We start from the raw sequence: 57,671 nt of genomic DNA on the forward strand, positions 1-57,671 counted from the left end.
TTCGAGGCATTGGTTCTTTGATTATTTATATTCCTACTGCGGATTCCAGTGAGGGTCAGAATTTATATTTGAAAGCCTCCAATATCTATTATATTAGGTTACTTGACGTATTAAGAGATTCGCCAGAGCCGAATGTTTTGATTTTTGCTGTAAATAAATCGTCGCTTCAGAGTATTATTCAACATCTCCAAACGACCGAACGGATGAACATTTCTTTATTTTATAATAACAGGCTGATTCTGGAGACCAACCCTGCTGCGAAGCAAGCCTATGCTTCCGACATGTTCGCAATGAAAGAAACAAGCGGCGCATGGTCTATTCAATTAGAGCAGCCTAAGGATGAAATTTTCAAGCAATCGCATCGGTTGCAGCTCTTTACCTATCTTATAATTCTTCTTAGCATACTTCTTGCCGTGTGGACAGCCTGGCTGATTTACATACAAATTTTAAAGCCTTTGCGTCAACTATCAAGCGCTTTCAAATTCGTTGGCAAGGGAGATCTGAACTATCAAATCAGGCATGATCGAAGAGATGAATTCGGACTCGTGATGAATGGTTTTAATCAGATGGCGGAGTCCCAACGAGTTATGATCGAGGAGGATTATGAGAAAGAGCTGCGCTTAGCGAAGTCGGAGTTCAGTTTGCTGCAATCGCAGATTAATCCGCATTTTCTTTATAATACACTGGATTCCATCTATTCGGTTGCAGTCAAATTCAATATGAAAGAAATCAGTGAAATGGTCTTGAATTTGGCCAAATTTTTCAGAGTTAGCTTAGGAAAAGGACGGAGTCATTTTACATTAGAGGAAACGATGCAGCATCTGCTGTATTACATTCGTGTTCAACAGATGCGAACAGCACACTTTTCAGTTGAGATTGATTTGGAAAAAGGCTCTGAGGCCATCCCTGTACTTAAATTGCTGCTGCAGCCTATTGTAGAAAACGCGATTATTCATGGGCTTGAGAAATGCCCTTTTGAAGGTGAACTGCGAATTCGCTCTAGGGTTCATCAACATCTTTTATTTATCGAAGTAGAAGATACAGGCATGGGAATGCCAGACGCTTTGTTGAAGCAAATCCAACTGGAGCTCAGTATACTGACAAGTAAGCTTTACCGAGTACCGCAAGAAAGCCCATCGAGTCAATTTTTTGGGATGAAAAATGTGAAATCGAGAATGAAGTTATATTACGGAGAAGAAGCTGACGTCCTGATTGAAAGTGAAGAGGGACTCGGAACAAAGGTTATCTTAATCATTCCTATACGAGTGGGGGAAGAAGAAGATGAAGCTGCTCGTCGCTGAAGATGAATATCAAGTCAGAGAGCGGATTGCCTATGGGATTTCATGGAAAGACTATGACATTGAAATTGCCGGTGCTGTGGGAAACGGCAGGGAAGCCATCGTGGCTGTAGAAAAGGACTGCATTGATATCGTCATTACAGATATTCATATGCCCGATATGAGTGGTCTTGAGCTTGCAAAGGTTCTGAAGAATGAATATCCGCATGTGAAGGTTATCATATTAACGGGTTTTGACCATTTTGAATATGCGCGTGACAGCATCGATTATGGCGTTGTTAAATATCTGGTAAAGCCAGCGGAGAATGAGGTTGTACTGGAAACGGTGTTAAGAGCCAAACAGCTTCGTGAACAGGAATTGAATGACATTCATAACATAGCGCTTCTGAAGCAGAGATGGAAAGAGCATCTGCCTCATCTTAAACAATCATTCTATAAAAATTGGTTGAACGGGCGTTTGTCTACGTGGGAATTAGAAAAACGCAGTCAGGAAATCTGCTTCTCCCTAGCAGGCCATATCTATTTGCCTGTCACGCTCGATATGGATCCGATTGCCGAAACCGATGTCCGTTTCCATTCAGGGGAGCGGCCCTTAATTCAGTATTCGTTGTTTAACATTACTCGGGATGTCGTGGAGGATATGGATGGCATCGTTCTGCAAGATGATGACGGGTTGACGGCCATTATCTTCTTTTCCCCTTCAAGTGTAGAAGTGTCAGGATTTCAACTCAAAGTTAATCAGCAGCTCGGCAGACTGCTTAGCACGGTTAAATCCTGTTTGAAGCTAACAGCCAGTGCTGGCATTGGAACTTGTGTGGGAGATCAAGCCTTGCTGCCGATTGCCTATAAGCAGAGTAGAATGGCACTGCAGGAACGCATCGTACTTGGCAATGAAACCGTCATTCCTTATCGGAACGATGCGCCTTCCAAGTCAGTCTGGTTGAATATGAATGATCTGGAGAAAGACATTGAAATTGCTGTGGAAACGGGCAATGAGAGCAAGAGGTCAGAGCTCATCAGTACGTTAATGGACATCGGTTTCTCGCCGAACCATCCCATTGCCGAGGCGAAAGAGATGCTTCTTCGCATCACGGCATTACTGACGCGAATTGTCAATTCCCACGGGTGGAGTTTACGCGAAACGCTTGCCGAAGACTACACAGATTTTATGAACTTTAATCAGTTGTTGACGAAGGAACAGCTCATGGAATGGCTGCATCGCATGATGGCGCGAATTAGCCGATCGATTAGCGATCGCCGTAAATCGGGTACGCATATTATGGTGAGTGAAATTTTGGCTTTCGTTGATCGTCATTTATATGAGGAAGAACTAAGTTTATATTTTGTCGCTGAAAAGATGTATATGAATTATGCCTATGCAAGCCGGATCTTTAAGGAGGTGACCGGCAGCAATTTCTCGGATAGCGTGCTGAGACTACGGATGGAAAAGGCCAAGGAGCTGCTGGCAACGGGGAGCAAAGTGTATGAAGTAGCCGAACGAGTCGGATATAAGAACGGAAATTACTTCTCGCGGAGCTTTCAGAAGTACTGGGGAATCAAGCCGAGTGAAATGAACAAGTCATAAGTTTTTTGAAGAAAAAAAGACATTCAACATGAACTGTTGGTGTCTTTTTTTGCATGCAAAAACGTAGAAATTGTGGTCATTAAAGTAGAAGGATTAGTCTACATTTTCATTACCTGTCGGGATATAGTTAGTACAAGAGAAGAGCACGATAGCTAAGGAGATCACACATGATGAAGACAAATTCTTTGACAGGAAGCAGAGAAGTGAAATTAACAAAAGGGAGGTCATTCAAGCTTCTGAGGTATTGGGATTTGTATCTCATGGTATTGCCTGCGGTCATTCTTATCCTCCTCTTCAAATATATGCCGATGTATGGCGTCATCATTGCCTTCAAAGATTACAATTTGATGGAAGGTGTATGGGGTAGCGATTGGGTGGGGCTTCAATATTTTCGCGAATTATTTACGTTCGACGAATTCCCAAGGGTAGTCAGAAATACCGTTATGATCTCTTTGATGAAACTGCTCGTAGGGTTCCCTGTTCCCATTATTCTAGCCTTGCTGCTGAATGAGCTCAAATTCGTCAAATTCAAACGAATGGTGCAGACGATCACTTATCTGCCTCACTTTATTTCATGGGTGATTATTGGCGGCCTCGCCATTGATATGCTGTCTCCAAGCAGCGGGATTATTAATAGAATCATTGAAATGCTAGGGTTCCAACCGATCTTTTTCATGTCGGATGAAAGAATTTTTCGCTGGATACTCGTGGGCTCGGATGTTTGGAAGGAAGCGGGTTGGGGGGCTATCATTTATCTCGCTGCACTGCTGGGGATTAATGAGGAACTATACCAAGCAGCCACTGTGGATGGGGCGAATCGCTTTCGGCAAATTTGGCATATCTCTCTTCCAGGTCTGAAGTCGACCATTATCATCATTCTCTTGCTGCGAATCGGGTATATCTTAGATGCAGGTTTCGAACAAGTACTGGTTATGTATAACCCGACTGTCTATGATGTGGCGGATATCATTGATACGTATGTGTTTCGAGTGGGCCTAGGCTCTATGCAATTTGGTTTAACGACAGCAGCGGGATTATTCAAGTCAGTCATTGGATGCGTACTTCTAATTCTATCCAATGTATTTGCCAGGAAAATGGGGGAAGAAGGAATTTTCTAAGGAAGAGAAAGATGAGGGCTTGTCATGAAAAGAATTCGGAGAGAATCCATATTTAATTATGTAAATGTCATCGTATTGTCGCTGCTCTCATTATCAACCGTTGTACCTTTGATTCATATTGTAGCGAAGTCACTCAGTGGTGAAACGTATATTTTAGCTAAAGAGATTTGGCTATGGCCGAAAGACTTCAACTTTGCTTCGTATGAATATGTACTCTCTTATAAACAGTTTTACATGTCATTTTGGAATTCCTTGATTATTACCGTAGTTGGCACGGCAATCAGCATGGCTGTCACCATATTGGCTTCGTTTCCACTATCCAGGAAAAACTTTCCTTTTAAAAGAGGATTTATGCTGTTCTTTGTCATCACGATGTTCTTCAGCGGTGGTCTAATTCCTACCTACCTGGTTGTAAAGCAATTAGGATTACTGAACACACTCTGGTCGATTATGCTGCCTCTGGCCTTGGCACCGTTTAATTTAATTTTGATCCGCAACTATTTTTTGAGCCTGCCTGAGGCTTTGGAAGAGTCGGCGATTATGGATGGGGCTTCCAACATACGGATTCTTACTTGGATCTATCTGCCTTTATCCCTACCGACCATTGCAACGATCGCGATGTTTTATGCCGTCGGTTATTGGAATAGCTTTTTTCAAGCGATGATGTATATCACCGATAGAGGTCTGATGCCACTGCAAGTATTCCTGATGCAGATCGTGACCAACTCCAAGACGGGAGACATGACGACAGGCGGGGTGTTAAGTGAACTCACACCAGAATCGACGACGGCTGCGGCCATCATCTGCGTTGTATTTCCGATCCTTTGTGTGTATCCCTTCATTCAAAAATATTTTGTTAAAGGTGTTATGTTAGGTGCGGTCAAGGGATAATCCATGCCTTTATCCGAACTTTCATATATGTATAATTAAATAGGGAGGCGCGATCATGGTTTATAGAAAAACAGCGGCAATCAGTATGAGTGTAGTCATGTGTATGCTTGTCATGGCGGGGTGCAGCACAAGCAAGGAAGCGGGCCAGGCAGGAACAGAAAAGCCTGCGACGGCAACAAGTGGGAGTGGGGGAGAAGTCAAAGCGCTTAAGGATTTAAAAATTACCCGACTTTACCACGGCGTTATGGAGCAATTCAAAGGTTCGGACACCATGAATAATAATAAGATTATTAATAAGTTAAGGGAGAACTCGGGCTTTAATATTCAATATGAGTCACTTCCAAATGAAAATCCATCGCAAAAAACATCCATAATCTTTGCTTCTGGTGATGTGCCTGATCTTATTATGGTGAATGGCAAATCCGACTACTTTAAACTGGCCAAACAAGGTGCGCTCGAGCCTCTCGATGATTTAATTGCCAAGCAAATTCCGAATTTATCCACGATGGCGAGTAAAGAGTCGCTAGATGCTTTGAGATATGAAGGGAAAGTTTATGCGATCCCTTATCGAAATGCCTTAAAGGTAGGAAACGGTCTTATTGAGCGTGCGGATATTTTGAAGGAATTAAACTTGAATGCGCCAACAACGATCGATGAGTTTTACTCAACAATGAAGACAATTAAAGAGAAGAAAAATATTACGCCACTGACGATGGCGACTTCAAGTGCGGGATCTTTCTTTGATGGATTTTTCCCTTTCTCCGCTGCCTTCGGCGTTTCTACACCTACAGTCATAAAAGACGGGAAATTGAAATTTTCCTGGGTGCAGCCGGAATACAAAGAATTCATAACAACACTTAAAAAATGGTATGATGAGGGATTATTGGATCCTGAATTTGCAGTTAATAAAGATAGCAAAGATAAGTTAATTAACGGAACAGCCGTGTTCAATACGCTGTATTTCTCATCAGGTATTGACGTGGATAAAGCCCTACAGGAAAAGAAAAATGGCGGCTCTGTACAGTTTATTGCACCTCCAGTTGGCAAAAATGGTCAATCGGGGATTCAAGATGCTTCGATTTCAACGCAATATGTTGTGGTTCCTAAACAAGCTAAAAATAAGTTGGGTGCAGCCCAATACCTGAACTTTTTGTACAAGCCGGAAACCGATATCTTAATAAATTATGGCATTAAAGGTGAGGATTACACAGAAGCAAATGGGGTATATACGCAGACGAAAGAACAAAGTGACAAAATTAGCTGGCGTTCGATGTACGGCTTAGGGGATACGGATTTTGGTATTGATGCAAGACTGAAAGCCAAAAGCTTATTGCCTTATTATGAGCCTCAGCTTAAATTTAAAAAATCCCGTGAGGAAACGAACTTTGCGCCATCGATTGAAGCGTACGATACTAAATTCACAGAACTTCGTAATTATGTTGAAGAAAACTCAATGAAATTTATTATGGGTAAACGTGATTTGTCGGAGTTCGACAAATTTACACAGGAGTTTGATGCGAAGGGCGGGAAGACTGCCATTGATGCATTAAATGAGTGGTTTACGAAAAAGTAAAAAAAGGAATGAAAGAGCCATCCTCAAGTAGATTAGCTACTTTGGGGGTGGCTCTTATTTGTTGGACGAATATGAGGTAAGGTACTAGGTGATGAAGAGTGAATTAGTGAATCAACGCATCCTGCGAATTCTCCGTTTTCACAATGCTATGTGAAGATGAACCTGTAAGACGCTGTGGCGGGAAGACTTGACGAACGGGCGCAATGATGAGCGCAGCTACCACCGCTTTAATCGCATCTCCAGCGAGGAATGGATAGCATCCTGCGGCCATGGCATCTGCAAAGGAATAAGCAGGAACTTTATACATTAACCATGGTACGCCAGCTAAATAAGCAAAAAGGGAACCGAAAACTTCAAGAACAAGAAATGCAGCGATATAGCCCTTGATGCCATTCAGACGAATACGCGGTAAAATAAGACCAATAAGTAGGGCACATATCGGCCAGATCATGATAAAGCCACCGCTAGGTCCTAGAACTTTGGCAATGCCGCCAGTCCCAGCTAGAAGGGGAAAGCCAAGCGCAGTAAGAACGACGACAAGGGCCATACTTAGAAATCCGTATCGTGCGCCTAGTAAGCCTCCAGCGAGCATAACGGCTAATGTTTGAAGTGTAATGGGTACAGGTGACGTAGGAAGAGGAATTTTGATGAAGCTGAATAACACGAGAATAGCTGCAAATAAAGCGCTGAAAATTACACCACGTAACGTAAGTTTCATATTGTTGATCACTCCTGTTTCTGGTATTGTTAATCTATTGTCAACCGGATGAATGGTTAACAAGTTGACAATACAGATGATAGCACAACTGCTAGAAAAGTGAAAGGAACTTTTTTACATATGCCTACAAGAGAAAAATTGATGTCATTAAAGAACGCTTCGATCGTCTATCGTATGGAATCGGGAGAAGGGCGACGCGTATGGTCAGGTGTCTCGCTAGACATTCATAGAGGTGAGTGGATCGCTGTTGTGGGACCCAATGGGAGCGGGAAAAGTACACTTGCTAGCGTGCTGCTAGGCTTGAACCCATTGTCGGAAGGGCAAGTGCAGCGTAGAACGAACGCTGTGACGCAGGCGACAAGAGGCGTGCTCCAATTGCCAGAAGCTCAATTCATAGGAGAAACAATAGCGGAGGAACTAGATTTCTTACCGCAAGCGGGGCAATTAACGGCCGGGGAACGCAGGAGTTGGTATGCGGAAGTATTAGCTGCTGTAGGCTTGTCACTTTCGCCGGAGCGTACAATGGCTACCTTATCTGGGGGGCAGAAACAGCTGGTAAATCTCGCTGCCGCACTCGCAGCAGGTCCAGAGATTCTGCTTCTAGACGAACCGACGGCGATGCTGGATCCAGCATCTCGCAAAGAAGTACGGGAAGCCGTGCGCCAGGCACATCAACGTGGAACGACGATTGTATGGATTTCACATCGGTTGGAAGAGGTGGCGGATGCGAGTCGTGTCGTCGGATTTGGCGCTGGAAGGATTACCTTTGATGGAGAGCCGCGTGAGTTTTTTTATGGGGAAGCTGGGGAGAAATCGGAGGGATTTGAGGAATATGAGGAAACCGAGAAAATCGAGAAATTAAAGAAATTCGATAAATCTGAGAAAGTAAAAAAATTCGAGAAATCTTCGCCTTGTGTGGAACTTGGCTTTGATCCGCCCTTTGTGATTCAAACGGCGATGCATCTGCTAGAACAGGGACTCACGTTAGACCCTCTTCCGCTGAACATGGAAGAATTGGCGGAGGTGATCTCATGCCGATAGCTTTGAAGGGAATAGAGGTTACAGCTCCAGATTCACCTGATGTAAGACTGCTCCAGAATATAAGCTTTACGCTGGAAGAAGGTTCCGTAACATTGCTTATCGGCCATGCAGGATCAGGAAAATCTACACTGCTGCAAGTGATGTCGGGTCTCCTTAAGCCGCAAGCTGGATCAATTACGGTGGATGAACAGCCGATTTGGCTGAAACCGATGAAAGCCGATCCCAAGCAATTGCTTCGCTTCGGCTTAACATTTCAATTCCCCGAGCAGCAATTGTTCGCACGCAGCATAGGTCAAGAATTCGCTTATTCGCTTCGGCCGTATAAACTTGAAAAGGGAGAGCGGGATCGCCGCATTCGCGAGGCGACCCATGCGCTCGATCCGCATGGCGTCTTCGCCATGGATCGCTCGCCCTTCGCGCTCAGCGGCGGCGAGCAGCGCCGGCTCGCGCTGGCGACAACCTTCGCCACGGCGCCGGATTGGCTCCTCATGGATGAGCCAACTGCCGGCCTCGAGGCGGCCGCCGTGCGCGAGCTGCTGCGCATGCTGCGCGAGCGTGGCGGTCGTGGCGGACTCGTTGTCGCCACGCACGATCTGGACACGTTCTTTCCGCTAGCGGACCGTGTCCTCGTTCTAGACCATGGCGAGCTCGTCTTCGACGGCGCGCCGCAACTGCTCTGCCGCGCGCCCGAGGTGCTGGCGCGCGCCGGGGTTGGCCTCCCGAGCTGCGCGGAGGCCGCTGTGGAGATGGCGCGCATTGGCATCGCCATCGCGCCGGATCTGCTCACGCCGGCGCTTGCCGCGTCGGCGATCTTGGCTGCGCTGCGCGAAGCGGGCAGCGCTTCTGCGCCAGCGGCGCCGCAGGCCGCAGCGAGCGTGGCGCAGCCACCGCGGCCTGCGCAGCGGCAGGAGCCGAAGTCGGAACCACCCGCGCCGCAGGCGGGGTGGTTGGGGCTGGACCCGCGCGCGAAGTGGCTGCTCTACCTGCTGCTCGCCATCGGCACGATGGGGCAGCAGGGGTGGGGCAGCCTCGCGGTGGCCGCGGCGCTTGTCGGCTGCGCGTTTCTCGGCCTTCCGCGCAGTGTGTTGCGCGGGATCCGCAAAATCGCGATGTCTTACGCGATTTTCCTGATCTTTTCCGTCGCGCTGGCGGGGATCGAATTCTCACCGCTCGGTTACTCGGTTGACAATGGCTGGAGCACCACGTTTATTCTGACACGATTATTTGTCGTCTTGATGGCAGGCTGCTGGCTCGCCATGTCGACCCCCTATAGTCAGCTCGTGCAAGGACTGAACTGGGTATTGAAATATTTGTACAAGGTAAAGCTGCCCGTGGCATCCTTTTCCTTGGCGGTTTCGTTTGTTTTCCGCTTCATCCCGCTCATCATGCGGGAGTGGCAGCAATTCTCGATGATCGTGCGAGCACGAGGGAAAGCCTCTGTCCGCCCAGGTAGTGTTCGCGTGCGCGACATTCCTGCACTGGTAGTTCCGCTACTATTAGGGATGTTCCACAAAGCGGAACAAATGACCGTCGCGATGGAGATGAAGCAAATCGACGGCACAACGTTGCTGCTACGGAAGAACACTTTGGAGTGGGAGAGAGTGGACACGGTCTTAGTGGTGGTTGCTTTACTTGCTTGGGGACTTTTGCTATTTACGTAGTAGTAACAACAACCTAGTAGCTTCGGTAGTCTAATAGTAGCCAACAAGCAGGTTGCTAACGGACACAGCGGATGCTATTAGGTTGTATTTGATTGTTTGTGTAGGATAACGGACACAGCAGATCTTATTTGCCTGAAATCAGAGAATTACTGGCTTGCTAGGGCCATTTAACGGCTATGGTGTCCGTTAGCTCCCCAAAAGCCCCATTCTGGTATAAATAACGTCATTCATGTCCGTTAGAGTTTGTTCTCTATAGCCCTCCGCTCCTTTGTGCTGTCCCCGCGTATTTCCGTACCTCCGAGTCCTCCGTACCTCCGAACCTCTTGCTGCTCCTCCCTTAATCTTCTCCTAGCTCCCCACCCATTATCGAAATCTAGGAATATTTCTCTCAATTACTGCTTACAAATAGAGTGATAGACGATTCCTCGAGAAATGGGTGGTTTGCTATGAACGTCCGAAAGAAGAGGTTTCTATTTTACACGTTACTAGCGGGAGTGTTTATGCTTCTTTTTCTCTTTGTCATCAGTGCGCTTAATTCTTCAACAGCCCCCATCCACATAGAAGTCCAAGCCGAGGAATTAATCCAAACTCCCGTGTCAACGTCTGTGCCCGAGTCTGTACCTGCGTATGTGACTGTGTCTGAATCTGATCCTGATCCTGATCCAGCGCCCGTTGAGGTTTCATCCCTTCCACCGGACAAGCCTGAGCAGCCACTCCCAGCTCAAGTGGGCACAATTCCAGCACCAACAGCATCCGTGCAAGTGATCACAGCCCCACCTCAGACAACTTCCGTTACAGTGGACACCTATATGCCCAATGGGGTTGTCGCTCCGTCTGCTTCATCCAAAGTCAGCATACCTGTGCTCAACTATCACAGCGTCACCATGGATCCGGGAAATGTGGTCGTTATTTCTCCAGCCAAACTGGATGTGCAGATGAAATATCTGCACGACCATGGGTATACGCCTATTTCTCTCGCAACATTCATTAACCTGATTGAAAAGAAAAGCGGGATAGTGGCACCAGATAAGCCGGTACTGCTTACTTTTGATGACGGCTATGTGGATAATGTGGAGGAGGCGATGCCGATTCTAGCCAAATACAATTTCCCTGCTACACTCTTCATGTCACCAGGCATGGTCGAGGATGCCAGTTATTTGAATTGGGAACAGGTCAAACAGTTGCAAGAAGCCGGCTGGGACATCCAACCGCATGGCATGACACATCCTCATCTACCTAAGCTTTCAGCGGAACAACAAGCGTATGAGATTACCGAAGCTAGAAAGTTAATTGAGGAGAAACTAGGCACACAAGCAGAAGTTTTTTGCTATCCTTATGGGGAATATAACCAAACAACGTTGAAGCTTTTGAAAGAGCACGGCTTTCGCTATGCGTTTACGATTGACCAAGGCTACACGACCAATCAACTGTCCCCTTATTTGCTGAAAAGGCTGTTTATCAATGGGGAAGAAAGCCTGAAAGCCTTCATAAACAAGCTCTCGAAGGCTAATTAGGGAGACGTTTTCCTTAGGCCGCATTAGTTTCAGACAACACAAAAAAGAGCTAACCACATTGTAGGCGCTAGCTCCTTTTTGTCTCTTTAGGCATCTCGTACGATCACCTCAACCACTCACAATAAGCCTCAAGCTCATGAAACGGCACTGTATAGAGGGCTAAGTTGTTCACGATGGATTTGGTGGAGCCCGGAAGAGCGAGGAATTTGTTAAAAAGCCGATCCTGCTCCTCGTCGGCAGCTGAAGTCCAGAACTGAACCTGCCGGACGTCGGGATTGCCTGCTTTGATGGCATGTACCAGTGCACGTAGTCCTTGTACGAATAATGTTGATCCTCGCAGCTCTTTCTCAATAAAAGCCACCTCGATCTGACAAATATGCTGGTCCTCATAATCGCCTGGACCGGTGCCGTAGCCGAAACCGGCCGCGCCGACCATATCGTAGGACTCTTCGTTGATGATGAGCATGGCTTTACCTAGGAAAAGCGGACTACTGATGAAGCTGAGTTTCATACCGAACGTATAAGGCAAATTGAGTTCGTCCTGATGGCGCAGCAGGAAGTTCATATAAACTTCGTGATCCATTTCTAATTCGCATACTCGGAATTGAAAAGACATTATTGGGGCTGAACGCGCAGAGAATCATTAACTTTAACGATTTTACCGAAGCCGCTACCTTTAACAATTTCTTTGGTGTTAGGTTTTCCTGGGTACATACGGATTGCCTCCTTTATGTCGTAATTTGTCTTACCTTTTTCCATTATATCCTAGTAAATTTCTTTAGGATATCCCTGATTTTGTTAATTTTCTCACAAAAAACGACTTCTTTCCCGTGTGTACCTTCGCGTTCGAAGCGAGTGCTTGTAAACTTAGCATAGAGTCGACGTAGATAGTCATTTTCGGCTAAGGCGGCAAGTCTTAGTTCCTGGATCTCCGGATGCACCTCAATAATCTCGTTTACTAAGTATTGCAGCCCTTGGACAAATAAACGTGATCCTCGATAACCTCTATCGGCAATGGCAATATCTATTAAGGCAACTTCCTTATCCTGAAATTCCTGTTCAGGTGTTCCGTAGTAATAGGCCACGATTCCGACCACACGGTTATCGGCATCCCTCGCACAAATTAGATTGCCCTGAGTCACGTAGGAATAGATGAGAGTAACCATTTCTAACGTAGAATAAGAAGCATGCAGGTCGCGCTTATGGGCTAACATGAATAAACTTGCCTTGGCGAAATCGTCATCGCTGACACACCTTTGGTAGCTTAACGTCATCGTGTGTCTCCTTTCTGACTTGCAGTCTTTATCCAATTCGTTTCTGAAGTGTTTGTTCCAAAGATTGTAGAATCTGCGGGTGTTCGGCCATTAAACGGTGAAAAGCTTCTTGTCTGACGGACAACAGTACCGAGGGCCCCATCGCCCTTACTGTTGCATTTCGAGGTACATTGTGAAGTAAGGCAATTTCGCCGAAATGATCCCCATCTTGCAGTACGGCGACCCGTCGTTCCCCACCATCAGGCATACGTTTTATAATTTCAAATTTACCACGGACAATAATGTAAAATTTGTTGCCCTCATCGCCTTCGCTCACAACATTCTCGCCTTCTTTGCAGGTTTCGGTTGTACATAACATAGCGATGTTCTTAAGCAGTGGAGGTGCAATACCTTCGAAGAAGGGAAGCTTGGCAAGCCTGTCCATATCCACCGTGGCGTAGAGCCCGTCCTCAGATAGGTTAAATCCGAACTGTTTATCCCAGAGGCTGCGATATAAATTGTTTTTATGTAATAGCTCGTGGTGGGTACCGGAATCCACAATTCGGCTGTCCTGGAAGACATGAATGCAGTCAGCGTTCATGACGGAGGACAAACGATGGGTCACGGATACAATCGTCTTCTCGGATTTAAGTCGAACAATGAGCTGATTAATGTCCGACTCGGTTGCTGGATCCAATGCTGATGTCACCTCATCAAGCAGCAGAAGGTTCGGCTTCCTTAGGAGCGCCCTCGCAATCGATAAGCGTTGGCGTTCGCCGCCCGATAGCGATCCCCCCTCATGATGCACCTGTGTATCGTAGCCGTCAGGCCAACCTGCAATGACATCATGGATGTTTGCCTGCTTAGCCGCGTCAATCATTTCAGCTTCTGAAGCACCGCTATCCAGCAGTAAGTTATCCCGAATTGTCGTATTAAATAGGAAGGTATCCTGCGTAATAAGTGTGGAATGTTTGCGTAAAGAAGCTTCACTTAAGGTGCGAACGTCGTAGTCATTCATAGAGACAGAACCTTGCTTTGGATCATAAAAACGGGACAGCAGCTGCAGTGCAGTACTTTTGCCGGAGCCACTGGGGCCAATGAAAGCCACATAGCTGCCAGCAGCAATTTGCAAGCTTACATGTCGTAATTGATCGGACTCCTCGTTATAACCGAAGGTCACATCATCCATCTGAATCGAAAGAAGAGAAGAAGGCAGTTCTAGTGGATGAGGGTCCTCTGGAACGTTGGGCTGTTGATCCAAAATTTCTTGAATGCGCCGAAAGCTAATATTGGAATCGATAAGGTTCGGAATGATGTAGGCTAAATTAGAGCCTGACTGTCCTACACTTAAGAATAAGGTGAAAAAGGCCATAAAATCGCCTATGGTCATCATGTCATGGAAGATCAAATAACCACCGAAACCAATCATAATTCCGTTCAAAATCAAAAGTGATATAAGAGGGAGCCGCTCCATCATGGAATTGGTAAGTTGCAATTTCAGGCCAAAGGAAAAGAGCTCATGTACCTGTTTACGGGCTCGCTCTTGGAACCTGGCTTGCAGATGCAAACTTTTAATCGTTTTATGTCCCTTAACCATTTCATCAATCGTATTCGTGAAACGTTCCTGTGCTTCTTTGTAGTGAACATTGGCCGTTTCCGCACGTACTTGAAGGAGTCTAGGGCCGATAAACATCAGCGCGGAGCCAGCAAGCATGGCCAATGTGAGCTTCCATTCAATTGAGAATAATAAAATGAGCCCGAGCAGAACGCTTAAGCCTTCTTTTAGGAAAAATGGGAATGCGATGCGAACCACTCTTTCCACGGAGCCCATATCTGCTGAGAACCGGGTGACAAGATCACCAACTCGGTATTTTTGATGGAAGGGAAGGGATTGCCGCTGCAAGTGTGTAAACAGCTCGATTCGTAGTTTTTTGATGATCTGCCCGCCGAGATTTCCGAGTGTGTATTCTCCGCATAGACTTGCACAAATGTTAAGAAGGCCGCTGCCAAGCAGTAAGGTCAAGATGATTGCGAAATTATGAAGATTTTTGGGTATGAAAGCCTCGTCCACCATATATTTCAGGCTCACAGGAGCAGCTACCGAATATCCAACTTCTAGGAGGAGGCAGAATAAAAAAAGGCTGGTCAGTCGCTTGTAGGGAATCCAAAGGTTCAAAAGGGTTCTTAGGAAATTCAGGAATCATCGCCACCTTTCAATAGAATAAGATTACAGCACTTTTTTAGGGTTGTAAACGACACGATTTGTCATAATTCGGTAAAAAAATGAGCAGTTGAATAGAACTCGAATTCTTCCCCACCTAACGTGTATAATACAACTAACCGTCCCCATAAAGGAGATTCCGTGCATGAAAGAAACCAAAACAGGAGGGGAACTTAATAGGTTTATGAATTCTTCCCAGAGAGATATAAGAATCTAACCGACGGTGGTGAAGCCATGGAACAGCCGTACACAATCTACGAACAGCAAATGAAGGCAAAGCTGAAGCGTTGGGAAATTCGTTTGCAAAAGCAACCTAACCTGATCGAGCGCGCCTCCAAATCCGTTCAAAATCGCATCAATCAAGTGATTCCCGAGAAAATACACAATACGATCACCGCGATGGTAAAAGGGATTGTGCAAACGACTTTGTTTGGAATTAATTATATGCCTGCAACGGAGCCGCTGAAGGGCATATCCATGGCGGACCGCGATGCGAAAGCCGAGGAGCTGCTGTCACTTTACAAAAAAATCGCCGCCGCCGAGGGTGCAGGTGCAGGGGCCGGTGGGATTTTACTTGGCCTAGCCGATTTCCCAGTTCTCATCGGGATTAAGTTGAAGTTCCTTTTTGAACTAGCTCATATTTACGGATATTCCACCAAGGATTACAGAGAAAGATTATTCGTTTTGTATGTGTTTCAGTTGGCGTTCTCCAGTTCGAAGAAGAAGCCGGCGCTGCTTCATACGATTAAGAATTGGCCTGCAATTTCACAGACCTTTCCTCCTGCTGCAGACTATGCTAATCAAGTGGATTGGCTGCAGCTGCAGCAGGAGTATCGAGACACGATTGATTTTCGTAAAATGCTTCAACTCATCCCCGGCATCGGAGCAGTAGTAGGCGCTTGGGCTAACTTTGGCTTGCTGGAGGAGCTCGGAGTGGCAGGCATGAACTGCTATCGGCTGCGCAATTTGCAAGACAAAGCTAGAAACGCCAGCGAGTAATAATTGCATGACATTTATCTTGGTGCCCTGATTGAAATGGAACACAAAAAAACCTGAACGACAGTCGGATTAATGTCCAACTATTGTTCAGGTTTTTCTTGTTGTGTTTATTCATGATTCATCTGAGGGTAAGTCCTTGGGAACCAGCTTGAAAATATCCCCCGACTCGAACGAATCAATAAGCCTATCAAGCCATTTGTAATAATGAATAGCTGAATCTATTTTATCCAAATCCTGTTTAACAACAGCTTGTAAAGGGAGACTGTCAGGAAATTGTTCGTTCAGCTTTCGGAACTCATTTTTGGATTTGTTAAGCGCAAGCAGGTTAACTTCTAAGGCCTTGCGCCATTTGAGGCTAAAGAAATCAGCGAAAGTTTGGAACCAGTCGGATTCAACCTCATAGAGATCCTTACGGGAACCTTTTTCCCACACTTTATTAACCATTTTCAGATCAACCAGTGCCCGCACGCCTGTGCTCATGCTGGTTTTACTCATTTCCATAGCTTTTCCCATTTCGTCTAATGTCATCGGCTTGTCTTGAAATAAAAGTAAACCGTATAAATGACCGGTAGATTCACTAACACTATATAAATCCATGTTATTTCCAATAGATTCTATGATTCGTTTTCGAGCCTTCTGTATGACGAGATCTTGTTCTACGCTGATGCCCTCTATATGATTCATTATCTCCTCACCCTACCTTTAGGTTTACATCGTTATTGTAAGAAACAATTTTGAAAAAGTAAAGAAAAACACCTACTAGGAATAGTATACTAAACTTCGTGAAAGTTTGTACAGTTTTTTCTGTTTGAACTGTTTGTACAGAATTTAAGGTTGACACAAATGATGATTATTCGTTAGACTTGGTGAAGTGGACGACATGCAAACAGAAGAAAGGAGTGAGCATATGTCGGTTATCCAAGTTAATCAGGTGACAAAAATATTTGGTCCCGATCCCGCATCTGTTCTTCCGTTGCTTTCTCAGAAACAAACGAAAGAAAAGATTTATAAGGATACGAAGCATACTGTAGGAGTCAATGAAGCTAGCTTTTCTGTTGAAGCAGGTGAAATATTTGTCATAATGGGGCTCTCAGGCAGTGGTAAATCAACATTGGTTCGACTTCTGAATCGGTTGATTGAGCCAACGAGCGGAAGTATCACAATTCACGGTAAGGACATTGTTCGCATGAATGATGAGGAGCTTAGAAATGTCAGACGAGAACAAATCTCAATGGTATTTCAGAAGTTTGCCTTATTTCCTCATCGAACAGTCGTTGAGAATGTGGAATACGGGCTAGAGGTTCAAGGGTGGGATAAGCAAAAAAGGCGTGTGAAAGCGCTAGAGTCTTTGAATTTGGTAGGATTACAGGCTTGGGCAGACAGTAAGCCTTCGCAATTAAGCGGCGGCATGCAGCAGCGGGTGGGGCTTGCGCGGGCTTTAGCCAATGATCCGGATATCCTTTTGATGGATGAGGCTTTCAGCGCATTAGATCCTCTTATTCGGAAGGATATGCAAGATGAACTCGTAGAGTTGCAAGATAAAATGAAGAAGACCATCATTTTCATTACACATGATCTGGATGAGGCTCTTCGTATTGGAGATCGAATTGCGCTAATGAAAGACGGCGTTATTGTCCAAATCGGCAAACCAGAAGAAATTATGATGAACCCAGCAAATAAGTACGTCGAAAGGTTTGTGGAGGATGTTGATCTATCCAAGGTACTGACCGCATCGACAGTCATGCGCCGGCCTGAGACCATAGGCCTTGATAGAGGGCCGCGTGTGGCGCTGCAGCTCATGAGGCAAAGCGGGATATCTAATTTATTTATTGTAGACAAAGGCAAGAAGCTAATTGGTGTTATAACGGCGGAGGATGCTTCGGGTGCTGTTCGCTATGAGAAGAGTCTCGAGGATATTGTGATTCGAGATATACCAACTGTCGGCCCGGATCAACTGCTGCATGAATTATTTGAAGTTTGCAGCAATGCCAAGTATCCTGTGGCAGTCGTGGATAGCGATGGGAAAATTAAGGGTGTTATTGTTCGCGGCGATGTTCTTGGGGCTCTTGCAGGTAACGTTGTGGCAAGAGAGGATGTGAATAACGAATGACTAAAGTTCCATTGGATGATTGGGTTGAGAAGGTTGTTGATGGGTTAGGAGCTAACTTATCATGGCTCTTCGATTTCATGTCACTCCTCATAGAGGGAGTTGTGGATGCATTTTCTGCCGTTTTTCATTTCCCTCCAGCGCTGGTACTTATCGCTTTGATTACGATTCTTGCTTATTATCTTGGCAAATGGCCATTCGCGCTATTTGCCGCCGTAGGATTGTTATTAGTCGATAATCTTGGCTTGTGGGAACATACGATGGACACACTGGCACTGGTTATGACCTCAGCAGTCATTTCCATTCTCATTGGTATTCCTTTAGGCGTATGGTGTGCACAAAGCGACCGAGCACGAGGGATCATCACACCAGCGCTTGATTTCATGCAAACCATGCCTGCTTTCGTTTATTTAATCCCTGCCGTTACCTTTTTTGGACTGGGTGTGGTACCTGGGGTCATTGCATCCGTTATTTTTGCTGTACCGCCGACGATTCGGCTGACGAATTTGGGTATAAGGCAGGTTGCTGAAGATTTAGTTGAAGCGGCAGATGCTTTCGGTTCAACCCCTATGCAAAAATTAGTAAAGCTGCAATTTCCGTTAGCGATGCCGTCTATTATGGCGGGAATTAATCAAACGATTATGCTTGCGCTCTCGATGGTTGTTATTGCTTCCATGATTGGGGCACAGGGCGTAGGGGCTGATGTGTATAGGGCTGTTACTCAAATCAAAATTGGTCAAGGCTTTGAAGCAGGATTGGCTATTGTTGTATTAGCTATTTTACTTGATCGCATCACACAATTATGGATGAAGAAAAAAAGGAGTGTTTAAAGATGTTGAAGAAAGCCGCCAAGACATTAATATTCGCTAGCTTGACCAGTTTACTTGTCGTGACAGGCTGCTCGAAAGATAATGCTTCAGAATCTAGTGTAGGCAGCAGTGTGAATCACCAAATTATCGGAATTGACCCTGGTGCAGGATTAATGAAGCAGACGGATCAAGCGATGAAAGACTATGCGCTTACCGATTGGAAATTAGTTGAAGGCTCTAGCGCAGCCATGGCGGCAGCGTTAGATAAAGCGTATAAAGCGAAGGAACCGATCATCGTGACGGGGTGGACACCTCATTGGATGTTCGCTAAGTATGATTTGAAATATCTGAATGATCCTAAGGGGGCATTTGGTAAGGATGAAGAGATTCATACGATTGCTCGCAAAGGTTTGAAGGAAGCAGCGGCGTCAGCATATGCAATGCTAGATCGATTTGAGTGGACGCCGGAGGATATGGCTGTGGTCATGTCAGCTGTGGTTGACGGTAAGAAGCCCGAAGATGCAGCTGCAGATTGGGTTGTGGGCAATGCAAGTAAAGTGGATACTTGGGTGAAAGATCTTTCGCCAGAACAAGGTAAGAAGCTGAAATTAGCTTATGTGGCTTGGGATTCGGAGATTGCCAGCACGAATGTCGTGAAAACCGTATTGGAAATGAAGCTCGGGTATAAAGTAGAGATGCTGCAAGTTGAAGCCGGACCGATGTGGGCTGGACTTGCTGATGGAAGCGCTGATGCGATTGTGGCTGCATGGCTCCCGACTACGCATAAGGATTATTTCGAGAAGTATGCCGCTAAACTAGAAGATCTTGGTGCAAACTTAAAAGGGACCAAATTGGGTCTAGTTGTACCTGCCTATATGACAATCAGTTCTATTGAAGATTTGAAAACGAAATAGCCTAAATAGTAGAGAGAAGTCTATCGATAATCTTATCGATAGTCTTTTCAAATTATAGGGGGGACAATCCCAGATAATTAGGTCATTTGGAAGTGATATTTGCAGAACACGCGCATACACTATAAGAGAGTCGGTTACCGGCTCACCTTGTGAGAAGTTGTGATTATTTTCACAAGCGTATATGTGATTAATTTCACAAACGGAGGAGTGTTGAGCAATGAATAAAACCAAAATCGTCATCCTAGGCGCAGGCTATGGCGGACTTGTCACAGCAATAAGGCTGCAGAAGAAGATGCGAAGAAATGAGATGGACGTGACACTGGTCAACAAACATGACTATCACTTTATTACAACGCATCTGCATATGCCGGCTGCCGGTACGGATCATCATGATAACGCACGCGTGACCATTTCGGACTTGATCGATGAGAGGAAGATTCGATTCGTGAAGTCGACGGTAAGAGAAATTTTGCCTAGTGATAAGAAAGTTGTGTTGGAAGATGCTACGCTTGAGTACGACTATCTCGTGGTAGGACTCGGGAGTGAGACGGAAACCTTCGGGATCCCGGGTATGCATGAATATGCCATGTCGATCAAAAGCATTAACAGTGTCCGCTTCATTCGGCAGCACATTGAATATATGTTCGCCAAGTCCAAGGTGGCTCCGAAGCGCAAGGATTATTTGACCTTCGTCGTTGGCGGCGCGGGTTTCACGGGAACGGAGTTCGTCGGAGAGCTGGCGGATCGCATTCCTGTTTTGTGCAAAACGTATGATGTCGATCCGACAGATGTCCGAATTTATAATGTGGAAGCTTCCTCGTCGGCGCTGCCTCCCGGGCTGCCAGTGGATTTAGTCGAATATGGGATGGAAGTGATGCGCCGCAAAGGGGTGCAATATAAGCTATCGACCGCTATCAAGGAATGCACATCGGAAGGAGTTATTCTGAGCAATGGCGAGTTCATTCGTGCAGGCACGGTAGTCTGGTCGGGAGGGATACGCGGTAATTCGCTGCTGCAGGAAGCGGGTTTCGAGGTTCAGCGGGGACGGGTGAAAGTGGATAGCTGCTTGCGCTCCTATCAGTTCCCGGAGATTTTCATTACGGGCGATTGCTCCATCGTCACGAGTCCAGAGGGTACACCCTATCCGGCCAATGCGCAGATTGCTGTCCAACAAGGCTATAATGCAGCTAGGAATCTCATCCAGATGGTTCGAGGCAAAGAGATGAAGCCATTTGTCTATGATTTCAAAGGCACGGTAGCAACCTTGGGGCGCGGTGAAGCCGTTGGTTTACTCAAAGTTAAGAAAGTGAAAGGCCGCTTGGCCTTATTTATCAAAAAAATGATCGATGCCCGTTACCTATATCTTATCGGAGGCATTCCACTCGTTTGGAAGAAAATGATTTGGAAGCAGAAGTCCACGACTCGTAATTATCATGTGCCGAATTAACGCGCGTATAACGTAAAATCCCCTTCAAGTAGACACTTGGAGGGGATTTTTTATCTAGTACCCACTAACTATAGCTATTGGATCGATACTGGCTCGGAGACACGCCTTCACGTTTGCGAAAAGCTCGCGAAAAATTATTCTCATCCACAAATCCAACCTGCTCAACAATTTCCTTAATGGAAAGATGAGTGGTTTCGAGTAACTCTTTGGCTTTCTCAATACGAATTTTCGAGACATATTGCATTAAGGGAAGACCATTTTTATTTTTGAAATAGCGTGTGACATAGGATGGTGTAAGGGATAGCTCTTCAGCAACGGTAGATAGGCTTAGATTATAGTCCATATAATTCTGGGAAACGTACTCTAACATAGCCGCATATAAGCGATTATTATTGGCATCTTCACCTAAGCTGTCTTGAATGCTGCGTGCCGCATCAAGTAGACTAGTGCAAGCTTCTGAAACAGTTTTGGACTGGAATTCTGCAAGCGATTCTAGTTTGTATTTGATCGCTTCGCGGTGGGACAGCGGAATATTATTGACGAGTTGGTTTAATGTGAAAATGATTTGTTGAAACGTTAGGCGGAATGTTGGAGCATCCTCCAGCCGAGTAAATCGTTCTTCCATCTCTTGGATTAGCAGTTGCAGATCCTCTGAGTTCTTGGAGCAGACCACAGCATGGAGTGCATCTGCTGAGTCAGAAATTTGCTGCTTATCGATCGTCGTATGCTCGATTTTCTGCTGAGACCACTCAGAAGGAGTGATGATGGATTGTTTACCAGCAAAAATCCGATATTCAGCAAGCGATGTTGCCGAGTTGAAAGATTGATGCAAGTCATTCGTAGGTTGAGGTTCTCCTACCATACAGGATAGGGAGAGGGCAAAATGCCTATTCATGAACGCGATGATTTGCTCGGAAAAAGCACGACTGCGAGCTTCCCATTGATCTGCAAATTCGTTATTCCACGAAACAATACCCACAATGCCATTATCGATAGCCAAATCTAGCGCATAATTGACGCCATGTACACCTGATAAATTTTCAAAAACGTTGCAAATCGTATATTTCATCAACCACTGTTCACTAAGCGGCTCTTTACTTATCTTTGCATTGTAATCGTCAAAAATAATGACAAGTACACTGCTTGTATGCCGTGTATCAAATAGTTGATGAAGGGCGCTTCGGTTATCCTGCGTCGTATTGTCTACGTTCAACTTCCCCATTAATACGGCAAGCAGCAGCTGGTTCCTCGTTAAAACCTCCTGATTATGCATCATATTGGACAAATGGATGCTCTCATCTCTCATCTGCTCGATGTAGCGAGTAAGTTGGTCTAATTCATCGGTATTGCCTTTCGTCAACTTGTCCGATGGCAAGGTAGGGAAACGGCTGGATAACTCTTGGATCGGTTGATAACTCTTGCGTGCAGACCTGAAACAAAGCACAATCCCTAAAGCAAGCGATATGAGAAATATAGTTAGTGAAACCGTGAGTGCCACATCATATTCGTGAAAATAGTCACTACGGCGAATGGCGTTCACCACATGAATGTTCTGTTTTGACGACGTTTCCTGCATGAAGAGATAGCCTGGGATTCGTGCTTTCGAGTTTTTCGCTGCTATGGCAAGTTCACCCCACGCTAGATCAGAAGATCCTTTTACATACAGGAAAGGCATGTTGGATTGGTCAAAGGCAATCAGGCTGCTGCCACTGTCAATGGTTTGTTGGAAATTACTTACCAGGGCCGGATAGTTCAGTTTGTAGATCATAATCCCACTCGAAAAGGGTGTGCTGTCAAGCGGAACTAGGAGAAGCAGAACTTGTTCCTTGCCGTCAGGATTATTTTCATTGGCTAGTGAGGACAGAAGTATGGGTGATCTTAGCTGCTCCAACTTGCTCTGTAAAATGTCTGGCGAAATTCGGCCATCGCTGACGAGCCGGCCATAGCTCTCAGGTGAGTAAATTCCCGTATCGGTAAAAATCGTATTTTTAAGCGAGCTGTAGGCTGTGTTTCGATAGAACAAACCAATGGAATCAAGATCAGCAGACAGCGCCTTTAACTTTTCAAGTTCATCGGCAATGACATACGGATATTGTAAGGACTCTTGTAATTGATAGGGAAGCAGTTTGGTATCCCGTGACAAGGTTAACGTCAATTTCTGTAAGTCTAATATGCGTGTATCCAGCAAACTGGTCGTATTGGCCATAGAACGTTGGGTATTATCCATCAGCCGATTATAGGTATTTGATAGTGAAATGATATTGGTAACTAAGAATAACAGACCGGTTACGGCCAGAATCAGAAGGTGCCCTAGAAGAAATTTTCGATAGAGCTTGGACTGAATCGCTTTCCGCAATATAAACACATCCTCTGGTCGAATAGGTCTTGATTTCTTACGAGTATATAAATTTTGCGCTATGTTATCAATTCATGGCAGGCAAAAAGCTGAAAATTGACTAGGTATTGAGAAAAATGCAGGGTGCCATTGATGCGTTAAAACCGTTTTTTGCTGCGAAAAGCCGATTATCAATTGTTGTAGGAGGTTCCGAATTTATTTATACTCGGAGCCATAGGAAATCGATTCAGGCGCCGAATCGATTCTGAGTGTCAACTTTTCTATCGTTCGACGAAGGAGGCAGCTATATGACTGCGAAGACCAAGGCTGCACATGCACCCCTACCTAGGTCTAAACCGAGAAGGTTTGGGTTGCAAAACAATTGGGATTATCTCATCTTTGTTATCCCCGTTGTCCTTTATTTTCTTATTTTCTGCTACGGACCTATGTATGGTGTACAACTGGCATTCAAACGCTTCAATCCGATCCATGGAATCATGGGCAGTCCTTGGATTGGTTTGGATAACTTTGAAAGGCTTTTCAATTCATTTCAGTTTTATCGCATTGTTAAGAACACGCTGGTTATCAATCTATTTAAAACGCTGATCAGTTTTCCTATTCCAATTATGCTTGCCCTCATGTTCAATGAGATGAGAAAAGAGAGATTGAAGAAGACGCTGCAGACGATCACTTATGCACCGTACTTCATCTCGACGGTCGTCTTTGTCGGCATTATCAATTTATTTCTCGGCGGGGAAAATGGGTACTTGAATCATTTGCTGGGGATGATCGGAATTGAATCGATTCCTTTTTTAACTAGTCCGGACTACTTTCCTGGTGTCTATATCGGTTCTGACATCTGGCGGAATAGTGGTTGGAATTCAATTATTTTTATCGCGGCGTTAGCGGCTGTAGATCCACAACTGCATGAAGCAGCGCAAATCGATGGGGCTAGTCGGTGGAAGCGGATGATTCATGTGAATCTACCGTGTATTATGCCGGTCATTGTCATTCAATTTATTTTGCTCATGGGGAAAATGATGACTCTCAGCTACGAGCGTATTCTTCTTATGCAAAATAGCTTGAACATGGAAACCTCAGAGGTTATTTCCACTTACGCTTATAAGACGGGTTTGATCAATATGGATTATGGATTCTCAACCGCTGTGGGTCTCTTTAACAATGTCATCAACATCATTTTGCTGCTTGCGGCCAACAAGATTGCCAAACGATATAGCAGCAGCAGTCTGTTCTAAAAGGAGAGGTGAACATGGAGGTCGTTTCCCACAAAATTCGAGAGTCTAACGGAGATCGGATATTTCTGGCGATTACTTATGTACTTATCGGGATTCTTGTGTTAATTGTGCTTTACCCGCTGATCTATGTCGTTAGTGCCTCATTCAGTGATCCCAAACTGGTGATTGCAGGCAAAATCGGGCTGATCCCGAGTGGATTTAACGTTGAAGCCTACCGACGGGTTTTTACGAATACGGAAATATGGATTGGTTATCGGAATACGCTGCTTTACACGACCGTAGGAACGCTAGTCAATATTTCATTGACCATGATGGGGGCCTATCCGTTGTCACGCAAAAATTTCCGATGGCGCCGCGGGCTTATGATATTCTTCACCATTACGATGTTTTTCAGCAGCGGTATGATCCCCATGTACCTGCTCGTTAAGAATTTGGGACTTTATAATTCGATGTGGGCATTAATATTGCCAACGGCGATCAGTGTATACAATATGATTGTTGCCAGGACGTTCTTGGAAACCAACATTGATGAGCAACTCTATGAATCGGCCTATATGGATGGCAGTGGCAACATCAGATCGTTTTTCTCCATCGTGCTGCCCCTGAGTGCGCCGATCATGGCTGTTCTTGTGTTATTTTATGCCGTGTATCATTGGAATTCCTATTTCGAGGCGATGATCTATTTGAAGGAACGTTCGCTGTATCCGCTGCAACTCTTCCTGCGGGAAATTCTAGTGATGAATCAGTCGGATAACGTGATGATGGATTCGATTGAGATGGATACAAGCAAATTTCTCGTTGCGGAAGGTGTCAAATATGCCGTTATTATCGTATCCAGCGGACCGATTCTTATGTTGTATCCATTCCTTCAGAAGTATTTCGTTAAAGGGATGATGATTGGTGCTCTTAAAGGTTAATGTGGTTAATAATGAAGGAGATGACTAACGAATATGAAAAGAAAATTAGTCTTACTGACAGCTGCCATGCTAATTACATCGATTCCAGTACTAAGTGCTTGCAGCGATAAAGATAAAGGGACAGAGCCCGTTGCAACCGGTGCGAATAAAACAAGTGCTAACATTACTAAGACAGGTATGCCGATTGCTAGTGAGCCAGTTCAATTAAAAGGTCTGGTCTCCAAATATGAGCTGGTCAAGGATTGGAACGAGCATAAAGGCTTGAAAAATTATGAAGCGAAATCGAATGTTGTCATAAAATGGGATACGGTACCGCAAAATGCCTTTGATGAGCGCAGAAATCTGATGTTTGCCTCCAATGATCTGCCAGACTTTGTCATGCGGGCGAATTTGTCGCCGCAATTGATTACTTCTTACGCAGCAGCGGGTCAGATTATCCCGTTGGACCCTTTGATTGATGCCGGCTATGCGCCGAATCTGGCAGCACTTATGAAAGAAAATGACGGGATTCGCAAATCGATTACTTCGGCTGACGGCCATATTTACTCGCTTCCGAATATTAGTGAAGCGGATGGACGTATTTCTTCCTCGTGGATTAATAAGAAGTGGTTGGACAAGCTTGGGCTTCAAATGCCGACAACAACGGACGAGTTTTATAAAGTGTTGAAAGCATTTAAGGAGCAGGACCCTAACGGGAATGGCAAAGCAGATGAAGTTCCGATCTCAGGGTACAAAGAGGGCAATAAGAACTACGGTGATCAATTTATTAGATCGTTCTATGGCAGCTGGGGATTCGGAGCGAATTCCGGGATCATCGCACCTTTCATGGATGTCGATAACCAGGGCAAAGTTCGTTATATCGCAACGGACAATACCTTCAAAGACATGATCACCTTCTTTAATAAGCTCTGGCAGGAAGGATTAATCGATAAAGAAATTTTATCGCAGGATATGAAGCAGGAGATTGCTAAGGTTGATGATGAGCGAGTCGGCTATGTAGCGAAAGGTAACAACAATTTGTGGATGGGCAAAAATCGGAATAATTACGTCCAGAACCCTGTCTTGAAAGGTATCGACGGTAAAGTGTATTGGACGGGCATCTCCCCGAAAGTCCGTGACTTAGGTTCATTCGTTATTACGAGCAAAAACCCGAACCCGGCAGCAACACTGCGCTGGGGAGATTATTTCCTGAGTGAAGAAGGGACGGCTCTGGCTCGACTTGGTATCGAAGGAGTTACTTATACGATCGGCAGCGATGGTTTTTATAAGTTAAAGGACGAATTTGCGAAAAATCCGAATGGACTCACAGTGGATGAGGCGCTCTCGGAATATACGATTTTCCAAGGTGGCGGCATTCCACAGCGCGTGACGCAAAAGGTTGACCAAAGTGCTGCTGTTCTACCAGAAATGATTGCGAATAAAGATGTCATTCGTCCTAACTTGGTGCCTGACGCGAAGTTGATGATTCCTACTTTTACCGAAAAAGAGAATATCGAATTAAGCTCATATGCAACGGATATCGAAGCTTATGCAGATGAGAATATTGTTAAATTTATTACTGGAGCTAAACCGCTTAGCGAATGGGATAAATATGTAAGCACGTTAAATAAAATGCAGCTTGATAAATATCTGGCGATCTATCAAGCAGCGTATGACCGCTGGAATCAGAAGTAATCAGCGTATAGTAGGAGGGATTAACGATGAGATTTTACGGCACAAGCGCAGCCGAGGGCATACCGAATCCATTCTGCTCCTGTTCTGTGTGTAACAACGCACGGGAGGTAGGAGGGACAGAGATACGCCGACGTTCGATGTTCCGAATCAATGAGCAGATGTGTATTGATTTAGGCGCGGATTCTTTTCAACAAGCGATTGAATATGGCGACTTTACCAAGCTTCGGCATGTCTTAGTGAGTCATACCCATGAAGACCATTTCAACTATATGATGATGAATGTTCGAAATATGTCGATAGAACGATTGAAGGAGCCGCTGCATTTCTACTTTACAGATCAGGCCTACGAAATCGTTGAATTCTATCGTCAAAGCCGACCGATCATGAAAGGTATGACTTCCGATTTGGAAGCGCGCGGCGTAGTGGCCTTTCATAAGCTGGCGTTTAACGAATCGGTGACCATCGCTGGCATGAAAGTAACGCCGCTACGTGGGAATCATTTGGGCAATATGGGGGAAAGCTGTGCGAACTACCTGATTCAGAACGAGGATGGTCAGAAGCTTTACTACGGCGTGGATACAGGCTGGTACTTGCCGGAAACATTCAAGGAGCTGGAGAATGCTTCCCTTGATGTGCTGATTAGTGAATGCACCTTTGGGTTGACTAGCGGCCGGGGCCTCCATCCAAACGGACATTTGGACGCCTTTAGCTGTATGGAGCTATTCCGCAAACTGTTAGCACAAGGGACGTTACATGCTAACTCTCGCATTTATCTTACGCATATTAACCACTTTACCTCTACACATGCAGATCTAGTAGGCTGGATTCAGGAACAGCAATTCCCATGCCCGATTACGGTCGCATGGGATGGCATGATCATTTAAACGGAAAGAGCGACCTCCATCATACGGAGGTCGCTCTTTTTCTATCGTGGAACGAGCATTTATTCAGCTGCGGTTGTAGGAATAGCCGATCTTCCTACCGTCTCTGTTGCTGAATGCTTCGCTATCCTCTTTTTCGCATAATTCCTGTATAAGATCGAGCTTCCTATCGTTAAAAGCGCAACCACAGCCATCCCCCAGATGAGGTTGTCAAAAGCACGTTCGAGCGGCAGTGATTTCTGCCAAACGAGTGCGCTCCCCGAGAGCGCAACGGCGAACGCGCCGCTGAAAAATTGCAGCAATTGGAACAAGCCCATGCCTGAGCCGATGCGATCTGTGGTCAATTGCCGGGAGAGCTCATTGGATACAGCGCTGGAAAGTGTCGTAAAGCTGATGCTGATCAGGATGTAGAGTGCAGCAATCCAGTAAGAGGAATAGCTTGCAGTCAGGGCAAGCCCTACGGTTGAAACTAGCATCAACCATGGTACGTAGCGGAGTAACGCCGTATTCCCATAGCGGTCAATGATGCGACCCACACGGTTGGAGACGAGCATAGCCAACAGTGCACCAGGGAAGAGTAACAGACCCGAAGTGAGTGGAGCTAAGCCGAAAACCCGCGCAAGCATCTGTGGTGCAAGGAACAAGAAGCCGAAGCTGATCATGTAGGATGACACGCCGATTGCGCTGAGCGCCATATAAGGTCTGTCGCCGAAGAGTGCAGGCAGAACGAACGGTTGGGAGGCTCGGCGAATCCGCAGAGCGAATAAGGCAATCGCAACGACGCCTGCTAGAAGTGCGATCAGACTCTTAGACGTAAGGAAGAGCAGCAACCCCGTCGTTCCAATCCCGAGCAGCAGAGCACCTATGAAATCGAACGAGCCGCTTTCTGGTTTTTCTTTTGGAAGCAGGATAAGGAAAATAGGAATAAGCAGCAGCGTTACCCCTGTAATGACGAATAGGAAATGCCATCCCAAGTACTGAACGATGGATCCGCCAGCGACGGGACCTAGTCCCAAGCCAAGTGAAGCTGCGGAAAGGATGAGCGACATGGCTCTGCCTCTACGAGACAACGGAATGTAGCGAGTGACGAAAACGATACCCAGCGAGGGAATCGCGCCTGCGCCAGATGCTTGAATCAGCCTTGTAAGCAGCAATAGTCCGAAACTGTCCGTGAACAGCCCTAGAATGGAGGCTCCGCCTAGTGAAAGCAGCGCAATGACGTAGAGCCTGCGAATAGGCACGAAGTCGGATAAGCGGCTATAGGTGATCGAGGCGATGGCGAAAATGATCGAATACCCCGTAACAATCCACGATGCCGTTGAGGGACTGAGTTCAAATTGTACGGAAATCTTGGGCAGTGCCAGATTGAACATCATCGTGTTCATGATGACAAGTACAATCGTAAAACAGAGCAACCAGGAAACAGGCGTTTCTCGTAAGCGGTTAGGCATCTCAGGTTGAGCGTGTGTTGTTCCTTGAGCTGAAGAGGTTGCGTTGTCTGACATGGTACACCTTCCGATCTAAACTATAATATATTTTGTGACAGTTTATCATGGCGGGTAGGGTGTGTCAATGAATTGAACGTGGATTAACTTCTAAGGAAAATGGCTATGCCTACTACGGTGGCTGAGCCTCAGGTTTCCCTCATATCAGATATGTTAGGAGAAAGTGTTATTTTGTTTTGCGAAGTGTTCGAGAGTTTGGTATTGTGAAGATAGTAATCATATAAAGCGTGAAGCACACGCCGCTAGCTCCTGTTTGTAGGAGTTCGCGGCGTTTTATTTTTTTAGGAGGCGGTAGACGTGTTCGAGAAGGAGTATGAGATCTATTGGAATGAGCAAATTCGACAAGCACAAGGTCAGAGACTGGACATGCTACGCAGGGATTTGACGGGAACGAAGAAACTTTTGGAGGAGGTAGTTTTGCCTGTAATGGGGACGTTTGAAGGTTTGGAACTTGAATTCGAAATGATAAGTTTGTCAGGGGTGAAGATTTATGGGGACGTATGTCATCCCAAACTGCGAATCGTATTCGAGGAAGACAGCTTCGTTACGCACGCTGAGAAAATTACAAGAGACCGCTTCTCATTCGAAAGGGCACGGGCTCGAAGTGTTGCGATGCTGGGATACACATACTTTCCGTATAGCCGAGATGAGCTTGAGAAGAAGGCGAGTTTCTRCCAAAGAAACCTGTATGAATGGATTGGCCGATTCGGCAATGCGCAGGGGGCTGGAATGCTCGAGCTACCGGTGTATGAGCGGGAGGTTTTGAGGTTTGCTTTATTATGTAATAAGCCGTTTCAATTGAAGGAAGTAAGCCAGTGGTTACAGCTTAAAAGAGAGGCATGCGGAAAAATTTTACGCAAGTTAGAAGGGAAAGGATTCGTTCTACCCATTGGGGTGAAGTTAGTCGGTGAAACCGACTAGCTCTGGCGCAGCAGTGGCAATTAGAGAGAAGTTAGACGGTGAAACCGACTAGCTCTGGCGCAGCAGTGGCAATTAGGGAGAAGTTAGTCGGTGAAACCGACTAACTCTGGCGCAGCAGTGGCAATTAGAGAGAAGTTAGTCGGTGAAACTGACTAACTCTGACGCAGCAGTGGCAATTAGAGTGAAGTTAGTCGGTGAAACCGACTATCTCACGTGCAGCAGAGTCAATTAGAGTGAAGTTAGTCGGTGAAACCGACTATCTCACGTGCAGCAGAGTCAATTAGAGAGAAGTTAGTCGGTGAAACCGACTAACTCTGGCGCAGCAGTGGCAATTAGAGTGAAGTTAGTCGGTGAAACCGACTAACTTTGGTGCGAGCCAGTGGTAAAAGGAACTCATTTCAAACACATTATCAAAGCAGTGCGCTAAAGAGAAAAACCTCTTCATCTATATGGATTGTTTGCACGAACAAGTGGAATGGTGGATTGCAACCATTCTGTTTATTCAAAATACCCCGCTTACCTACGAGAATGGAAGAAAATCAACGAATCAGGTAAATGTAAGCGAATTATTGGGTGAAACGTGAGGTCGGAGAGAGCTTTTTACGTTTTTTCCCTCCTTTACTATGTTGGTAGAAGAGAGTAGTATTCAACACGTACAAGAACAGTTGAATATTTCGCTTAATTTTCTTTTAAGAAAAGCGGGGGAACCACGAGTAACATGGGGTGAATAATGGTACGGATACCGAGTACCTTTTAGGGCAGATTTCTCGCGGCCCGAACCCGGCAGCTAACCTCGTAAGCGAACGTGAGAAAGGAGAACATGTGTTCAAAACACAAGGTCAATCCTTGTGTTTTTTTGCGTCCATTTTTCAAATGTGATGTGTGATATTCGTATTAATTGGAGGAACAAAGGCGAAATGACAAGTGATTCATTGAAAAAAATTGTGTTCGGTAAGCCGCTAAAGTCGAGTGAGATTGAGTCGGAGAAAATGCCTGTCTGGAAAGCACTCCCTATCTTGTCGTCAGATGCCTTATCATCCGTATCCTATGGGACGGAGCAAATTCTGTTAGAGCTCGCGACAGTAGGGGTTGCTGCGTTTGCCTTCTCGTTGCCGATTGCGGTTTCGATTATCGCGTTGATTCTACTTCTCGTGTTGAGCTATAGACAGGTAATCGAAGCGTACCCGATGGGCGGCGGCGCTTATATGGTGACGAAAGAAAATTTAGGTATGGTGTGGGGACGTCTTACCGGTGTCTCTCTGCTAATCGACTATACCTTAACCGTGGCCGTTTCGATATCGGCTGGTGTCCAGGCAATTACCTCGGCATTTCCATCGGCCGTACCTTACATTGTTCCGCTGACCATCTTACTAGTTTGGATTATGGTCTGGCTGAATTTGCGAGGTACATCCGAATCAGGAACGGTATTCGCGATACCAACGTACTTTTTCATTCTTTGTATCTTGTTATTAGTGGGTAAAGGTATTTTCGATTTACTGACAGGATCCATGAATACGCATGCGATCGAATTCGCACCAAGCGCAGCGACGAACTCATTAACCTTATTCGTACTTCTCAAAGCGTTCTCGTCCGGTTGTTCAGCTGTAACGGGGATCGAAGCGATCTCTGATGCCGTACCGCATTTCAGAACGCCATCTGTCAAAAATGCCCAACGAACACTTCTCTCTCTAGGCGGGCTGTTGGCCATCGTGTTCGGTGGTGTAACGCTGATTGCCTTAGGGTATGGGGTGGCACCGGATCATAACGGTCATACATCGGTTCTTTCGATGGTGACGGAGCAAGCCTTTGGCCGAGGTGTGATGTACTACGCGACGCAAATCGCGACAATGCTCATTCTGGTACTCGCTGCCAATACGAGCTTCAATGGATTCCCAATCTTGGCGTCGATCATGGCCCAAGACAAAAACTTCCCGCGCATGTTTTCCTTCCGTGGGGATCGGCTTTCGTATCACTATGGGATTATTACGCTAGGCGTTTTGGCCAGCTTGCTGTTGATTGGCTTTAAAGGTAAGACCGATGCACTTATTCCGCTTTATGCGATTGGCGTGTTCTTATCTTTTACACTTGCTCAGACGGGGCTGGTTCGTAAATGGCTCAAAGAGCGCGTATCTGGCTGGATCGGGAAGCTGATCATCAACGGTCTAGGCGGTATCGTTTCCCTAGCAGTTCTTATCATTTTCTCAGTTACCAAATTTAGCGAGGGTGCTTGGATTGTCATTATCATTACACCGGTACTCCTCTGGGTCATTACGAAAATTAGTCACCATTACGATGACGTAGCCAAACAACTGCGGATCGATATCACACAAGACCGTGTGTGTACCAAAGAGCCGATCATTATCGTACCTGTGGCTGGGATTCACAAAGCTGTAGAACAAACCCTGAATTATGCCAAATCGCTCTCGCCTAACGTCATCGCGTTCTATGTATCCTTCTCGGATGAGGATGAAGAATCGATGCAGGAGAAGTGGCAGATCTGGGATCCAGGTGTTCGACTCGTTGTGTTCAAATCACGATACAGAACGATCCTGAAGCCGCTGGCTGAATTCATTGATCGCATCGACACGCATGTGTCAGAGAAGCAGTCGATCATGGTTATTCTCCCGCAATTCATGCCGAAGAAATGGTGGCACCGTCTGCTCCATAATCAATCTGCTGCGCGGATTCGTTCGAAGCTTCAAGCCGATAAGGATATCGTTGTTGCAACAGTGCCGTATCATTTACACCAATAGAAGTGTACAATAATAGGGAGAACTTGTAGACGAGGTGACCTTATTATGGTGAAAAAGAAAGCAAAGATTACGCCAGCTGCGGCTAGCGTGCAAGATAAACCTGCAACGCTGAAGGATCTGCTGCGTCCGGAAATACTGGAAGGGCTCAAAGCCCAGGCTGACGCGATGAAAGCGGAAGAGCAAGCGAAGAAGGACGCAGAGAGAGCTAGGGTAGAGGCGGCTCGCAAGGCAGAAGAGAAACGTCTTGAGAACGATTTTGCCTATCAGCTGGAAAAAAGTAAGTTAGATTGGCGGAAGCATAAATGAGGGGGCGCACGATGTGCCTCCTTTTTTTCGTAAGTGCGATGTTAGCGCTTGCAGGATGCGAGGCGGAGCCGAGTGCTGAGGGTGTGGAAACGGCGGTTGCATCTGCACCATCTGCCGTACCACCTGCGAACACTACATTAACAACACCAGTGAGTAATCCGATCGAATCACCTGTTCCAACGTTATCCTCCCATCCATCATCCGATGGTCCAAGAGTTAAAACGGTAGATATTGAGGCGGACCCATCCTTCGCGTCCGTAGAACAATCATTGATCGCCCGTTATGCCTCTGTGAGTCCAACGAAGTGGGGAGAACGTGTCCCCGGTGTGAAAACACGCTTACATACGAAGGACAAAGTAATTGCCCTCACCTTTGATGCCTGCGGCGGGAAGGAAGGCAGTGGCTATGATGAGAAGTTAATCCAGTATTTGATTCAGGAGCAGATTCCAGCTACGTTATTCATCAATGCAAGATGGATAGCTGCGAATCCGTCTACCTTTCAAGTTCTGGCATCGAACCCTTTGTTTGAGATCGAAAATCATGGCACCGAACACCGCCCCTTATCTGTAACAGGCAAGCCAGCCTACGGTATTGCCGGTACGAAGAACGTCAAAGAAGTTATTCATGAAATGAATGATAATGCGGATCAGATAGAGAAGCTGACGGGAAAAAGGCCCCTATTTTTCCGGTCGGGTACGGCATTTTACGATGAGGTCGCAGTATCTATTGCGCATGATTTAGAATTTGAGCTAGCGGGATACTCCGTGCTTGGCGATGCGGGTGCGACGTATAACACGGAGCAAGTGTACAACGCCATATCGAAGGCTCCGAGCGGGTCCATCGTCCTCGCACACATGAATCATCCCGAGAAGGATACCGCCGAGGGTGTCATCAAAGCGATACCGCAGCTGCGTAAATTAGGCTATAACTTTGTACAGCTTGCCGCTAGGGAACTGATCGAATAATAGGAGAAAGTTATGTAATAAATAGTTTACAAGAAAGCGTTTTCATGATACTATCTTCGTAATTTATTATCATCTCATCTACGGGGTTGTTATCAGCATGAATAGACTGAATTTGCAAAATCCAACGAATTTGGCGTTTACTGTTCTTTTGTTTTCTAGCTTTTTATTTTGCCTCTATTTAGTAATACCTGCAACTTCGCCGAAGTCATTGGAGCAGACAATTAGTCCAGAACAAGTAATAAGCGAAGAACAGCGTACGCCTTCTTATGAACAGTTTGCAGAACCAGTTGTAATAAAAGAGGTAAAACAAGAGGTTAAGCTAAACGTACAGCAACTAGAACTCGAAACGCAACAACAACCGGGGCAGCGTCAAGTAAATGCGCTAGCTTTTGATCAAGCAGATTATAGTAAACAAAAGGTTCATTATACCGATAAAGTCATTGTACTGGCCTATCATCACATTGATGAAAAAGAAAACGGAATTACAATTTCCCCAAAAAGATTCAAAAGTCACCTGCAAAGGCTAAAGAAAGAAGATTACAATGTCATCTCCATGGAACATTTTCTGCATTTCATGAAGAGTGAGGCTACGGTTCCCCAAAACGCGGTTGTAATCACGTTTGATGATGGCTATGAATCCTTTTATACCCACGCGTATCCTGAATTACTTAACTTTGGTTTCCATGCTACTAAATTTATCGTTGTTGATTCTATAGATCATCCTAAGGCACCTCGTCTAACATGGGATCAGATGAGAGAAATGAAGCAGAACGGGATGAGTTTTTACTCACATACGTACGATCATCATGATAAAGTTAAGGCGGGTTCTGGGAATACACTTATGCCAATGCTAACAAATCCCATTTATTTGGAAAATGAGAAAAGAATTGAAACGGACGATGAGTATCGAAAGAGAATTAAACAGGATCTGTTAAAGGCTGAAAACCGTATTGAGGAAGAGTTAGGACCACAGTATCGTCTACTTGCCTTTCCTTTTGGTGCCTATAATGAAACGGTCATTGGGGTAGGAAAGGAAGTGGGAATTGAACTTTTCTTTACGACCAAAGAGGGGATCAATACCAAAGGAAGTAATGAGATTTATAGAATCCATGCAGGTACATCGTATATGTCAGAAGATGATTTGATGTGGCGAATGAAGTTATATCATAAAAAGTAAAGTGAAACTATAGCTGGGAGCCGCATTGAAGCGGCTTCTTTTTTGTTCGCCAACAGTATCCTATCTTTTTTTCATCTCAAAAAACTCACAAGCTGCCCGATCATAATAGGTCAAATCGCTGACGCGCGTTTGCACAACGACTGTCGTATCACTGAAACGTAGAACAACCGCATTGGAATCGACAATATGGTCATCTTTGAATATCCGAACAACACCCTGTCGGTCAATGACCTCCTGAAAATCTGAATCCGTATGTAAACGTTGATTCCTTGCCATGAATGTATGGTCCCCTTACCTCATTAAAATAGTTCTTTCTATTGTACCACAAGGTGGCAAAATGCCCGAATTTAGACGAACGCCTACGCCTAGCCGAGCATAGAATGTAGCACCAATTGCTGCTTGGGCTGAGAGGGTGTGTGGTGCAGGATGGATATTCAACTTTTACCGATTCATTGGGTTTATTTAGTGTTCATTGGTTTCATTCTTACGCTTCTTGTAAAACGTAGAGATACGACGATGATTTGTGTGGTGGGTATTTTTACACTAGGGTTGTTAGCGACGGAAACGTTAAGCGGCTCTGTATCGGGTGTGTTTAACAGCTTTATTTATGCAACCAAAGAGTTAATGGGGACGATTATGATCATCTCCATTATCGTGGCCATGAGCCGCGTCTTAATTCGCACGGGGATTAATGAAACGATGGTGGCGCCGCTGACCAAATTTCTGAGAACGCCAGCGTTAGCCTTCTGGGGTATCGGCATCATTATGATGGTGACATCCTGGTTTTTTTGGCCTTCACCTGGGGTTGCGCTAATTGGTGCTGTGCTGTTGCCCGTCGCTGTTCGCGTTGGCTTGCCGGCACTCGGTGCCGCGATGGCGATGAACCTCTTCGGACATGGGATTGCGCTATCGGGGGATTACATTATTCAAGGGGCTCCCAAGTTGACAGCGGATGCAGCTGGTTTGCCAGTTGCTTCTGTCATGGAAGCGAGCATTCCGCTCGTCATTGTGATGGGACTTGTTACGACGATTACAGCTTTTTGGCTGATGCGGCGCGATATGAAGAACGGCAAATGGCGCAGCGGGCTCGTCGATAGCCGTTTAGAGGAAAGCGGCGGGCTTGTTCCTGTTGACGAAGAAAGCAAATTGCTGATCGGAGAGCGCTTAAAGCGGACGCTAGCTATCGCAATTCCTGTGCTGTTCGCTCTAGATGTTATTGCGATGTTCGTCTTGAATTTGCAAGGCGGTGATGCAACCGCTCTCGTGGGTGGTACCGCGGTGTTTATCTTAATCGCAGTCACATTGATCGCTCACCGAAATGCGGGCGTGGAGAAGATCACTTCCTATTTAATAGAAGGCTTTGTGTTCGGCTTCAAAGTTTTCGGACCTGTCATTCCGATTGCAGCCTTCTTCTATCTAGGTGACTCCGCGATTACGGATCTTTTCGGCAAAATATTGCCAGAAGGTTCACATGGTATCGTGAACGACCTAGGCGTGGCACTCGCAGGTGTCGTGCCGCTCAATGGAGCCATTGGTGCCGTGACGTTAACCGTCGTCGGCGCAATTACTGGCCTCGATGGTTCCGGCTTCTCGGGTATTTCCTTGGCGGGTTCCATCGCGCAGCTGTTCGCGACCGCTATTGGCTCCGGCGCAGCGGTGCTGACCGCGCTCGGGCAAGTAGCCGCCATATGGGTCGGCGGCGGTACCTTGATCCCGTGGGCGCTCATTCCAGCCGCAGCGATCTGCGGTGTGAGTCCGTTCGAGCTCGCGCGACGGAATCTGAAGCCCGTGCTCATCGGCTTAGCGGTGACAACGATCGTGGCGATGTTTTTGGTTTAGGTAGCGGGCGGAGAAGGAACCGCACGAAAGGGAAGGGCCCGAAGCCATGTATGTGGCGGAGGGCTCTTTTTTTACAAAAAACCTCAGGCCCAAAGGCTCTAAATCACCCTAGCTCGCGTCGTGCATACAGCTGTGATACATGAGAAGTGCAATAATACAACCCTTTATACCGATTTAATCTCTCAATCTAAAATGCGTGCAAAAAGGCAACAATTTCCACCTACATTTGGCAAAATAGCATCTTTCGCACCAAAAGGTTGCCTTTTCGCATCAATTCGTCTTTACTCCACCGTTTGCCCGAAAAAAGATGCCTATTCGCATCTTTGACCATAGCTAAGCTGGCACTTAGTAAATGTAGAATGATACTATTTCCGCCAAAAAGTTGAACACTCTGCCTTATCCGCCACATTAAACGCAATCATTTTCTCAAGTAATGAATAATCAACCGGACTATTCCACTTGATACGCACCAACTCCTTTGTGTGATCGTAGCCAGCTTGTACAATATCATCCGCGAACTGAAGAATGCCTGCCTTTTCAGGGGCAATTGCCAAATGAGGTTTGGCTACGCTAAACCCAATAATAAATGTGCCGTGGTCGGTAAACATAGGCTGATTCCATGCGATTTTTGGCTCTAAATTCGGGAACTTCTCAGATACCCAAGTCAAAACTTCTTCCGTTCGATCCCGATGTTGTGGGTTATCGATACGTCCTAAAAACTCTGCAAAAACCTCCATGGTATTCCCTCCTAAATTGACATACATATTCCTATTATTAAGCCCAAAATCGTTCAAATCATCATTGATTTCTTCATTACCTCAATAACTTTAGATTAGCACTTGAACCTTACGTTTCGTAATGTTTTATACTGCAGTTATCGGAAATTCTTAAGCATACTCATTTTGGAGGGATTAGACAAAGTATATGCCGTTCCAGGTGCCGAACAAACGATGGATCGTCTTGAGGAGCAGCTGGCAAGTATGACAAAGGAATAGATGTCATTAGGATACCACAAAACGGAATTACAAGCCCCTAGTCACGAGGCAGTTGAAAAGGATGAATTCTCCAGTTGCAACCATTTTTGTCTTAAACATATGAAACCACTTGGGCCTCAAATCGTATCATGAGTATATGAATGACAAGGAGGAAATTTACACATGTCCATGTTCAAACGCATGCTTGCGAGCGTTGGGATCGGCGCGGCCCAAGTAGATCTCATGCTCCATCAAGATACGGTGAATGCCGGGGAAATGATTAGTGGCGTCGTCCGGATTCAAGGGGGGCGTGTTGATCAGCAAATCAGTGATGTGTACGCCTTCGTTATGACGCGTTACCTGAAGGAGCAGAACGATACAAAGACACTAATAGAAGCTCCTGTGGCTAAGTTCCAGCTTACTGGGGAACTTACCGTCCAAGCAGAGCAGGTCTATGAGTTCCCGGTCTCATTCCAGCTGCCAAACAATACGCCAGCAACTTTAGGAAGAACCCCTGTATGGATACAAACAGGACTAGATATTAAAGAAGCGATTGATCCGAAGGATCAAGATCAGCTTCAAGTAAGACCACATCCATATTCCGAGGTTGTGCTGGAGGCTGTCAATGAACTCGGATTCCGACTCCGTGAGGTGACATGTGAATATGCGCCAGCTATTGGTAGAGAAATTGGATTGCCTTTCGTTCAAGAATTCGAATTCGTACCCACCATGCAATTCCGAGGCCAACTGGATGAATTGGAAATAATCTTTTTTCCGGACGAGGATGGCGTCGACTTGCTGCTGCAGATCGATCGCAAAGCGCGCGGGTTAGCTGGCATATTTGCGGAAGCGACGGGTACGGATGAAAAGTTGGTAAGGGTACGATTTGACCGCAATCAACTAGATTCTGGCGCTAGCTATGTTGCTGATGAACTGGCTGAATTGATTCGCAGGTACTTATAAGATTTTTTGAGATCATAATAGTCGTAGCGCTTAGAAGCCTTTCCCGTTGTGGAGAGGCTTCTTTCCCACTTATTTTTCTCGGCCAAAGGACCGGTAAACCCATTAAAATAGGGTTGCCTATTGTCCATCTTTCGCAGTATCCTTGCATATAGATGATTAGACGATGAAAGACCAAGGGAGCTGAGACAGATGGAAGTCAAATTTTGCAGTAGCTGCGGAGCTGCCATGGAAACGCGTGATGTGGATGGAACGGAGAGACGGGCCTGCACAGCGCCAGAATGTAGTTTTGTTCATTGGGGCAACTACAGCATCGGTGTCGGAGCACTTGTGATGAAGGATGAGAAAATATTACTTGTGCGCAGAGCGCAAGAACCAGGGAAAGGCCGCTGGACAAACCCTGGTGGCTATATTGAGCAGCATGAATTGATTCAAGATACGATTGTGCGAGAAGTTATGGAAGAATCAGGCGTCGAAGCATCCGTCTCACGATTGGTTGCTGTGCGCGATCTACCGAGAAGCATACATAACGTGTACATCGCCTTCGAAATGTCCTACATTAGCGGAACCCCTCAGCCAGATGGCGTTGAGGTAGATGCGGCAGGCTTTTATAGCCTAGAAGAAATGGCTTCTATGCCAGTGGCAGATTTCACGAAGTGGCTCATTGATGTTGCCTTGCATTCCAAAGGGGACGGTCTTATTGAGGATAAAGAACCTGCCATTCCGATGGCTGGATATGGATTGTACCGTGTGCCCAAGGTTAATAACGTATGATCGAACTTCGCGGACATCACTTGCTCTGTTTGTTAGGCTACCGAGGCATGGGGTATTCCCCAGCATTTTGTGAGAATATGACGACGGTCTATGAGCAGCTGCGCACAGAGCCTGAGACGATGATTCGCGTTGTGCTCGGACCTGATGATCTGTGCGCTGCGTTTCCGCAGGATCAAGTTGCACATTGCGAGAATCGGACGGTGTACCATCGGGATGCCGAGATTGTTGCCAAGCTCGGCTTGGAGGTGGGGATAGAGCGGACTTGGTCTACCATTTGCGGTCAAGTTGCCCTTGAAGTAAAGCCGACAGATATTAGCAATCTCTGTGCGACATGCCGTTGGGAGCCTTACGGCGTTTGTGCAGATGGCGTTCGTATCATAGCGGAAGGCGGCGCATTGCCGCCTGTTCCGAAGAAATAAAAGGACTTGCGCGAAAGCGCAAGTCCTTTTTTCATACGAAAATACTGACATCGGAGCCTATTTCCAGCTTCTCAGCTGGGGAAGAGAGAATGTTTGCGACCATCCGCATCTCATCGATGGGATGTAGATAAGATCTTAACTGGCGACTATCCTTCTGGTCAGGCTGCAGCCACTTCTCCATCTGTTCCTCATCAAGAATAGCCGGCATGCTTGCGTGGTAAGGCGAGACAACGGAGTTGGATTCCGTCATAAGCATCATGCACGTGCGAAGTTCCTCTCCCCCTGAAGGGGCTTGCCAAATGTCGTACAGCCCAGCAATGCCGAACGTGCCGCTCCGCATTTTGAAACGAATCCACTCCGTCTCCTTACCTTCCGTTCGCCCCACGTAGAAACTGCTGCAGGGGATGACACAACGTTGTTTTTTGACGATGCGCTCGAACACGATATTGGAGAAAATGGAATTGCGATCACCGCATACAGCATCCTTCGCCCAGAAAGGCATCAAACCCCAGCGGAATTCATCTAATATACGTTCTCCCTTGCGATTGATCATCACGGCAGATACAGATTCAGTTGGGCGCACCTCATACCGATTGGAACTGTAGGATAAGAGCCGATCGACGCGGAATTGCTTCATAACTTCGTGAACATCAGCCAGAACAGCTATTGAATGACACATGATTATCACCTCATTTTGATTTTGGTTAGTGTTTTCCTAAAGCAACCAATTCATGTATGAGGCTTAACACTTTTTTCCACGACAGCTCAAATGAAAAAAACCAGCAGCACTTCGCTCCTGGTTGTGAAGGTTATTCGGCTATGGGTACTTGAATATCGGAAGCATGTACATGTATGCGGTTCTTGCCGTTGCGTTTGGCCGTGTACAGGCATTCGTCGACAAGCTGGAACCATGCCTTTTTCATCGTATTCCGATTATAAGTCGCGAGTCCAATACTCATCGTCAGCTTCTGATCAGGCATTTCAGGGATGACCGTGTCGCGTATCGATTCCATAATTTCTTCGCAAATGGCTAGCACATCTTGATGCGATTTCCCAACGAACAATACGGCAAACTCCTCGCCGCCATAGCGAAAGGACATATCATCTGGACCAAGTACTTCTTTAAGAATGGAGCCAATTGTTTTGAGAACAACATCGCCAACCCAATGTCCATAATTATCATTAATGAGTTTGAAATTATCGATGTCCATCAAGGCAAGTACTAAGGGTGTATCATGTGGCATATGTGAAATGAGGTGGTCCGTATGCTCTTGAAAAGAACGGTGATTAAACAACTCGGTAAGCGCATCAACCTTGGAAAGACGATCAATCATGACGTTACGAATCAGCAGATCTTGTTCGCGTATGACGGAGTGCTTAAGCTTGGCGAGCAGGTCGAGTCCACGGCTCATAACGGCAAAACAAAGAATGAAAGTTGACGTCAAAATGGTAAGCGAGGCGATAACTTCGTAAGGGTTCGTTGTTTGTCCTTGTAAGACCTGTATAGACAATAGAATGAGTAAACAAGTAACACCTAGACTGTAGGCGAAGATCACATATTTTTTATGAAAATAAACCGAGGCTAATAAAATTGGCATGCAAAGAAGCTCAAAACTACTTGTCATTTCAGGAATACAAAGGATGAATATACTAACCATAGTCATAGTCCATATGATCATGATAAACTCACTATAGTTCTTCAAATAGTGCATCGACAAATAGCCTAAACCCATAAGAAGAAGCTGTAATATCGTAGGGAAAAGCTGAAAACGCATAAAGCTATTAAACCAATTCGACGGCTGCTCATTAATTTCAAAGCTTAGAGCAATCGTAGCAGCTACTTCATAAATGATGAGGATCCACCATAACGTTAGAATGAGCTTTCGATTCCAAGTTGGATCATGTGCTGGAAATTGTTCCATCAGAAGGTGGCCACTTTCCTTTCAGGGCAGTAGGTGTCGAAATGATTTGTGCCTTATCCTGATATTGTAAAGAATAACCCCCTCTTTAGGCAAGCTATTAATGAAGTTAATCGATTCGTTTTGAAAAAAAAATATATAGTCATTGGGGAGGCCTATGACAGCTCTAGGATATGTGCATGCATGGGAACATTATAAGGATGAGCTTCAACTGCTAGATAAGAAGCTAGAGCTTCTCTATAAGCGACGTCAAAAGCTTACACCTGATCCGCAAACGGATTCGTTCCGCGGAATGTTTGTGTCGGAGGATGAATTTATTCGTCTTATTGGCGGGTTTGGCAGTGAAGAAGAGATGGATGAGGACGAGCAAGACGTACTCAGTGTGATAGAGCAGCTAGAGAGAGCCATTGTAAGTCGCCTTGCAGAAAGCCGCAAGGGAGGCACATTTCTGCCGTTAGCCTATTTATCCACCGTCTTCGGCTTCTCATCTGTCGAAGAACGCATCCTCATGCTGGGGCTTGCCGTGGAAATAGATCGGAAATATGAGCGGATTTTTGGCTTTCTATTGGACGATTTAACTAGCAAAACGCCAAATATTAGCTTAGCGTTACAAATTGCTTGTACAACTCCGGAGGACATGAGGGCTGCGCGTACGACCTTTATGGCACCTGACGGCCGATTGGCTCGTTATGTGCTGCACCCAGATACATTGATCGTCAGTGGTCAGACGCTGTTATCTAGACCCCTGCAGCTGGATAAACGGATTGTGACCTTCCTGCTGGATTCAGGCGAGCTAGATCCGAAACTCAAGCCTGCTGTTGAGATCATCTACCCGGATGATGAGATTTCACCCTTGCTTGTGCAAGAAGATTTCCAGCAGCGATTGCGCGGATTCATTACGGACATGTATCAAGCGCTAGCAGCTGAACGCAAACGGCTTGCCTTCCATCTCTGGGGGAATGCTGGTTCTGGCAAAAAGCTGCAGGTGAAGCATCTCAGCCGCTCCTTCCATAAGCCGCTGTTGTTGGTAGATCTTGCTGATGTGCAGCTGCATGCGGCGAGCTTTGATGATCAGATTAGCGTTATTATACGCGAAGCGATTCTTCACCAAGCCATCCTGTGTTTCACACGGCTGGAGGTGCTTTACCCCGCAGAGCCAGACTTGGCTGCGCAGCAGCGGCTCGGGCGGTTCCATGAGCTGCTCGACGGCTATGGCGGTATGATCTTTCTCTTAGCCGGGCGATTCAATCGGCTAAGCTGGAAGCCCAAGGAGCGCCTGCTCCTTGAGCATGAACTTACCGTGCCTGACGAAGGCGGGCGCGAGCGCCTTTGGCAGGCATTTGCGCAGGAGATTGGCGCCAGCGCGGATGTGGACTATCGGGTGATGAGCGGGAAATTCCGCTTCACCCCGGGGCAAATACGCCGTGCGCTCTCGCTGGCGCGCGGGTACTCGACCTGGCAGGATGCAGCTGCCGGGGCTGGTACTTCGGGCGCGCTGCGCAGCGACGCGCTGTATAAGGCGTGCTACCAGCAGGTGCAGCACAAGCTGGAGCGCAAAGCGACGCGCATTGAGCCTCGCTATGGGTTTGGGGATGTGATCCTCCCACCCGAGCAGAAGGATCAGCTCCGTAACGCGTGTAACCAAGTGAAGTATCGCGGCGTCGTGTACAACGATTGGGGCTTCGAGAAGAAGCTAGCCTACGGCAAAGGGCTCAGCATGCTCTTCGCCGGTCCGCCGGGTACCGGGAAGACGATGTCGGCACAGGTCGTAGCCGGCGACCTGCAGCTTGAGTTGTATAAGGTTGACCTCTCGCAGGTGATCAGCAAATACATCGGTGAAACCGAGAAGAATTTGCACGAAATCTTCGAAGAAGCGCAGTTGAGCAACGCGGTGCTGTTCTTCGATGAGACGGATGCGCTTTTCGGTAAACGTTCCGAAGTGAAGGATTCACACGATAAGTACGCGAATATTGAAACCGCGTATCTACTTCAAAAAATGGAGGAGTACCAAGGTATCACGGTGCTCGCTACCAATCTATTAAATAATATTGATGAGGCCTTTCTGAGGCGGATCAATTATGTCATAAAATTTCCGTTTCCGGATAGTGAATATCGGGAGAAAATTTGGCAGTCGATGTTTCCGCCAGCTGCGCCGCTTAGCCATGATGTTGATTTCAAATATCTTGCACAGCGATACGAGATTGCGGGAGGGAACATTAAGAACGTCGTTCTCTCTTCTGCGTTTTTGGCAGCGGAAGCGGGTGAATCCATCCGAATGCAGCATATTATCAAATCAATCCGGCATGAGTTGCAGAAATCGGGTAAAATCCTCGCTCGACAGGAATGGGAAGATTACTAGAACTGTAGGCAAAGGACGATCTTACAATTTTGTGAGATTGTCCTTTGTCAGTTCTATACGCCGATTTTCAGCCAAATATCGCCATTTTCCGGGATGAAAACATAAATAAATACGAGAATCCTATAGTCAACCTGACGGTTTACATTTATAATAGAAAAAGATACACAATGTGACATATTAAGCATCTTTTTTACAAGATTTATAGGTATTTAGAGGCAGGAAGTGACACTCATAGGCAATTATTCTGTCATCGCTGATGTAAGTGCATCTTTAGTCAAGCTACTTAGAGAAAACATGACCCCAGATCCTATTCCGCAACCAGAAATGATTGGTCTCGCATCACCTGTAGATAAAGGGGATTTCTATCTTTCACTCTATCTATATAATGTTCGTGAGAGCGGCAATAATCGCCAAACCCATATGATTGCTAGAGGGACGAACGAGATTCAGTTTCCTCCTATGGTTGTCGATTTAAGTTACATAGTTACGGTACAATCGCCAGCTGAGCTTTCTTCGAGAGCATTGGATGAGCATCGAATTCTAGGCAGAGCGATGCAAGTATTCTACGATCATTCCATCCTTCGAGGTTCGATGACAGTGGGCACATTAGCTGAGCAAGATGAAGAAGTCCGTATTATCATGGATCCTTTCAAAGGTGAGAGCCTCATGAATATGTGGAATTTCTCAGACACCCCTTACAGACTCTCAGTTGCTTATACGGTGGGGCCTGTACATATTGACTCAACGCGCATCAGAACAACAAAAAGGGTTTCGGAAACCGATTTTCGTATTCAAGGTTAGGAGGATTCCACCCGTGGATCAGATTCGAATATCACAATTGAGATCCCGCGTTTCCCTGGTTGTGTGTGTGATTGACGCACTCACCTCTCAAGCTCCTCTTGGCAACACGACCACAGTTCACCTGGAAGGCACCCGTTCGAAAGCAATTCGTAAATCGAATGGTTCCTATATATTCAACGATTTATCCCCCGGCGAATACCGTCTATCGGTACATAGCGAGTATTATTTTCAAGAACAAACCAACATCACAGTTAACGCACATAATTTTATCGAAGTTGTTCAAATGAAACCGTTACCTTCGTACCCTTTTTCCCAAGGGGCAGGACTGATTCGCTTCATGCTTCAGAACGCAGCTGGCTCTCCAATTCGCGATGCTCACTTACAGTCGACCGTGCTGACGGAGGACTGCGCACGCGCGCGTGTAATGGTTGATCAAGCCGACAAAGGTGCTAGTGAAATGACATTAGGTTCATTTACAGGAGGCATTGTAGTAGGTGATGTGTACCTGCTGCGAGGTAGAGGTTCCCAACCAGATGAAGAGGTCATCCGCATTTCCGAAGTGCTTGAGCACCAGAAACGGTTTCGACTCGCGAATCCATTGACGAAATCGTATACGCGTGGTGCTATGCTGCTTCCCGTTCAAGAAACTCGTAGTACGGAACGTGGAGAGGTTGTGATTGCTTTTCGAGGTAATCGGGTCCCGACGTTTCATACCGAGTTGGTTATCACGTATGGGACGGATAGCGAGCATAAGATCAAGGATCTCGCAGTAGCAGAAGGAACCACCACTAACCTTGGCACGATACAACTCGCATAACCCTAATTAGTAGAATGGACACGTCCATCTTCTATACAAAATGACAAGCAGAAAGGAGAGAACTGGTTTCATGTCTTTGGCCATATTTATTGAGTAAGCAGTGCCATCTGACTGAACTGGGGAACAATGGCTGACTATTTATCACCTGGAGTCTATGTGGAAGAGTTTGACAGCGGAGCACAACCGCTTGAGGGTGCAAGCACAAGTACGGCCGGGTTTATAGGGCTTGCGCAAAGAGGGGAAATTGAAGGTGTCCCTCAACTGGTTACGAGCGTAGCTGATTTCCACCGTTTATTCGGGAGCTACTTGTCCGAGAATGAATTCGGCGAATATCGTTTCCTTTCTTATGCTGTAGAGCATTTCTACTTAAACGGAGGTAATCGCTGTTTCGTAATGCGTGTAGCGCCAACTGACGCGAAAGTAGCAACGAACAAAGCGGCTTCGAATAAAGAATCAGCAATTCTTGAGATTGCTTCCAAGAACCCTGGAACATGGGGGAACCAAGTTCGTATCGTGGTTGTGCCAGCTAGCAAAGCTAAGACGCAAATCTATGAAGTGCTAAGCGAATCACAATATCGCGTGAAAAACAACGCTGGATTTAACGTTGGCGACGTAGTTGCTTTTGAAGCAGCAGGCGTGAAGCAATACAGCAAAGTTGTCGCTTCCCAAGATAACATTATCTCGTTGTCTGAAGCACTTGATGGCGATGTTGTAGATAGCGGATTGCTACCTGCTAAAGTTCTGACAACAAGTGAATTTACACTTCACGTATTCTATGGTGACGAAGCTGAGACGTATGAGAAGGTATCCCTGAACATCACAGCAGCGAATCACATTGAGAAAATCGTTTCCCGTTCAAATATTATTACGGTGAAGGATTTGACAGAAGGTCAAGATCTTGGCGCAATCGCTCCTTTCGAGGTGCTTTCCGGTGAGAACGAAACAGCTGGCAAATTCCAAATCGCTTTGTCTGGCGGCAGCAACGGTTCCATCGCGAATGTAACACCTGATATTTACATGGGTGTTGATCGTGGGCCTGGCAAACGTACAGGGATTCAGTCCTTCATCGATAACGATGTCGTATCCATCATTGCGATTCCAGGTGTAACTGAGCCGACAGTTCAATTATCCCTTGTAGCGCACTGTGAAAACTTGGGCAGCCGCTTTGCAGTTCTCGATATTCCACGCGAGAAAACAAAGGTAGCGGATGTTATGACACACCGCAACATTTTTGACAGCTCTTATGCAGCGATGTACAACCCATGGTTGCAAGTATTCGATCCATTAGATAAACGCAACATTTACATACCGCCATCTGGTTCCGTCATCGGTATCTACTCCCGTTCCGACCAATCCCGTGGTGTTCAAAAAGCGCCAGCGAATGAAGTTGTTCGCGGTGCAGTTGGCCTCGATTGCCAATATAACAAAGGCGAGCAAGATATTCTGAACCCACAAGGCGTTAACTTGATCCGTCATTTTGCTGGACAAGGTATTCGTGTATGGGGTGCTCGTACAACATCGTCGAACGGTTTATGGAAATATGTGAACGTAAGACGTTTGTTCATCTTTATCGAAGAGTCCATCAAGAACGGCACGAACTGGGTTGTCTTCGAACCGAATGACGAACAGCTTTGGGCACGTGTACAGCGGACGATTGATGCGTTCTTGACGCGAGTGTGGAGAGATGGTGCTTTGATGGGCGGAAGTCCTTCTGAAGCGTTCTACATTAATATTGGTCGCAGCACAATGACACAGGATGACATCGATAATGGTCGATTGATCTGCGTAATCGGGGTTGCTCCGGTGAAACCTGCCGAGTTCGTGATCTTCCGTATTACTCAGAAAACAAGAGAAGAATAGTCTAACGTTAGATATTACGCATATTAGGAAAGGGGTATATTATGGCTGGCGAACGTAGGGATCCATACCGCAATTTTAGATTTAGAATTGAAGTAGAAGGTATTCAACAAGCTGGATTCAGCGAAATTTCTGGATTTGATGCTTCCTTATCGGTGATTGAATACAGAGAAGGAAACGAAACCATCACGCCTCGGAAGCTTCCGGGTCTTGCTAAATACGGTAACATCTCATTGAAATGGGGAGTTACGGACTCCATGGATATGTACAACTGGATGTCAGAGTCCATTCAAGGCAAAATTTCCCGCAAAACGGTCACGATTATCGCGATCAACGAAGAGGGCGGAGATGTAGCTACTTGGCAGGTTATCGAAGCATGGCCATCCAAGTACTCAGCACCAAGCTTCAAAGGGACTGGGAACGAAGTTGCCATCGAGAGCTTAGAACTTGCACATGAAGGTATGACACGTACGAAGTAATGTTTAGCTAGAGTAGGTGCCGGAGCGAATACCTCCGGTTCCTGACTCTTCTTTTTGTTAAAATAGAAGAATTAATTGTTTTCACCACGAAGGAGGTAATGACACCATGGCTTTCAAAACAGAATATGAATTTGAACTTCCTAGAGGGTATGTAGATGACAATGGCACGCTTCACAAAAAAGGTGTTATGCGCTTAGCGACAGCTGCGGATGAAATTTTACCGATGCGTGACCAACGTGTTCAGCAAAACCCAGGCTATTTAACGATCATTTTGCTTACACGTGTCATTACAAATCTAGGGGATTTGCGTGCGATTGACACACGTGTCGTGGAGAAGTTCTTCACAGCAGATTTAGCATTCTTACAAAACTTTTATCGTCAGATTAACGAGATGGATGCTCCAAGGATTCATACAAGCTGTCCAAAATGTGAGCATGAGTTCGATGTGGACGTGTCTTTTTTGGACGAGATGGCGTAACGGGCTACCCCATTGACAAAATATATGAAGAAGTAGGCTTCATTGCTTATTATTTTCATTGGTCACATGATGAAATTATGTCCATGGAGCACCGTGAACGCCGTACGTGGTGCGAGGAAATTTCGCGCATCAACCGTAATTTGAATGAAGAAGGTAAAAAACAGCCAGACAATCCGTTTGATGTGTTTCGGTAAGAGGTGAGTAACAAGCAATGGCAAAGAATTCATCCAAATTGCATAATGTAGGCGGCAACTTTCGTTTTCTCGTTGAGCTTGATGGACTAATCGTCGGAGGTTTCTCCGAGGTGACAGGCATGAAATCAGAGATCGAAGTAAAACCGTATTGGGAAGGTGGCTTGAACACCCATCCACACTATATGGTTCAACATACGAAGTACCCGAACATTGTGCTCAAAAGAGGTATCAGTAACGCCAGCGAGTTATGGGATTGGTACAATAATGCTGCACAAGGCAAAATTAGTCGCAAGAATGGTTCTATTCTTTTGTACAACGTCGAGGGTAAAGAAATGTGCCGTTGGGAATTCACAAGCGCATTTCCTGTGAAATGGAACGGACCCGATCTCAATGCAGGCAGTGCCAATGTGGCGATCGAGTCGATCGAGCTGGTACATGCGGGGTTGAAGACGATTTTTAAGAAATAAGATGATGGCATAACGTTATTGCTACGCAAAACTTTTAGGGGGATTGTTCATGAACTCTCGACAATCGCATAAACCCCGTGGCAACAAGAAGAAGGGTTCATTACGTTTTGCTGAAGGTAAACGCACGACAACTGTCGGTCAGACTTCTCGTCAGGCGAAGCAATTTGCCACTGGTATTATGGGGAAATATGGATTCGATCGGAATAATTATTTAGGCATGTTTGCCCTGATTTTTAAGGGCAAGGGATTACTGACAGATAAAGAATTAGCATCTATCAAGAACCCGAGTGATCGGGCTTGGATTCTGCAATTACAGCTACAACTGCAAAGCTTGAAACATCCAGAATCAGCACCTTTCATTACGAAGCAGCAAACGATTCAGCAAATTCAGAAGCTATTGACACAAAGTGGATATCGGTTACCGAAGCAAGTCCTTATAGATGGAAGTCATAACGAAGAGAAAAGTGTGCCCTTTGAACCAACGCAGGCAGCCGTTGATGTGCCTGTCAAGAAGAAGAGAGGACGTAAAAGCAAGAAGGAGAAGGAATTAGCAGGCCAAATCCTAGCTGAGCAAGAAATTGCAAATGCCGCTAAGCGTAATCGTGCACAGTCTAAACAAGAAACAATTAACGTCGTTAATAAACGAAACTCACCGATTATGCAGCGTTCGATGAGGCAGCTCGTTGCTTCGATAGGTATGTTAGCTCATTCTACAAGCAGCAAGATGAATCAACCGAGCCCTATGGTGAATGGCGTCCAACATACAGGTCACAGAACAAATATTAGCCAGAAAACAGTGAATTTATTATATAAACAAGCTTTGCGTGACAACAAGGACAGTGAGCTAGTCCGTTCGAGTGAGCAGGATGGAAAAACAGTTAGGGCGAATCATTCTAACGTCGCTCAGCATGTGGAAGCCATTCGAAGTACTTCCATTTGGCTTGAGCAGTTCCACTCTGGGAAGTTGAGTTTGGGACGAAATGACGACGAAGCTTCTGGTGCCCGTTTATCTGGGCAAATTATGCTGAAGTCGAATCCTTCTTTTCTCAATGTAGCTAAGCTGATCTTGCAAGAGGTAACGCAAACGCCAATGAGTCACCGCGGGTTGACACAGCAAGGTTCGCACAACATGAGTGAATCTGAGGTGCCAAGATCGAGCTCTACAGATTCCCAAACCATCGGAAATGGAAAGTCGTTAAAGCTGGGAGAAGGTCCTTTTTCGGAAGAGTCATCGCCAAGTACAGTTCGCTTTATTCGTAGTTTACTAAGCAAACATGCTGAAGGGCAGGATGTTCAAGCGAGCAAACTACAACCCGCTGAACAAGATCAGGCGGAAGGCTCTACACGCACAAGAAAAAGCGAATCTTTCATTGCGAAAGGGTTTCTTTCTTCCAGTCTACAACCAATGGCGATTAATGCTGCAAGCTTAACATCACGTTTACCTAGATCTATGCATGCTTCTGCAGGTTCATCTAGTCCTAGTCGTTCTAGAAATAGGGGAATGGATACGAGCACGACGAAGATTTGGCGTAAGACAGGTGATCAACAGGAAGCCACTAAGCTACAGCCATCTTCACAAGTGTTGCAAGAGCAAGGACCATTAACAGAAGTAGTCCAGAGATTACAACAAGAACGTGATGAAATAAGGCTACAGGAAGCGGCATCAAGTCAGTCACCTGTGATCGAACAACTACGTATTCAACAAGAGCAGCAGGAAGCTCAACTACGAGTACAACGAGAAGAGCTACAAGAGCAGCAAGAAGTGCAACTGCGAGTACAACGAGAAGAGCTACAAGAGCAGCAAGAAGTGCAACAACGGGCACAACGAGAAGAATTACAAGAGCAGCAAAGAGCGCAACAACGGACACAACAAGAAGAGTTACAAGAGCGAGAAGAAGCGTTACAACGGAGACAAAGAGTAGAACCACAAGTGCAGCAGGAAGCTCATCAACAGTTTACGCAAGCTCAGTTGCAGATTTCACAAGAGAACGAGCAGTCTACTAATCTGGTGCATGAGCGACAAGTTAGAGAGAATCCGCAAGTATTGCCTGAACTACAAGTAACGCAAAACAACCATGTAACTGACTTACAACGTGAACCTCAAGTGAGTCTAGGGCAAGAAGAGCCACGCGTTCAACAACAGCAGGTAGCTCAAGATGAGCCAGTTCACCAAGCTAAGCAAGCGCAACAAAAGCAGGATGTGGACATTGCAGAATCTGTGGTTTTGCAACCGATTGAGCAGCCTGTTAAGCGAAAAAGAGGACGACCACGCAAAAATAGCAGTCTCCAACAGACTAGTAAAGAAACAACGAAAGAAACAATCGTTGGATCCTCAGATAGCTCGCCTACTTCTACGGATGTGCCATTCATGGATACGACGACATCCGATTCTGAGACTGTGGGAATGCCAGAGCAGGAAAGAGTAGCATCCAAACACGTTGAGGTTGTGACTGCTTATCCGAGCCAGGTGTACAGGAAGCCTACGCGCTTGGAAAATAGACGTCCAAATACTCAGAAAATTCAAAGCAACGAGAGCTGGTTGCAGCAGCTCGTTACCTTACAAAGACAACCCTCTTCTAATAGTCATTCTTTCATTAGGAGTACAAATAGTGTAAACAATGATGGTATGCAAGTCTTAACGAACAGGACTTCTACCCAATTATCAATAAACGCAATAAAGCCTGATTTAGGTACAGATCTGTTGGCTAGATCAACAAGTAAGCTTAGAGATCAGCGCTTAAGAGAATCCTCCATAGCTTCTAGGAAAACTAGTCGAACTTCCAACGGAGAGGAACTGCGTGGAAGTAATCGGCTGCACCGTCAGCAGGTGAATCAAAGCGTAAACAATCAAAGCCTACCTATCCAACGAAAGTCGGACTTATCAGAAGGTAAACCACAAAGAGCAATTCCTATGGAGTCCAGCTGGAAAGGGGATGAATCCCTTCGTTCTGCTACTACACTAGGACAGCAAGAAGTTCAGACAAGTCAACAACAAATAAAGCAAGAAGACCAGATTCAAAGCAATAGGATAGTGGTGAGTGAGAAGTATCCCACTGGGAAGTTAACTACTGAGATTGCAGCTAAAATCGCAGAAGACAGTGTTCGATCTATAGGATCGTTGCTTTCTACACCAATACAACAGAGAAGCACAGAAAATAGAGAAGTTGTTCGTCTATTGCGCACTACTCTACGCCAAGCCGGAGAAAGCAACAACAGGATGGCAGATCTACAACAGTCTGGTTTACGAGAGGGCCATGGAGGAACGGGTCCACAAGGAATGACAATCAGACAAACCTTAGCCGCAGAAATAGCAGCAAAGGTAGCACAAAGCAGCATGAACTTCGTGAATTCAAGCAAAGCTGCCATGAACGGCCCGCAGTTGCTTCAACGCAGCTTACGCCAACCAACTAGTTTGGTGCAAGACGGTGGCAGTTTGTTTTCAACAGTAACGTCGAGGGAGAATAGGCCTCACAGCGCTGTGAGAGCAACTGAAATCAAATCAAGTGTAAGTGAACAGGCTACTGGCAAACCAACGAATGAAACAACGGTTGTTGGGATCGTTCAGCCAGCTAGTCTTACTCCTCTTGATATAGTTAGGCGAGCTGGAAGCCCTTCTCGTGTTAATCAGGTGAAAGAGCAGCAGGCTAGTATTCAGCGTAAAATCGACTTAGGACAATTTATATCTCGAAAACCAACCCTTAGCTCTCGCAACCAATCATCTTCAGCAAGCAGCGAGGGTGATGCTACGATTTCACGCTCAACTGGTCCATGGGTGAGTGGTCAGCTTACACTTCGGGCCGGGCGAGTCGAGAATGGTACGGTAACAAGACGAGCAAGCGGATCAGATAATGCGCAGTCATTGGAAATGACTAGCATTGCGGAGCACGGAAACGTGCAGAGGTTAGCTGATATCGATCGGAAGGACGAGAGACAGTCCAATAGTGTTGAAAGCGTTGAACCAATAAGTGACCCTGCAACAGAGGAAGTAGGAGCACGGGCTTCCTCGATCAATGAGAAACAAAATTCAACTAGCAGAATGATAGATGCACATATCGAACAACACAATTCTGATACTGCTACACAGATCCAATTGAGCCGAATGGATGAAGAGGTGGACATACAACCCAACCATCTGGCAAGAGAAGTTGTGCGTGGGAAGCTTGTACAACGGCTGTCTTTTGTTGAAAATAGCAGGCAATTGAAACCGATCAATGGAACTGACCATCTTCTGCAAGCTAGAAGTATAAGCAACACAGTAGTAGGGAAGCTCGTTCAGCGTTCACTAGCGAGTATGAATGGTATTCAGGTAAGAAGAGCTAATCAAGCAGATAACGTGCAATCACGTAGTGCATCGGGTGAATTAGTACGTAGTGTGCCAAGATCATCTGAGAACGAAATTAGGCAGCATGCAAGACAACGTGAGACTGCAGGACGGGTGGACAGAACAGTTGTTTCAGCGCCAACACATTCCGTGCAAAGCGAATCTGGAAGAACGATAGGTTCATCTCCGACTAATCGATCTGTTGATCTTACAAACCGTCAGATGCCTAGTCAGAATATGTTGGAAAGTTCGAACCGGATACAAGGTAAAGCAGGTATGGGTACTGGCAATCTAATTCAACATGCGAGTGAGACGAGAATTAGGCAATTAATCAATAAAGCATCTGCCCAGGATATCAGGCAAGGAATACTGCAGGGTGCTGATGGTGAAGCATCACCAAAACGTGGAGCAGTGAACTGGGCTGGGGCGCAAGCCGAACATCTTCAGAGACGCGTAGTCGTCGATGGCAGTGAGCGCGCGCCTATGCGGGAAGCACATGGTTCGGAGAGTCGCTTGGAAGCGGAACGCTTGCAAGTGGATTCGGCGGAGCAAACCATCAGGGCTATGGTGAGCGCGCAGGTGGAAGAGCGCGCACAAGGGCTAGAGCCTGCGGCCGCTTCGCGGGCCGCAGAGACGGTCTCGGTCGCGCGCGCTGCACGCGCGCCAAGAGCTCGCCAGAGCACGAGCATGACACCGCGTGTCATGCCGCTGCTGGCGAGCAGCGCAGGAGCGCTTCGCGCTGCTCCTGCGGGAATGGCTGCGGCTTCGCCTGCCGCAGCGAAACACCGACTGCCCGCCCGCGGGACGGGCAGTCTCATACAGGCGGCTGCCTCTGGCGGAGCCGCCGCAGCAACAGCTGGCGCGCGAAGCGGCGCCAGCATCACGAACAGCAGCAGCCAAGGCTGGGCTGCTGCTGCATTAACCAAGCCGCTGCCCACGCAGGTGCAGCGGCTTGCCAGACCCGTCGGCGGCATGCAAGGCAGCGCCGACATTCAAGGCACGCCAGCGATGAGCGTGCCGATGCAGTCCCGCTCGCAGCAGCCGTCCATCGGCGGGAGCAACCAGGGCACGCCAATGGTAAACATACCGATGCAATCAGCAAGTCAAGATCACCTTGCTTCACCGCTCAGCATGCTGGAGCATAAACAAGCACCTACGAGTCAACTGGCGAACGCTCCGCTCGACATGGACTGGCTGCGAACCAAAACGAGCGCAGACTCAGAACCAACACCAACTGCGCCGGTCGATCAGACACCGCCAGAGCTAAGTGAAGATCAGCTGAAAGAGCTGATTAAACAGCTTCCACAGCTGGATATCTCCAAAATTGCGGACAAAGTATACCGCGAAATCGAGAAAAAAATGAAATTCGAACGGCAACGCCGAGGTATATAAGTTTTTACATGACTATGGCAGAAAGGACGGATTCCTATGGCGCTTAAGAAAGCAATGATTATTGTACACAAAGGCAGTAAAACAGAAAATGTACAAGTCATGTTTAACCCAGGTGAGTATACGATTGACACGAGCAATAACTACGACTGGAAAACAGTGCCGGGTCTGTCCATGCCAATTGCTCAGTTCGTGAGCGGGGGTACGACGACACTCACCATGGATTTCTTTTTCGACACCTACGAGAAAGGGACGGACGTTCGTCAGTTGACGACGAAGATTTCAGGTCTCCTCGATGTGGAGAAGGAGATCCATGCACCGCCGCTATGCAGATTCGTATGGGGTTCACTGGATTTCAAGGGAGTCGTCGTCGGTGTAAATCAGCATTTTACAATGTTCCTGGATACAGGGGTTCCTGTTCGCGCTAAGCTGAAAGTGACGTTTAAATCCACACTGAGCAAGAAAGATCAACTCAAGCAAATTCCGCGTCATTCGGCAGATCGAACGAAATTGAAGATGCTTAATCAAGGTGATCAACTATGGACGATAGCTGCCAATGAGTACGAGGATCCTACGTTGTGGCGAGAAATCGCTAAGGCGAATGGGATCGATAATCCAATGAAAGTAGCCACGGGACGCCGCATTTCAGTTCCGCGGTTGGATTAAGCCGATGGCCTTAGATTTGGAAACGAGTTCTTTTACCTTTGACGACCTGGCCAAAAAATATGGTGATTTTTACGCCCCTTATTACGATATTAAAGTGGATGGCACGAAATTGTCGGATGATATCGCACTGGATAATCTACGTGTGGAGACAACGATTGATGGCACGGCTGACTCTTTTTCTTTTCGAGTAGCAAATGCGTACGATATTACGAAGAATGAATTTCAATGGCTATCTACCTTCACATTAGGTAAAGCCATTGATATCGGTTTAGGTTATGTAGACAAATTTACGCCTGTTTTTACGGGACAAATCACATCTGTCGTTGTGGATTTTCCAGAAGACGGCGCCCCTGGTCTCGTTGTGCGTGGGATGGATATTTCTTATCTCATGATGAAAGGGACGAAGTCTCGCTCTTGGAATAAGAAGAAATATAGTGAAGTCGTTGAAGAAATCGCCAAAACATATGGCTTCAAAACCAATGTGGATGCCACGACAACGGTATTTCCGGCACTTTCACAGAGTCAGATCAATGACTATCACTTCATTCAAAATTTAGCGAATTTAGTTAACTATGATTTCTTCGTTGTGGGGAAAAATTTGTATTTCCGTAAGCCATTAACGGCGATGACAGCCGTAATGACGTTGGAAATGGGCAAGACGCTCCGCAGCTTAATGATAGATCACAATTTGGCTGAGCAAATTACGGGTGTAACCGTACGAGCTTGGGATAATAAAGAGTTAAAAGTCATCGAAGGCAAGTCAGCCAGCGTGACGAAGCTCGGTTCTAATAGCAAGACTGGCAAGGATATTTTAGGCTCAAAAGGTGATTTCATCGAGCATATGTATACGAATGTAACCTCTGTAGAGGAAGCAAAAAGCTACGCAGATGCGATATTAAATCGCCGAGCCATGAAGCTGGTTAGCGGCAGTGGGGAATGTATTGGGATTCCAGAGATTCGCGCTGGGCGCTATATCAAGCTCAGTGGCGTTGGCAAGACGTTCGACCAACCGTATTATATTACAGGAGCAACGCACATTTTCGACGATGAAGGTTATACAACTCGGTTCCAACTGGGAGGGAATGCAGTCTAATGTTCAAAACTCCCGATATAACAATT

The 57,671-nt window shown here is 46.1% G+C and carries 49 protein-coding genes and 1 riboswitch (2 of these 50 running past the window's edge); of the genes, 38 read left to right on the forward strand and 11 right to left on the reverse strand.

Annotated features, from left to right (window positions below; all coding sequences use genetic code 11):
* The 5 genes from ASL11_RS07880 to ASL11_RS07900 form a co-directional block, all read left to right on the forward strand.
* A protein-coding gene (locus ASL11_RS07880) for a sensor histidine kinase (RefSeq protein ID WP_056612120.1) crosses the window boundary here: on the forward strand, positions 1-1,301 show its 3' portion. 451 nt of this gene lie to the left of the window's left edge; the window shows 1,301 of its 1,752 coding nt (coding positions 452-1,752); its start codon lies beyond the left edge, outside the window; it ends in the stop codon at positions 1,299-1,301.
* Positions 1,282-2,883 (forward strand): response regulator transcription factor, encoded by a 1,602-nt coding sequence (locus ASL11_RS07885; RefSeq protein ID WP_056612124.1) that lies wholly within the window; start codon positions 1,282-1,284, stop codon positions 2,881-2,883. Before ASL11_RS07880 ends, ASL11_RS07885 begins: the two co-directional genes overlap by 20 nt.
* 167 nt (positions 2,884-3,050) lie before the next feature.
* Entirely contained in the window at positions 3,051-4,001 is a 951-nt protein-coding gene (locus ASL11_RS07890; protein WP_235550418.1) for an ABC transporter permease, read from the forward strand.
* Between the two features lie 24 nt (positions 4,002-4,025).
* Positions 4,026-4,892, forward strand: a complete 867-nt coding sequence (locus ASL11_RS07895; protein WP_056612126.1) for a carbohydrate ABC transporter permease — start codon at positions 4,026-4,028, stop codon at positions 4,890-4,892.
* Between the two features lie 55 nt (positions 4,893-4,947).
* Positions 4,948-6,465, forward strand: a complete 1,518-nt coding sequence (locus ASL11_RS07900; RefSeq protein WP_056612130.1) for an extracellular solute-binding protein — start codon at positions 4,948-4,950, stop codon at positions 6,463-6,465.
* 103 nt (positions 6,466-6,568) lie between these two features.
* On the opposite strand, the gene ASL11_RS07905 is transcribed toward ASL11_RS07900, so the two are convergent.
* Complete coding sequence (locus ASL11_RS07905; protein WP_056612134.1) at positions 6,569-7,183, reverse strand: biotin transporter BioY; 615 nt, start codon at positions 7,181-7,183, stop codon at positions 6,569-6,571.
* A gap of 141 nt (positions 7,184-7,324) precedes the next feature.
* Between ASL11_RS07905 and ASL11_RS07910 the strand changes: the two genes are divergently transcribed.
* From ASL11_RS07910 to ASL11_RS37410, 3 genes are all read left to right on the forward strand, one after another.
* A complete protein-coding gene (locus ASL11_RS07910) occupies positions 7,325-8,224 on the forward strand; it encodes an energy-coupling factor ABC transporter ATP-binding protein (RefSeq protein WP_056612137.1) in 900 nt (299 codons plus the stop codon).
* Positions 8,215-9,885, forward strand: a complete 1,671-nt coding sequence (locus tag ASL11_RS07915) for an ATP-binding cassette domain-containing protein (RefSeq protein ID WP_056612141.1) — start codon at positions 8,215-8,217, stop codon at positions 9,883-9,885. Before ASL11_RS07910 ends, ASL11_RS07915 begins: the two co-directional genes overlap by 10 nt.
* Before the next feature lie 446 nt (positions 9,886-10,331).
* Complete coding sequence (locus ASL11_RS37410; protein WP_235550419.1) at positions 10,332-11,399, forward strand: polysaccharide deacetylase family protein; 1,068 nt, start codon at positions 10,332-10,334, stop codon at positions 11,397-11,399.
* 103 nt (positions 11,400-11,502) lie between these two features.
* Here the strand turns inward: ASL11_RS37410 and ASL11_RS07925 are convergent, their stop codons facing one another.
* The 3 genes from ASL11_RS07925 to ASL11_RS07935 form a co-directional block, all read right to left on the reverse strand.
* Complete coding sequence (locus ASL11_RS07925; protein WP_157256848.1) at positions 11,503-11,928, reverse strand: hypothetical protein; 426 nt, start codon at positions 11,926-11,928, stop codon at positions 11,503-11,505.
* Between the two features lie 229 nt (positions 11,929-12,157).
* On the reverse strand, positions 12,158-12,673 hold the full coding sequence (locus tag ASL11_RS07930; RefSeq protein ID WP_056612147.1) for a hypothetical protein: 516 nt from the start codon (positions 12,671-12,673) through the stop codon (positions 12,158-12,160).
* Positions 12,674-12,701: 28 nt separating this feature from the next.
* A complete protein-coding gene (locus ASL11_RS07935) occupies positions 12,702-14,828 on the reverse strand; it encodes an ABC transporter transmembrane domain-containing protein (RefSeq protein WP_082595323.1) in 2,127 nt (708 codons plus the stop codon).
* 279 nt (positions 14,829-15,107) lie between these two features.
* On the opposite strand from ASL11_RS07935, the gene ASL11_RS07940 reads away from it, so the two are divergent.
* Positions 15,108-15,872, forward strand: a complete 765-nt coding sequence (locus ASL11_RS07940) for an EcsC family protein (protein ID WP_056612152.1) — start codon at positions 15,108-15,110, stop codon at positions 15,870-15,872.
* 111 nt (positions 15,873-15,983) lie between these two features.
* Here the strand turns inward: ASL11_RS07940 and ASL11_RS07945 are convergent, their stop codons facing one another.
* Positions 15,984-16,556 (reverse strand): GbsR/MarR family transcriptional regulator, encoded by a 573-nt coding sequence (locus tag ASL11_RS07945; protein WP_056612155.1) that lies wholly within the window; start codon positions 16,554-16,556, stop codon positions 15,984-15,986.
* A 223-nt stretch (positions 16,557-16,779) separates the two neighbouring features.
* Here ASL11_RS07945 and ASL11_RS07950 point away from each other — a divergent pair, with 223 nt between their 5' ends.
* From ASL11_RS07950 to ASL11_RS07965, 4 genes are all read left to right on the forward strand, one after another.
* On the forward strand, positions 16,780-17,982 hold the full coding sequence (locus ASL11_RS07950) for a quaternary amine ABC transporter ATP-binding protein (protein WP_056612158.1): 1,203 nt from the start codon (positions 16,780-16,782) through the stop codon (positions 17,980-17,982).
* Positions 17,979-18,809, forward strand: a complete 831-nt coding sequence (locus ASL11_RS07955) for an ABC transporter permease (RefSeq protein WP_056612161.1) — start codon at positions 17,979-17,981, stop codon at positions 18,807-18,809. The genes ASL11_RS07950 and ASL11_RS07955 overlap by 4 nt, the downstream gene beginning before the upstream one ends.
* A gap of 5 nt (positions 18,810-18,814) precedes the next feature.
* On the forward strand, positions 18,815-19,702 hold the full coding sequence (locus ASL11_RS07960; protein WP_056612304.1) for a glycine betaine ABC transporter substrate-binding protein: 888 nt from the start codon (positions 18,815-18,817) through the stop codon (positions 19,700-19,702).
* 217 nt (positions 19,703-19,919) lie between these two features.
* Entirely contained in the window at positions 19,920-21,149 is a 1,230-nt protein-coding gene (locus tag ASL11_RS07965) for an NAD(P)/FAD-dependent oxidoreductase (protein WP_056612164.1), read from the forward strand.
* A 64-nt stretch (positions 21,150-21,213) separates the two neighbouring features.
* Here ASL11_RS07965 and ASL11_RS07970 read toward each other — a convergent pair whose 3' ends face one another.
* A complete protein-coding gene (locus ASL11_RS07970; RefSeq protein WP_056612167.1) occupies positions 21,214-23,505 on the reverse strand; it encodes a helix-turn-helix transcriptional regulator in 2,292 nt (763 codons plus the stop codon).
* Between the two features lie 287 nt (positions 23,506-23,792).
* Between ASL11_RS07970 and ASL11_RS07975 the strand changes: the two genes are divergently transcribed.
* From ASL11_RS07975 to ASL11_RS07990, 4 genes are read left to right on the forward strand one after another with little or no spacing between them, the layout of a single operon-like run.
* Entirely contained in the window at positions 23,793-24,740 is a 948-nt protein-coding gene (locus ASL11_RS07975; protein ID WP_056612171.1) for an ABC transporter permease, read from the forward strand.
* Positions 24,741-24,754: 14 nt separating this feature from the next.
* Positions 24,755-25,657 carry a carbohydrate ABC transporter permease gene (locus ASL11_RS07980; RefSeq protein ID WP_056612174.1) on the forward strand — a complete coding sequence of 301 codons (903 nt, stop codon included), beginning with the start codon at positions 24,755-24,757 and terminating at the stop codon, positions 25,655-25,657.
* Between the two features lie 33 nt (positions 25,658-25,690).
* Complete coding sequence (locus ASL11_RS07985) at positions 25,691-27,331, forward strand: extracellular solute-binding protein (protein WP_056612177.1); 1,641 nt, start codon at positions 25,691-25,693, stop codon at positions 27,329-27,331.
* Between the two features lie 26 nt (positions 27,332-27,357).
* Positions 27,358-28,215: an MBL fold metallo-hydrolase gene (locus ASL11_RS07990; RefSeq protein WP_082595324.1), complete on the forward strand. Its 858-nt coding sequence runs from the start codon at positions 27,358-27,360 to the stop codon at positions 28,213-28,215.
* A gap of 59 nt (positions 28,216-28,274) precedes the next feature.
* Here ASL11_RS07990 and ASL11_RS07995 read toward each other — a convergent pair whose 3' ends face one another.
* On the reverse strand, positions 28,275-29,717 hold the full coding sequence (locus ASL11_RS07995) for an MFS transporter (RefSeq protein WP_063795510.1): 1,443 nt from the start codon (positions 29,715-29,717) through the stop codon (positions 28,275-28,277).
* Positions 29,718-30,014: 297 nt separating this feature from the next.
* Between ASL11_RS07995 and ASL11_RS08000 the strand changes: the two genes are divergently transcribed.
* The 5 genes from ASL11_RS08000 (at position 30,015) to ASL11_RS08020 (ending at position 35,839) form a co-directional block, all read left to right on the forward strand.
* Positions 30,015-30,638 (forward strand): hypothetical protein, encoded by a 624-nt coding sequence (locus ASL11_RS08000; RefSeq protein ID WP_056612184.1) that lies wholly within the window; start codon positions 30,015-30,017, stop codon positions 30,636-30,638.
* Positions 30,639-31,303: 665 nt separating this feature from the next.
* Positions 31,304-31,455, forward strand: a riboswitch (cyclic di-AMP (ydaO/yuaA leader).
* Between the two features lie 100 nt (positions 31,456-31,555).
* Positions 31,556-33,391, forward strand: coding sequence for an APC family permease (locus ASL11_RS08005; RefSeq protein ID WP_056612187.1), 1,836 nt, complete (start codon positions 31,556-31,558; stop codon positions 33,389-33,391).
* A 45-nt stretch (positions 33,392-33,436) separates the two neighbouring features.
* Entirely contained in the window at positions 33,437-33,697 is a 261-nt protein-coding gene (locus tag ASL11_RS08010; RefSeq protein ID WP_056612190.1) for a YqkE family protein, read from the forward strand.
* An 11-nt stretch (positions 33,698-33,708) separates the two neighbouring features.
* On the forward strand, positions 33,709-34,662 hold the full coding sequence (locus ASL11_RS08015) for a polysaccharide deacetylase family protein (protein WP_200962418.1): 954 nt from the start codon (positions 33,709-33,711) through the stop codon (positions 34,660-34,662).
* Between the two features lie 97 nt (positions 34,663-34,759).
* Positions 34,760-35,839, forward strand: a complete 1,080-nt coding sequence (locus tag ASL11_RS08020) for a polysaccharide deacetylase family protein (protein WP_056612193.1) — start codon at positions 34,760-34,762, stop codon at positions 35,837-35,839.
* 60 nt (positions 35,840-35,899) lie between these two features.
* On the opposite strand, the gene ASL11_RS08025 is transcribed toward ASL11_RS08020, so the two are convergent.
* Positions 35,900-36,115 (reverse strand): hypothetical protein, encoded by a 216-nt coding sequence (locus ASL11_RS08025; protein ID WP_056612196.1) that lies wholly within the window; start codon positions 36,113-36,115, stop codon positions 35,900-35,902.
* Positions 36,116-36,265: 150 nt separating this feature from the next.
* Between ASL11_RS08025 and ASL11_RS08030 the strand changes: the two genes are divergently transcribed.
* Positions 36,266-37,678 carry a hypothetical protein gene (locus ASL11_RS08030; RefSeq protein ID WP_056612200.1) on the forward strand — a complete coding sequence of 471 codons (1,413 nt, stop codon included), beginning with the start codon at positions 36,266-36,268 and terminating at the stop codon, positions 37,676-37,678.
* 365 nt (positions 37,679-38,043) lie between these two features.
* Here ASL11_RS08030 and ASL11_RS08035 read toward each other — a convergent pair whose 3' ends face one another.
* Positions 38,044-38,415: an iron chaperone gene (locus tag ASL11_RS08035; RefSeq protein ID WP_056612204.1), complete on the reverse strand. Its 372-nt coding sequence runs from the start codon at positions 38,413-38,415 to the stop codon at positions 38,044-38,046.
* 420 nt (positions 38,416-38,835) lie between these two features.
* Here ASL11_RS08035 and ASL11_RS08040 point away from each other — a divergent pair, with 420 nt between their 5' ends.
* From ASL11_RS08040 to ASL11_RS08050, 3 genes are all read left to right on the forward strand, one after another.
* On the forward strand, positions 38,836-39,615 hold the full coding sequence (locus ASL11_RS08040; protein WP_056612207.1) for a sporulation protein: 780 nt from the start codon (positions 38,836-38,838) through the stop codon (positions 39,613-39,615).
* A 189-nt stretch (positions 39,616-39,804) separates the two neighbouring features.
* Positions 39,805-40,386 (forward strand): NUDIX hydrolase, encoded by a 582-nt coding sequence (locus ASL11_RS08045; RefSeq protein ID WP_056612210.1) that lies wholly within the window; start codon positions 39,805-39,807, stop codon positions 40,384-40,386.
* Positions 40,383-40,805 carry a DUF1284 domain-containing protein gene (locus ASL11_RS08050; RefSeq protein ID WP_056612213.1) on the forward strand — a complete coding sequence of 141 codons (423 nt, stop codon included), beginning with the start codon at positions 40,383-40,385 and terminating at the stop codon, positions 40,803-40,805. Before ASL11_RS08045 ends, ASL11_RS08050 begins: the two co-directional genes overlap by 4 nt.
* A gap of 31 nt (positions 40,806-40,836) precedes the next feature.
* Here the strand turns inward: ASL11_RS08050 and ASL11_RS08055 are convergent, their stop codons facing one another.
* A complete protein-coding gene (locus ASL11_RS08055; RefSeq protein WP_056612215.1) occupies positions 40,837-41,484 on the reverse strand; it encodes an SOS response-associated peptidase in 648 nt (215 codons plus the stop codon).
* 130 nt (positions 41,485-41,614) lie between these two features.
* On the reverse strand, positions 41,615-42,727 hold the full coding sequence (locus tag ASL11_RS08060) for a GGDEF domain-containing protein (protein WP_056612218.1): 1,113 nt from the start codon (positions 42,725-42,727) through the stop codon (positions 41,615-41,617).
* A gap of 154 nt (positions 42,728-42,881) precedes the next feature.
* Here ASL11_RS08060 and ASL11_RS08065 point away from each other — a divergent pair, with 154 nt between their 5' ends.
* The 12 genes from ASL11_RS08065 to ASL11_RS08115 all read left to right on the forward strand — a co-directional run.
* On the forward strand, positions 42,882-45,083 hold the full coding sequence (locus ASL11_RS08065; RefSeq protein WP_056612220.1) for an ATP-binding protein: 2,202 nt from the start codon (positions 42,882-42,884) through the stop codon (positions 45,081-45,083).
* Positions 45,084-45,305: 222 nt separating this feature from the next.
* Positions 45,306-45,884, forward strand: a complete 579-nt coding sequence (locus ASL11_RS08070; protein ID WP_235550420.1) for a DUF4255 domain-containing protein — start codon at positions 45,306-45,308, stop codon at positions 45,882-45,884.
* A gap of 13 nt (positions 45,885-45,897) precedes the next feature.
* Positions 45,898-46,701: a beta-sandwich domain-containing protein gene (locus ASL11_RS08075; RefSeq protein ID WP_056612223.1), complete on the forward strand. Its 804-nt coding sequence runs from the start codon at positions 45,898-45,900 to the stop codon at positions 46,699-46,701.
* 126 nt (positions 46,702-46,827) lie between these two features.
* Positions 46,828-48,561, forward strand: coding sequence for a phage tail sheath family protein (locus ASL11_RS08080; RefSeq protein WP_056612226.1), 1,734 nt, complete (start codon positions 46,828-46,830; stop codon positions 48,559-48,561).
* 41 nt (positions 48,562-48,602) lie between these two features.
* Positions 48,603-49,037 (forward strand): phage tail protein, encoded by a 435-nt coding sequence (locus tag ASL11_RS08085; protein ID WP_056612231.1) that lies wholly within the window; start codon positions 48,603-48,605, stop codon positions 49,035-49,037.
* Positions 49,038-49,143: 106 nt separating this feature from the next.
* A complete protein-coding gene (locus ASL11_RS08090) occupies positions 49,144-49,515 on the forward strand; it encodes a hypothetical protein (protein ID WP_056612233.1) in 372 nt (123 codons plus the stop codon).
* Positions 49,516-49,535: 20 nt separating this feature from the next.
* A complete protein-coding gene (locus ASL11_RS37990; RefSeq protein ID WP_312886413.1) occupies positions 49,536-49,709 on the forward strand; it encodes a DUF6760 family protein in 174 nt (57 codons plus the stop codon).
* A gap of 17 nt (positions 49,710-49,726) precedes the next feature.
* Positions 49,727-50,176, forward strand: coding sequence for a phage tail protein (locus ASL11_RS08095; protein WP_056612237.1), 450 nt, complete (start codon positions 49,727-49,729; stop codon positions 50,174-50,176).
* Between the two features lie 49 nt (positions 50,177-50,225).
* Positions 50,226-55,889: a hypothetical protein gene (locus ASL11_RS08100; protein WP_056612240.1), complete on the forward strand. Its 5,664-nt coding sequence runs from the start codon at positions 50,226-50,228 to the stop codon at positions 55,887-55,889.
* Positions 55,890-55,925: 36 nt separating this feature from the next.
* Positions 55,926-56,552 carry a CIS tube protein gene (locus ASL11_RS08105; protein WP_056612243.1) on the forward strand — a complete coding sequence of 209 codons (627 nt, stop codon included), beginning with the start codon at positions 55,926-55,928 and terminating at the stop codon, positions 56,550-56,552.
* 4 nt (positions 56,553-56,556) lie between these two features.
* On the forward strand, positions 56,557-57,645 hold the full coding sequence (locus tag ASL11_RS08110) for a phage late control D family protein (RefSeq protein ID WP_056612246.1): 1,089 nt from the start codon (positions 56,557-56,559) through the stop codon (positions 57,643-57,645).
* Positions 57,645-57,671 carry the 5' portion of a phage baseplate assembly protein V gene (locus ASL11_RS08115; protein ID WP_056612250.1) on the forward strand. It continues 699 nt past the right edge of the window, so 27 of the gene's 726 nt are visible here — the first part of the coding sequence; its start codon is at positions 57,645-57,647; its stop codon lies beyond the right edge, outside the window. Before ASL11_RS08110 ends, ASL11_RS08115 begins: the two co-directional genes overlap by 1 nt.

Source organism: Paenibacillus sp. Soil750, assembly GCF_001428045.1.
In the GTDB taxonomy this organism is placed as follows: domain Bacteria; phylum Bacillota; class Bacilli; order Paenibacillales; family NBRC-103111; genus Paenibacillus_E; species Paenibacillus_E allorhizoplanae.

Coding starts and splice junctions, on each gene's coding strand:
- ASL11_RS07885 (WP_056612124.1), top strand. CDS start 1,282: ATGAAGCTGCTCGTCGCTGAAGATGAATATCAAGTCAGAGAGCGGATT.
- ASL11_RS07890 (WP_235550418.1), top strand. CDS start 3,051: ATGATGAAGACAAATTCTTTGACAGGAAGCAGAGAAGTGAAATTAACA.
- ASL11_RS07895 (WP_056612126.1), top strand. CDS start 4,026: ATGAAAAGAATTCGGAGAGAATCCATATTTAATTATGTAAATGTCATC.
- ASL11_RS07900 (WP_056612130.1), top strand. CDS start 4,948: ATGGTTTATAGAAAAACAGCGGCAATCAGTATGAGTGTAGTCATGTGT.
- ASL11_RS07905 (WP_056612134.1), bottom strand. CDS start 7,183: ATGAAACTTACGTTACGTGGTGTAATTTTCAGCGCTTTATTTGCAGCT.
- ASL11_RS07910 (WP_056612137.1), top strand. CDS start 7,325: ATGTCATTAAAGAACGCTTCGATCGTCTATCGTATGGAATCGGGAGAA.
- ASL11_RS07915 (WP_056612141.1), top strand. CDS start 8,215: ATGCCGATAGCTTTGAAGGGAATAGAGGTTACAGCTCCAGATTCACCT.
- ASL11_RS37410 (WP_235550419.1), top strand. CDS start 10,332: ATGAACGTCCGAAAGAAGAGGTTTCTATTTTACACGTTACTAGCGGGA.
- ASL11_RS07930 (WP_056612147.1), bottom strand. CDS start 12,673: ATGACGTTAAGCTACCAAAGGTGTGTCAGCGATGACGATTTCGCCAAG.
- ASL11_RS07940 (WP_056612152.1), top strand. CDS start 15,108: ATGGAACAGCCGTACACAATCTACGAACAGCAAATGAAGGCAAAGCTG.
- ASL11_RS07945 (WP_056612155.1), bottom strand. CDS start 16,556: ATGAATCATATAGAGGGCATCAGCGTAGAACAAGATCTCGTCATACAG.
- ASL11_RS07950 (WP_056612158.1), top strand. CDS start 16,780: ATGTCGGTTATCCAAGTTAATCAGGTGACAAAAATATTTGGTCCCGAT.
- ASL11_RS07955 (WP_056612161.1), top strand. CDS start 17,979: ATGACTAAAGTTCCATTGGATGATTGGGTTGAGAAGGTTGTTGATGGG.
- ASL11_RS07965 (WP_056612164.1), top strand. CDS start 19,920: ATGAATAAAACCAAAATCGTCATCCTAGGCGCAGGCTATGGCGGACTT.
- ASL11_RS07975 (WP_056612171.1), top strand. CDS start 23,793: ATGACTGCGAAGACCAAGGCTGCACATGCACCCCTACCTAGGTCTAAA.
- ASL11_RS07980 (WP_056612174.1), top strand. CDS start 24,755: ATGGAGGTCGTTTCCCACAAAATTCGAGAGTCTAACGGAGATCGGATA.
- ASL11_RS07985 (WP_056612177.1), top strand. CDS start 25,691: ATGAAAAGAAAATTAGTCTTACTGACAGCTGCCATGCTAATTACATCG.
- ASL11_RS07990 (WP_082595324.1), top strand. CDS start 27,358: ATGAGATTTTACGGCACAAGCGCAGCCGAGGGCATACCGAATCCATTC.
- ASL11_RS07995 (WP_063795510.1), bottom strand. CDS start 29,717: ATGTCAGACAACGCAACCTCTTCAGCTCAAGGAACAACACACGCTCAA.
- ASL11_RS08005 (WP_056612187.1), top strand. CDS start 31,556: ATGACAAGTGATTCATTGAAAAAAATTGTGTTCGGTAAGCCGCTAAAG.
- ASL11_RS08010 (WP_056612190.1), top strand. CDS start 33,437: ATGGTGAAAAAGAAAGCAAAGATTACGCCAGCTGCGGCTAGCGTGCAA.
- ASL11_RS08015 (WP_200962418.1), top strand. CDS start 33,709: ATGTGCCTCCTTTTTTTCGTAAGTGCGATGTTAGCGCTTGCAGGATGC.
- ASL11_RS08020 (WP_056612193.1), top strand. CDS start 34,760: ATGAATAGACTGAATTTGCAAAATCCAACGAATTTGGCGTTTACTGTT.
- ASL11_RS08025 (WP_056612196.1), bottom strand. CDS start 36,115: ATGGCAAGGAATCAACGTTTACATACGGATTCAGATTTTCAGGAGGTC.
- ASL11_RS08030 (WP_056612200.1), top strand. CDS start 36,266: ATGGATATTCAACTTTTACCGATTCATTGGGTTTATTTAGTGTTCATT.
- ASL11_RS08035 (WP_056612204.1), bottom strand. CDS start 38,415: ATGGAGGTTTTTGCAGAGTTTTTAGGACGTATCGATAACCCACAACAT.
- ASL11_RS08040 (WP_056612207.1), top strand. CDS start 38,836: ATGTCCATGTTCAAACGCATGCTTGCGAGCGTTGGGATCGGCGCGGCC.
- ASL11_RS08045 (WP_056612210.1), top strand. CDS start 39,805: ATGGAAGTCAAATTTTGCAGTAGCTGCGGAGCTGCCATGGAAACGCGT.
- ASL11_RS08050 (WP_056612213.1), top strand. CDS start 40,383: ATGATCGAACTTCGCGGACATCACTTGCTCTGTTTGTTAGGCTACCGA.
- ASL11_RS08055 (WP_056612215.1), bottom strand. CDS start 41,484: ATGTGTCATTCAATAGCTGTTCTGGCTGATGTTCACGAAGTTATGAAG.
- ASL11_RS08060 (WP_056612218.1), bottom strand. CDS start 42,727: ATGGAACAATTTCCAGCACATGATCCAACTTGGAATCGAAAGCTCATT.
- ASL11_RS08065 (WP_056612220.1), top strand. CDS start 42,882: ATGACAGCTCTAGGATATGTGCATGCATGGGAACATTATAAGGATGAG.
- ASL11_RS08080 (WP_056612226.1), top strand. CDS start 46,828: ATGGCTGACTATTTATCACCTGGAGTCTATGTGGAAGAGTTTGACAGC.
- ASL11_RS08085 (WP_056612231.1), top strand. CDS start 48,603: ATGGCTGGCGAACGTAGGGATCCATACCGCAATTTTAGATTTAGAATT.
- ASL11_RS08090 (WP_056612233.1), top strand. CDS start 49,144: ATGGCTTTCAAAACAGAATATGAATTTGAACTTCCTAGAGGGTATGTA.
- ASL11_RS08095 (WP_056612237.1), top strand. CDS start 49,727: ATGGCAAAGAATTCATCCAAATTGCATAATGTAGGCGGCAACTTTCGT.
- ASL11_RS08100 (WP_056612240.1), top strand. CDS start 50,226: ATGAACTCTCGACAATCGCATAAACCCCGTGGCAACAAGAAGAAGGGT.
- ASL11_RS08105 (WP_056612243.1), top strand. CDS start 55,926: ATGGCGCTTAAGAAAGCAATGATTATTGTACACAAAGGCAGTAAAACA.
- ASL11_RS08110 (WP_056612246.1), top strand. CDS start 56,557: ATGGCCTTAGATTTGGAAACGAGTTCTTTTACCTTTGACGACCTGGCC.